This is a genomic window from Bacillus sp. K2I17 (assembly GCF_002209985.1).
Taxonomy (GTDB): Bacteria; Bacillota; Bacilli; order Bacillales; family Bacillaceae_G; genus Bacillus_A; species Bacillus_A wiedmannii.
Genome location: NZ_NJGF01000024.1, coordinates 1 through 57211, shown reverse-complemented (window position 1 = coordinate 57211; position 57211 = coordinate 1). Strand labels below are relative to the sequence as shown.

The 57211-nt window shown below is 34.5% G+C and carries 61 protein-coding genes and 3 pseudogenes (1 of these 64 cut by a window edge); 44 read left to right on the top strand and 20 right to left on the bottom strand.

The genetic code is table 11. The annotated features are described in order from the left end of the window. On the top strand, positions 1-996 hold the 3' portion of the coding sequence (locus CER22_RS22525; protein WP_088609602.1) for an agmatine deiminase family protein. It extends 51 nt beyond the left edge of the window; the window shows 996 of its 1047 coding nt (coding positions 52-1047); the start codon falls outside the window, past its left edge; it ends in the stop codon at positions 994-996. A gap of 48 nt (positions 997-1044) precedes the next feature. Here CER22_RS22525 and pepF read toward each other — a convergent pair whose 3' ends face one another. Then, positions 1045-2832: an oligoendopeptidase F gene (gene pepF, locus CER22_RS22520; RefSeq protein WP_088609601.1), complete on the bottom strand. Its 1788-nt coding sequence runs from the start codon at positions 2830-2832 to the stop codon at positions 1045-1047. A gap of 117 nt (positions 2833-2949) precedes the next feature. Then, positions 2950-3741 (bottom strand): arylamine N-acetyltransferase family protein, encoded by a 792-nt coding sequence (locus CER22_RS22515; RefSeq protein ID WP_088609600.1) that lies wholly within the window; start codon positions 3739-3741, stop codon positions 2950-2952. A gap of 216 nt (positions 3742-3957) precedes the next feature. On the opposite strand from CER22_RS22515, the pseudogene amyS reads away from it, so the two are divergent. Further along, a pseudogene (gene amyS, locus CER22_RS22510) lies at positions 3958-5499 on the top strand (alpha-amylase). Positions 5500-5593: 94 nt separating this feature from the next. Here amyS and CER22_RS22505 read toward each other — a convergent pair. After that, positions 5594-6331, bottom strand: a complete 738-nt coding sequence (locus tag CER22_RS22505; RefSeq protein WP_088609599.1) for an exosporium leader peptide-containing protein — start codon at positions 6329-6331, stop codon at positions 5594-5596. A 379-nt stretch (positions 6332-6710) separates the two neighbouring features. Between CER22_RS22505 and CER22_RS22500 the strand changes: the two genes are divergently transcribed. The 4 genes from CER22_RS22500 (at position 6711) to CER22_RS22485 (ending at position 11225) form a co-directional block, all read left to right on the top strand. After that, a complete protein-coding gene (locus tag CER22_RS22500) occupies positions 6711-7427 on the top strand; it encodes a hypothetical protein (RefSeq protein WP_088609598.1) in 717 nt (238 codons plus the stop codon). Between the two features lie 494 nt (positions 7428-7921). Further along, positions 7922-9823, top strand: coding sequence for an endonuclease MutS2 (locus CER22_RS22495; protein ID WP_088609597.1), 1902 nt, complete (start codon positions 7922-7924; stop codon positions 9821-9823). Between the two features lie 6 nt (positions 9824-9829). After that, complete coding sequence (locus CER22_RS22490) at positions 9830-10354, top strand: GNAT family N-acetyltransferase (RefSeq protein ID WP_088609596.1); 525 nt, start codon at positions 9830-9832, stop codon at positions 10352-10354. Positions 10355-10514: 160 nt separating this feature from the next. Beyond that, positions 10515-11225, top strand: a complete 711-nt coding sequence (locus CER22_RS22485) for a histidine phosphatase family protein (protein WP_088609595.1) — start codon at positions 10515-10517, stop codon at positions 11223-11225. A gap of 50 nt (positions 11226-11275) precedes the next feature. Here the strand turns inward: CER22_RS22485 and CER22_RS22480 are convergent, their stop codons facing one another. Then, entirely contained in the window at positions 11276-12241 is a 966-nt protein-coding gene (locus CER22_RS22480) for a quinone oxidoreductase family protein (RefSeq protein ID WP_088609594.1), read from the bottom strand. Positions 12242-12364: 123 nt separating this feature from the next. Between CER22_RS22480 and CER22_RS22475 the strand changes: the two genes are divergently transcribed. From CER22_RS22475 to CER22_RS22460, 3 genes are all read left to right on the top strand, one after another. Continuing rightward, on the top strand, positions 12365-13258 hold the full coding sequence (locus CER22_RS22475) for a LysR family transcriptional regulator (RefSeq protein WP_088609593.1): 894 nt from the start codon (positions 12365-12367) through the stop codon (positions 13256-13258). 301 nt (positions 13259-13559) lie between these two features. Beyond that, positions 13560-14072 carry a DUF2690 domain-containing protein gene (locus tag CER22_RS22465; RefSeq protein WP_088609592.1) on the top strand — a complete coding sequence of 171 codons (513 nt, stop codon included), beginning with the start codon at positions 13560-13562 and terminating at the stop codon, positions 14070-14072. Positions 14073-14088: 16 nt separating this feature from the next. Next, entirely contained in the window at positions 14089-14565 is a 477-nt protein-coding gene (locus CER22_RS22460; RefSeq protein ID WP_088609591.1) for a DUF2690 domain-containing protein, read from the top strand. Positions 14566-14663: 98 nt separating this feature from the next. Here the strand turns inward: CER22_RS22460 and CER22_RS22455 are convergent, their stop codons facing one another. After that, positions 14664-15155, bottom strand: a complete 492-nt coding sequence (locus CER22_RS22455) for a DinB family protein (protein ID WP_088609590.1) — start codon at positions 15153-15155, stop codon at positions 14664-14666. Between the two features lie 184 nt (positions 15156-15339). Here CER22_RS22455 and CER22_RS22450 point away from each other — a divergent pair, with 184 nt between their 5' ends. Both CER22_RS22450 and CER22_RS22445 read left to right on the top strand, forming a co-directional pair. Continuing rightward, positions 15340-15816: a DinB family protein gene (locus tag CER22_RS22450; RefSeq protein WP_142293537.1), complete on the top strand. Its 477-nt coding sequence runs from the start codon at positions 15340-15342 to the stop codon at positions 15814-15816. Between the two features lie 218 nt (positions 15817-16034). After that, positions 16035-17072, top strand: a complete 1038-nt coding sequence (locus CER22_RS22445) for a DUF4003 domain-containing protein (RefSeq protein WP_142293536.1) — start codon at positions 16035-16037, stop codon at positions 17070-17072. 78 nt (positions 17073-17150) lie between these two features. Here CER22_RS22445 and CER22_RS22440 read toward each other — a convergent pair whose 3' ends face one another. Beyond that, positions 17151-17915 (bottom strand): DUF817 domain-containing protein, encoded by a 765-nt coding sequence (locus CER22_RS22440; RefSeq protein ID WP_088609587.1) that lies wholly within the window; start codon positions 17913-17915, stop codon positions 17151-17153. 275 nt (positions 17916-18190) lie between these two features. On the opposite strand from CER22_RS22440, the gene CER22_RS22435 reads away from it, so the two are divergent. The 4 genes from CER22_RS22435 (at position 18191) to CER22_RS22420 (ending at position 21940) form a co-directional block, all read left to right on the top strand. Then, complete coding sequence (locus CER22_RS22435) at positions 18191-19225, top strand: FecCD family ABC transporter permease (RefSeq protein WP_048543839.1); 1035 nt, start codon at positions 18191-18193, stop codon at positions 19223-19225. Further along, the gene (locus tag CER22_RS22430) at positions 19226-20242 is read left to right on the top strand and encodes a FecCD family ABC transporter permease (RefSeq protein WP_088609586.1); all 1017 of its coding nucleotides are present in this window, start codon (positions 19226-19228) and stop codon (positions 20240-20242) included. 21 nt (positions 20243-20263) lie between these two features. Continuing rightward, positions 20264-21172 (top strand): iron-hydroxamate ABC transporter substrate-binding protein, encoded by a 909-nt coding sequence (locus CER22_RS22425; RefSeq protein WP_060487827.1) that lies wholly within the window; start codon positions 20264-20266, stop codon positions 21170-21172. 216 nt (positions 21173-21388) lie between these two features. Beyond that, positions 21389-21940 carry a GNAT family N-acetyltransferase gene (locus CER22_RS22420; RefSeq protein WP_088609585.1) on the top strand — a complete coding sequence of 184 codons (552 nt, stop codon included), beginning with the start codon at positions 21389-21391 and terminating at the stop codon, positions 21938-21940. A 72-nt stretch (positions 21941-22012) separates the two neighbouring features. Here the strand turns inward: CER22_RS22420 and CER22_RS32640 are convergent, their stop codons facing one another. The 3 genes from CER22_RS32640 to CER22_RS22410 are packed head-to-tail and all read right to left on the bottom strand — an operon-like array spanning position 22013 to position 25294. Further along, positions 22013-23311 (bottom strand): ABC transporter permease subunit, encoded by a 1299-nt coding sequence (locus CER22_RS32640; protein ID WP_141542863.1) that lies wholly within the window; start codon positions 23309-23311, stop codon positions 22013-22015. Between the two features lies 1 nt (position 23312). Beyond that, positions 23313-24410 (bottom strand): ABC transporter permease, encoded by a 1098-nt coding sequence (locus CER22_RS22415; protein WP_088609584.1) that lies wholly within the window; start codon positions 24408-24410, stop codon positions 23313-23315. After that, positions 24407-25294 carry an ABC transporter ATP-binding protein gene (locus CER22_RS22410; protein WP_088609583.1) on the bottom strand — a complete coding sequence of 296 codons (888 nt, stop codon included), beginning with the start codon at positions 25292-25294 and terminating at the stop codon, positions 24407-24409. Before CER22_RS22410 ends, CER22_RS22415 begins: the two co-directional genes overlap by 4 nt. Before the next feature lie 231 nt (positions 25295-25525). Between CER22_RS22410 and CER22_RS22405 the strand changes: the two genes are divergently transcribed. Beyond that, positions 25526-25753, top strand: coding sequence for a hypothetical protein (locus tag CER22_RS22405; protein ID WP_088609582.1), 228 nt, complete (start codon positions 25526-25528; stop codon positions 25751-25753). 72 nt (positions 25754-25825) lie between these two features. On the opposite strand, the gene CER22_RS22400 is transcribed toward CER22_RS22405, so the two are convergent. Then, positions 25826-27151: an ArsB/NhaD family transporter gene (locus CER22_RS22400; protein ID WP_088064104.1), complete on the bottom strand. Its 1326-nt coding sequence runs from the start codon at positions 27149-27151 to the stop codon at positions 25826-25828. Positions 27152-27413: 262 nt separating this feature from the next. Between CER22_RS22400 and CER22_RS22395 the strand changes: the two genes are divergently transcribed. Beyond that, positions 27414-27764 carry a YojF family protein gene (locus CER22_RS22395; protein WP_000407039.1) on the top strand — a complete coding sequence of 117 codons (351 nt, stop codon included), beginning with the start codon at positions 27414-27416 and terminating at the stop codon, positions 27762-27764. 15 nt (positions 27765-27779) lie between these two features. Continuing rightward, a complete protein-coding gene (gene bshB2 / locus CER22_RS22390; protein WP_088064103.1) occupies positions 27780-28442 on the top strand; it encodes a bacillithiol biosynthesis deacetylase BshB2 in 663 nt (220 codons plus the stop codon). A gap of 83 nt (positions 28443-28525) precedes the next feature. On the opposite strand, the gene CER22_RS22385 is transcribed toward bshB2, so the two are convergent. Then, the gene (locus tag CER22_RS22385) at positions 28526-28954 is read right to left on the bottom strand and encodes a cytidine deaminase (RefSeq protein ID WP_088609581.1); all 429 of its coding nucleotides are present in this window, start codon (positions 28952-28954) and stop codon (positions 28526-28528) included. Between the two features lie 106 nt (positions 28955-29060). Next, the gene (locus CER22_RS22380) at positions 29061-29612 is read right to left on the bottom strand and encodes a DUF5823 family protein (RefSeq protein WP_088609580.1); all 552 of its coding nucleotides are present in this window, start codon (positions 29610-29612) and stop codon (positions 29061-29063) included. Between the two features lie 364 nt (positions 29613-29976). On the opposite strand from CER22_RS22380, the gene CER22_RS22375 reads away from it, so the two are divergent. Together CER22_RS22375 and CER22_RS22370 are read left to right on the top strand one after the other, a co-directional pair. After that, the gene (locus CER22_RS22375) at positions 29977-31176 is read left to right on the top strand and encodes a multidrug effflux MFS transporter (protein WP_088609579.1); all 1200 of its coding nucleotides are present in this window, start codon (positions 29977-29979) and stop codon (positions 31174-31176) included. Between the two features lie 577 nt (positions 31177-31753). Further along, a complete protein-coding gene (locus CER22_RS22370) occupies positions 31754-33145 on the top strand; it encodes an amino acid permease (protein WP_142293535.1) in 1392 nt (463 codons plus the stop codon). A 48-nt stretch (positions 33146-33193) separates the two neighbouring features. Here CER22_RS22370 and CER22_RS22365 read toward each other — a convergent pair whose 3' ends face one another. Beyond that, a complete protein-coding gene (locus CER22_RS22365; protein ID WP_088609577.1) occupies positions 33194-34213 on the bottom strand; it encodes a zinc-binding alcohol dehydrogenase family protein in 1020 nt (339 codons plus the stop codon). 308 nt (positions 34214-34521) lie between these two features. Between CER22_RS22365 and CER22_RS22360 the strand changes: the two genes are divergently transcribed. From CER22_RS22360 to aiiA, 4 genes are all read left to right on the top strand, one after another. Continuing rightward, entirely contained in the window at positions 34522-34851 is a 330-nt protein-coding gene (locus CER22_RS22360) for a PadR family transcriptional regulator (protein WP_001102638.1), read from the top strand. Then, positions 34838-35401: an HAAS signaling domain-containing protein gene (locus CER22_RS22355; RefSeq protein WP_088609576.1), complete on the top strand. Its 564-nt coding sequence runs from the start codon at positions 34838-34840 to the stop codon at positions 35399-35401. Before CER22_RS22360 ends, CER22_RS22355 begins: the two co-directional genes overlap by 14 nt. Next, on the top strand, positions 35391-36257 hold the full coding sequence (locus tag CER22_RS22350) for a DUF4097 family beta strand repeat-containing protein (RefSeq protein WP_088609575.1): 867 nt from the start codon (positions 35391-35393) through the stop codon (positions 36255-36257). The genes CER22_RS22355 and CER22_RS22350 overlap by 11 nt, the downstream gene beginning before the upstream one ends. A 335-nt stretch (positions 36258-36592) precedes the next feature. Continuing rightward, a complete protein-coding gene (gene aiiA / locus CER22_RS22345) occupies positions 36593-37345 on the top strand; it encodes a quorum-quenching N-acyl homoserine lactonase AiiA (RefSeq protein WP_088609574.1) in 753 nt (250 codons plus the stop codon). Positions 37346-37392: 47 nt separating this feature from the next. Here aiiA and CER22_RS22340 read toward each other — a convergent pair whose 3' ends face one another. The 3 genes from CER22_RS22340 to CER22_RS22330 form a co-directional block, all read right to left on the bottom strand. Further along, positions 37393-37887: a hypothetical protein gene (locus CER22_RS22340; protein WP_142293534.1), complete on the bottom strand. Its 495-nt coding sequence runs from the start codon at positions 37885-37887 to the stop codon at positions 37393-37395. An 89-nt stretch (positions 37888-37976) separates the two neighbouring features. Then, complete coding sequence (locus tag CER22_RS22335; RefSeq protein WP_000965807.1) at positions 37977-38441, bottom strand: DMT family transporter; 465 nt, start codon at positions 38439-38441, stop codon at positions 37977-37979. Positions 38442-38454: 13 nt separating this feature from the next. Beyond that, complete coding sequence (locus CER22_RS22330; protein ID WP_142293533.1) at positions 38455-38901, bottom strand: DMT family transporter; 447 nt, start codon at positions 38899-38901, stop codon at positions 38455-38457. Positions 38902-39010: 109 nt separating this feature from the next. On the opposite strand from CER22_RS22330, the gene yeiL reads away from it, so the two are divergent. The 4 genes from yeiL to CER22_RS22310 all read left to right on the top strand — a co-directional run bounded on the left by yeiL (position 39011) and on the right by CER22_RS22310 (position 41831). Then, positions 39011-39703 carry a transcriptional regulator YeiL gene (gene yeiL / locus CER22_RS22325; protein ID WP_088609606.1) on the top strand — a complete coding sequence of 231 codons (693 nt, stop codon included), beginning with the start codon at positions 39011-39013 and terminating at the stop codon, positions 39701-39703. A gap of 12 nt (positions 39704-39715) precedes the next feature. Continuing rightward, positions 39716-40069 (top strand): glyoxalase superfamily protein, encoded by a 354-nt coding sequence (locus CER22_RS22320; protein WP_088609571.1) that lies wholly within the window; start codon positions 39716-39718, stop codon positions 40067-40069. A gap of 204 nt (positions 40070-40273) precedes the next feature. Further along, on the top strand, positions 40274-41317 hold the full coding sequence (locus CER22_RS22315) for a flavin-containing monooxygenase (protein WP_088609570.1): 1044 nt from the start codon (positions 40274-40276) through the stop codon (positions 41315-41317). A gap of 265 nt (positions 41318-41582) precedes the next feature. Further along, positions 41583-41831: a hypothetical protein gene (locus tag CER22_RS22310; protein WP_000666938.1), complete on the top strand. Its 249-nt coding sequence runs from the start codon at positions 41583-41585 to the stop codon at positions 41829-41831. 36 nt (positions 41832-41867) lie between these two features. Here CER22_RS22310 and CER22_RS22305 read toward each other — a convergent pair whose 3' ends face one another. Together CER22_RS22305 and CER22_RS22300 are read right to left on the bottom strand one after the other, a co-directional pair. Continuing rightward, on the bottom strand, positions 41868-42905 hold the full coding sequence (locus CER22_RS22305) for a serine hydrolase domain-containing protein (protein WP_088064094.1): 1038 nt from the start codon (positions 42903-42905) through the stop codon (positions 41868-41870). A 111-nt stretch (positions 42906-43016) separates the two neighbouring features. Continuing rightward, the gene (locus tag CER22_RS22300) at positions 43017-43211 is read right to left on the bottom strand and encodes a hypothetical protein (protein WP_088609569.1); all 195 of its coding nucleotides are present in this window, start codon (positions 43209-43211) and stop codon (positions 43017-43019) included. Between the two features lie 133 nt (positions 43212-43344). On the opposite strand from CER22_RS22300, the gene CER22_RS22295 reads away from it, so the two are divergent. Next, positions 43345-43626 (top strand): hypothetical protein, encoded by a 282-nt coding sequence (locus CER22_RS22295; RefSeq protein ID WP_061677629.1) that lies wholly within the window; start codon positions 43345-43347, stop codon positions 43624-43626. 29 nt (positions 43627-43655) lie between these two features. On the opposite strand, the gene CER22_RS22290 is transcribed toward CER22_RS22295, so the two are convergent. After that, positions 43656-43946, bottom strand: coding sequence for a DUF3784 domain-containing protein (locus CER22_RS22290; RefSeq protein WP_048543795.1), 291 nt, complete (start codon positions 43944-43946; stop codon positions 43656-43658). A 111-nt stretch (positions 43947-44057) separates the two neighbouring features. Between CER22_RS22290 and CER22_RS22285 the strand changes: the two are divergent. The 9 genes and pseudogenes from CER22_RS22285 to CER22_RS22235 all read left to right on the top strand — a co-directional run. Next, positions 44058-44195: pseudogene (locus CER22_RS22285) on the top strand (MazG nucleotide pyrophosphohydrolase domain-containing protein); the annotation flags it as partial. 40 nt (positions 44196-44235) lie between these two features. Further along, the gene (locus tag CER22_RS22280) at positions 44236-44973 is read left to right on the top strand and encodes a glycoside hydrolase family 25 protein (protein WP_088064092.1); all 738 of its coding nucleotides are present in this window, start codon (positions 44236-44238) and stop codon (positions 44971-44973) included. Between the two features lie 136 nt (positions 44974-45109). Continuing rightward, complete coding sequence (bla2, locus tag CER22_RS22275; protein WP_088064091.1) at positions 45110-45880, top strand: BcII family subclass B1 metallo-beta-lactamase; 771 nt, start codon at positions 45110-45112, stop codon at positions 45878-45880. Positions 45881-46624: 744 nt separating this feature from the next. Further along, a complete protein-coding gene (hcp, locus tag CER22_RS22265) occupies positions 46625-47911 on the top strand; it encodes a hydroxylamine reductase (RefSeq protein ID WP_088064488.1) in 1287 nt (428 codons plus the stop codon). 271 nt (positions 47912-48182) lie between these two features. Continuing rightward, complete coding sequence (locus tag CER22_RS22255) at positions 48183-48605, top strand: bleomycin resistance protein (RefSeq protein ID WP_088609568.1); 423 nt, start codon at positions 48183-48185, stop codon at positions 48603-48605. A gap of 510 nt (positions 48606-49115) precedes the next feature. After that, complete coding sequence (locus tag CER22_RS22250; protein WP_000429486.1) at positions 49116-49436, top strand: PadR family transcriptional regulator; 321 nt, start codon at positions 49116-49118, stop codon at positions 49434-49436. A 75-nt stretch (positions 49437-49511) separates the two neighbouring features. Continuing rightward, entirely contained in the window at positions 49512-49853 is a 342-nt protein-coding gene (locus tag CER22_RS22245) for a DUF1048 domain-containing protein (RefSeq protein WP_000891990.1), read from the top strand. 155 nt (positions 49854-50008) lie between these two features. Further along, positions 50009-50770, top strand: coding sequence for an ABC transporter ATP-binding protein (locus CER22_RS22240; protein WP_088609567.1), 762 nt, complete (start codon positions 50009-50011; stop codon positions 50768-50770). Then, positions 50771-51520, top strand: coding sequence for an ABC transporter permease (locus tag CER22_RS22235; RefSeq protein WP_088064090.1), 750 nt, complete (start codon positions 50771-50773; stop codon positions 51518-51520). Between the two features lie 149 nt (positions 51521-51669). On the opposite strand, the gene CER22_RS22230 is transcribed toward CER22_RS22235, so the two are convergent. Next, entirely contained in the window at positions 51670-52632 is a 963-nt protein-coding gene (locus CER22_RS22230) for a helix-turn-helix transcriptional regulator (RefSeq protein ID WP_088609566.1), read from the bottom strand. Positions 52633-52741: 109 nt separating this feature from the next. On the opposite strand from CER22_RS22230, the gene CER22_RS22225 reads away from it, so the two are divergent. The 6 genes and pseudogenes from CER22_RS22225 to CER22_RS22205 all read left to right on the top strand — a co-directional run. After that, entirely contained in the window at positions 52742-53221 is a 480-nt protein-coding gene (locus CER22_RS22225) for a GyrI-like domain-containing protein (protein WP_088609565.1), read from the top strand. 77 nt (positions 53222-53298) lie between these two features. Then, positions 53299-53418: pseudogene (locus CER22_RS32635) on the top strand (LysE family translocator); the annotation flags it as partial. A gap of 163 nt (positions 53419-53581) precedes the next feature. Further along, on the top strand, positions 53582-54181 hold the full coding sequence (locus CER22_RS22220; RefSeq protein ID WP_088064087.1) for a TetR/AcrR family transcriptional regulator: 600 nt from the start codon (positions 53582-53584) through the stop codon (positions 54179-54181). A gap of 4 nt (positions 54182-54185) precedes the next feature. Further along, complete coding sequence (locus CER22_RS22215) at positions 54186-54731, top strand: hypothetical protein (protein WP_088064086.1); 546 nt, start codon at positions 54186-54188, stop codon at positions 54729-54731. A gap of 517 nt (positions 54732-55248) precedes the next feature. Next, complete coding sequence (gene sigI / locus CER22_RS22210) at positions 55249-55971, top strand: RNA polymerase sigma factor SigI (protein WP_088609564.1); 723 nt, start codon at positions 55249-55251, stop codon at positions 55969-55971. Further along, a partial coding sequence (locus CER22_RS22205) for an anti-sigma factor domain-containing protein (RefSeq protein ID WP_306426516.1) occupies positions 55964-57211 on the top strand: 1248 nt, incomplete at its 3' end. The genes sigI and CER22_RS22205, both read left to right, overlap by 8 nt.

Sequence of the window (57211 nt, the reverse complement as noted above, 5' to 3'; positions counted from 1 at the left end):
CATGAGGGGACATGGCTCCAATGGCCTCATGATAAAGCTCATAGAGGTGGAGGTTACAGAGCTAAGCTAGATGATATTTGGGTAACGATGGCAAAGGAGCTTCATTACGGAGAAATTGTGCATATTGTTGTATATGATGAAGAAGAAAAAGTACATGTCCAATCGAAGTTAATGGAAGCGAAAGTGGATATGGATAAAATTGATTTCTTAGTTCAAGAGACGGATGATGTGTGGGTAAGAGATAATGGACCGATTTTTGTAAAAGATAAGGAAGGCAATCTCTGCTTAACACACTGGACTTTTAATGGGTGGGGTGAGAAATATCCGTATGAAAATGATGCGGGTATTCCGGCGGAAATAAGTGAAATGTATAGCATTCCAAAAGTTAATTCTAGTGTCTGTCTAGAGGGCGGGGGAATAGAGATAAACGGAAATGGAACCTTAATGGCGGCAAAAACTTCTATTATAAATGAAAATCGAAATGCTACACTAAGTCAGGAAGAGATTGAAATAGAGTTAACGAAGCATTTAGGGGTAACGAATTTTATATGGATAACGGGCATTCGCGGTGAGGATAATTATGATGAAGATACGGATTACCATATTGATGGAGCAGCACGTTTTGTAAATGAAAATACAATTCTTTATGAATATGATCCTTTCGGAGAAAGTGAATCATACCTTTTGGAGGCGTACGAAAAGCATTATCAAGAATTGCGACAAGCAAGAAATATAGATGGAAAACCATTTCAGCTCATACCAGTACCGGTGACAAGAAAAGTGGTAAAAGAAGCAGACTGTAAGGGCTCATATTTGAATTTCTACATTGGAAATGAAGTTGTATTAGTTCCTATATATGGTGATGAACATGACAAGTTAGGGCTTCAAATCATGGAAGGGCAGTTTCCAGGAAGAAGAATTGTCGGTATTTATGTAAATGAACTGTTTGCGTATGGTGGCATGATTCATTGTGTGACGCAGCAACATTTGGCATAGAGTATCCGAAATGAAAAAAGCATGCAGAGTATATACTCTGCATGCTTTTTATAATGCTGAAAACTCTTCAACAAGTGAGCTAAAACGATTTAGTGCACTTTCAATCGGTTCTGGCGTAGTTAAATCAACTCCAGCTTTTTTCAGTAAGTTTAATGGATAGTCAGAACTTCCGCCTTTAAGGAATTCAATATAATGTTTTTGAGTATTTGGATCGCCGCTCAATAACTTATCAGCAATTTGGATTGCAGAAGCGAAACCAGTTGCGTATTTGTACACGTAAAATGGACGATAGAAATGCGGTATTCTAGCCCAGCCGTATTTTACTTCTTCGTCAAATACGAGGGAGTCGCCATTATACTCTCTAAACAAGTTTTCATAAACTTCGCTAAAGACTTGGGCATTTAATGGTTTACCTTGCTGCGCCATTTCATGTGTGATTTTTTCAAACTCAGCGAACATAATTTGTGTAAAGAAAGTGCCTTTAAATTTGTCGATGAAATGATTTACTAAATGGTTACGTACATTAGCATCTTTTGCTTCTTTTAATAAATGATGAATTAATAGGACTTCATTTACTGTAGAAGCGACTTCTGCAACAAAAATAGTATAGTGTGCAGAAATTCTCGGTTGGTATCCGTGTGAGTAGTGCGTATGCATACCGTGTCCACATTCATGAGTGAGAGTGAAAAGGTTATTTAAATCATCGTGATGATTTAAAAGAATGAAAGGATGAACACCGTATACACCAAAATTATAAGCGCCGGAACGTTTTCCTGGCGTTTCTCTCACGTCAATATAACGCTTATCTTTAAAGCTTTTTAATGTTTCAATATATTCTTCACCTAATGGAGCTAGTGATTCGATCATCATGTCAAACGCTTTGTCATATGGAATGTCTTGTTTTACACCCGCTACTAAATCAACGCTCAAGTCGTACTGGCGTAGTTCATCTACATGTAATTTTTCTTTTCGAAGTTCATTATAAGTATGTAGTGATTGAATATTTTTTTTCGTCGTCTCAATTAAATTTTCATATACTTCTTTCGGAACCGTGTCGCCAAATAATGACTTTTCTAAAGCTGATGGATATTTTCTTAGCTTTGAAACAGTAACATTATTTTTAATAGCAGCAGATAAAGTAGAAGCGATAGAATTTTTTAATTGAACGTATGGTTTGTAATAAGCTTTATAGGCTTCTTTACGTTTCTCGCGATTTTCATCTTCTATTAACTTTGCATACATTCCACGCGTTAAAGTAACTTTTTCTCCCTCATCAGTAGTCACTTCACCAAATAGTATATCTGCATTATTTAACATGCCGTATGTATGCTGCGGGGAGGAAAGTGCTTCACCCATTTGTGATAAAATCTCTTCTTGGTCTTTATTCAATACGTGTTTTTTATAACGGTATAATTCAAATAAGTCTTCTTTATAATATTGTAAACCTTCTGCTTCTTCTATGTAAGAATGTAATGTGTTTTCATCTACGCTAAGTAAGAATGGGGAAAAGAAAGATTTAGCCGCACTTACTTTCACGTGTAATTGTGATACTTTATCGACAAGAGATTGAGCGTCAGTATCGCGCGTATCAAGATCAGATTGTAATCGTGCATAAGCGAACATTAAAGATATTATGCTAGAAATTTCTTCGCTCTTTGTTAAATAGGCTAATAAACTATTGCCATCGTGAATATGTCCATTAAACTCATGTAATTCTTTCGTTAATACTTCAATTTTATGAAAATCGCTTTCCCAATCTTCAATTGTATGATAAATATCCGTTAAATCCCATTTCTCTTTATCATCTACTTGTAGTCGATCTTTAAGTTCTGTCATAATCATTTCCTTTCTAAATATGTAGTTATATTCCTATATAACTATGAAATACAACAAATTGCAAAAAATCCCTGCTGAAAATTGAAAAGCCTTGCTAAAATGACAAGGCTAAAAAAATTATAATGTAATTCCGAATTTTGAATGTAAAAGATTTTTATATTGCACATCTGTAACGTTTTCTTTCGTTTTTTTACCGTTTTTCGCTATTGTGAGACTATCCTTTGTTAAAGATGCATGCCCATCTTCAGTTAGTTTTACAATAAGAGGTACTTTATTAAATGGTGAGCCCTCATGTTCAACGATAATTTCTTGTGCTGCATTTGCTTTTTCTTCATCCACTTCTTCTATATAAAATGCATAGCCTAACGTCCAATCATCAGCAGAAGATTGATCCAAAAACTCATTGTTTTTACGCATCTCTAACATGTAATTTCCCTTTTCAGTCATTTCTTTACGAATACGATAATCTCCTGTAATGGAGTGAATGACTTCACCTGAGAAAGGAATAGGTGTAAGAGGTAAGTATGATCCGAATCCTACTTCAATTAAATAAAGTTCATTATGATGTGCTAAAACAGTTGCGATGTGTCCAGAATCAACAGCCCATATAGAATTTGCAGCATTGTACACTGTTCCTGAAACGAGATGAACATCAAATCCAGCGTCTTTAAGGAAGTAGTACATAGTAGGATTGAGTTCATAACAAAGACCGCCACGGTTGTTTACTAAAATTTTTTCTTTTAGATTTTCTTTTGATATTTCTGTAAAGTTGTTTTCGAGTATATTTAAGTTTTCAAAAGGGACAGTTTGTGCCATCGCGTACATAATGTTAGGTAAATCTTCAAATGAAACTTTTTGTTTTTCTTCTATATGTAATCGTGCGAAAAATTGTTTTTGAAAGTCGGTCATAGAAATCCCTCCGTCATGCTTTTATAGATAAATTGTAAACAATCTTGAATAAGATGTGAAATGAAAACTACTTTGAAGTATTTGTTAAATATGTGAAGTTAGATTAAAAAATAATGTGGGAGAGTGAGAGATTGCTACTTTACTAATTGTAGAACGAATATTATAATAATTCCGATAAACTATGCAAACGTTTTCTTGGAAGGGGATGATGTAAATATGTTGAAAAGAATAACAGTAGTCGGCTTGTCGGTTGTTTTGTATTTACCTAGTATATATGGGGGGAGTAAAGTTTATGCAGATACGGTTAACAATGGAACGTTAATGCAGTATTTTGAGTGATATGCTCCGAATGATGGGAATCATTGGAATCGTTTGCGTTCGGATGCTGGAAATTTAGCTCAGAAAGAAATTACATCTGTCTGGATACCGCCTGCATATAAAGGAACTACGCAAAATGACGTAGGATATGGAGCGTATGATTTATATGATTTGGGAGAATTCAATCAAAAAGGAACGGTGCGGACGAAATATGGGACAAAAGCACAGCTGAAATCTGCAATTGAAGCTTTACATAAGCAAAACATTGATGTATATGGTGATGTAGTTATGAATCACAAAGGTGGAGCAGATTATACTGAAACTGTAACAGTTGTCGAGGTAGACCGTAACAATCGAAATATTGAAGTATCCGGTGATTATGAAATTAATGCATGGACAGGGTTTAACTTTCCAGGGCGTGGCGATGCTTATTCTAATTTCAAATGGAAATGGTATCATTTTGACGGAACGGATTGGGATGAAGGAAGGAAATTAAATCGAATTTATAAATTTAGGGGGATAGGTAAAGCATGGGACTGGGAAGTGTCTAGCGAGAATGGAAATTATGATTATTTGATGTATGCAGATCTTGATTTTGATCATCCAGATGTTGCGAATGAGATGAAAAATTGGGGAAAGTGGTATGCGAATGAATTAAATTTAGATGGCTTTCGTTTAGATGCTGTTAAACATATTGATCATGAATATTTACGCGATTGGGTAAATCATGTCAGACAGCAAACGGGGAAAGAAATGTTTACAGTAGCTGAATATTGGCAAAATGATATTCGAACTTTAAATAATTATTTAGCGAAGGTCAATTATAATCAATCTGTATTTGATGCACCACTGCATTACAATTTTCATTATGCTTCAAAAGGAAATGGGAATTATGATATGAGAAATATTTTAAATGGAACAGTAATGCAAAATCACCCTGCACTTGCAGTTACTCTCGTTGAGAATCATGATTCTCAGCCTGGACAGTCATTAGAATCTGTAGTAAGTCCGTGGTTTAAACCGTTGGCATATGCATTTATTTTAACTCGTGCAGAGGGCTATCCTTCAGTTTTCTATGGTGATTACTATGGGACAAACGGAAATAGTAGTTATGAAATTCCAGCATTAAAAGATAAAATTGATCCGATTTTGACGGCACGAAAAAACTTTGCATATGGTACGCAGCGTGATTATTTAGACCATCCAGATGTGATTGGATGGACAAGAGAAGGTGATAGTGTACATGCTAATTCTGGTTTAGCGACATTAATCTCTGATGGACCGGGAGGATCAAAGTGGATGGATGTTGGAAAGAATAATGCAGGGGAAGTATGGCACGATATGACGGGTAATCAAACAAATACTGTAACAATTAATAAGGATGGATGGGGGCAGTTCCATGTAAGTGGAGGATCAGTTTCCATATATGTTCAGCAGTGAATTGTTAATAGAAAAGAAGAGGTAGACTGAAATATAAGTTTTCCTCTTCTTTTTATATTATTATCATTCCTAAATCTTTATTTTAATAAATGAACTAGTCGACTTTTGAGACAACAAGAGATGCGTTGGAATAAATAATGTCACCTGTGGCTTCTCTTATTCGTACTCGAATAACATCTCCTTGGTTTAAAGATAATAGATCAGTTCTGGCGGATGTAGCTCTTACTCCAGAACCACCACCAACTCGTGTTTCAATTGCGAATTGAATCGAATCGTTTATTGTAAGATTTAATATGCTAGATGAAATAGCTTGTATCGCAAATACGATTGAAAAGGATACAGAGTATACACCAGTGGTATTAATTGTAATGGAGTTGTCTACTGAATTTAGAGTAGTTCCACTAACAGGTCCTGGAATGGTAAAGTTAACATTTGTATTAACTACTGCTGAAAAACCGATACCTATTTCAGAAGTTATTGTTCCAAATACAGGGAGTATCCCTAAACCGGTTGCTCCAGTAGGCCCAGTTATTCCAATTCCGGTAGACCCTGTAACCCCAGTGGGCCCAGTTATTCCAATTCCGGTAGGCCCTGTAACCCCAGTAGGCCCAGTTATTCCAATTCCAGTGGGTCCTGTAACCCCAGTAGGCCCAGTTATTCCAATTCCGGTAGGTCCTGTAACCCCAGTAGGCCCAGTTATTCCAATTCCGGTAGGTCCTGTAACCCCAGTAGGCCCGGTCGGAAATGTAAATGGTGGAATTGGTGGTAGTGTGGGACCAATTAAATTTGGTTCAAGAGCAGGCCCAGGTAAAATGATGTATTGTTCGCTCATCTAGTAACCTCCTATGATTGCTTGTCATAATTATTAAATGTATTAGGGTAAGTAAATGACATTCGCAATAGCGGAGGCGCTTATTTAATTTTTTTTGCAGCGAAATTAAAGTTATTACTTTAAAGTTCAATACAATAAAAAATAGTATTGTGATTGCTATAGAACTAAATATTAGTATGTTTTTAACGTGATTTTCATAGATATTATATTTGCTTTACGATAAAACACTTATAGTGTAAAATTACACTATAAGTGTAAAGTGATAACTAATGGGTGTTTTTACACTTGTGGTTATGAGAAGAAGTTCTTTATATAAATCGTAATTTAAAATCCATAAGGACATTTCTGTATAGGCAGTAGTAGCAAAAGGAGAGGCAATATGAAAAGAACAATAATGAAATATAGCATAATGTTTAGTTTATTCCTATTAACATCATGTGATATATCGGATAAAGAAATTGAACAAAAAGCACAAAGTTATACAAAATTGGAGCATGGTATTTCTGTAAAACTAGATCGAATTGAAATAGCCGACCAAGGTAAGGATTTTTTAGGTCCAAACACACGAACAGCTTATGTACAGCAAGTAGATGAACCGCATTTACAGTTTCAAATATCCTTCGATGGACGAAGTTCTCCAAAGGTAAATAATGATAACTATAAAATAAAAAAAGGAGCAAATGATTTACGAGAAGGATTCAATACATATTATGAGGAAAAAGGAAATAATACTCTATTTACTTTCGAGCAAATGCAGACGGGGGATATTGTTTTCGATAAGGATGCAGAGAAAAGAATAGTGAAGAAACATCCGAAGCATTATGTTACGGCAGTTTTCAAAAGTAATATCTTTTTGAACGTAAACAACCGTGCACATATGGAAACGTTAGCGGAGCTTGCGAGAAGTATTCAGGAATTTAATAAGATAATTGAAAATAGTAAGAGTAGTGTGGAAGAGATAACGATCCAGCTACCAAATATTAATAAGGATGTTTTACAATATATTGCGGTAGAGCATTTAGTAACGGCTGAAGATGCGAAGAATACCCTTGAGAAAAGAAATGAGTATATGAAGATTTTGCAATCTATAAAGTAAAAGAGTATTATCAGAAAAAAATGTCCTTAGTAAGGTGTGAAAGGGACACCTTTACTTCTCACAAAACATATAGTATGATGATTTCAGTAAATTAGATTTCAATGACTATAATATAAATTAATGAGAGGTGCTTTTTGTGAGTGCGGTAGGTACTAAATAGGAAAAATTTAATGAAATAAATCGGATAAGAACAGGGGATTTTTATGTATACCATGCCCCTAATTTTGTCATGGATTTATTTCGATACCTATGAAGATACCTACAATACTTTATAAAGCGTGTAATAAGGGGAGTGCCATCCGTTTTTTATGGCTTATTTCCTCATATGTTATTACACATGCCTTGTAAATGTAAAAGCTGCGGTATCCCCGCAGCTTTTTTGTATATTTTTTGAATGTATAAAAATGGTAAATGAATCATGTAGAACTCATTGGAATCTAATGAGTAGGTATCTTCATTTATGATAAAAATCAATCATAGTGAGGAGAAATAAAATGAATACGATGACTTTTGAAAAGTTACAATATAACGAATTAAAGGAAATAGTGAAATCATATTGTGTAAGTGGATTAGGTAAGGAATTATTAAACAAATTAGAGCCGAGTACGAGTATAAAAGTAGTGAGGAATCGCTTGAATGAAACGACGGAAGCACGAGCTATAGTAGATGCAGAAGGGCATGTTCCTTTTTTCGGTATTTCAAATATTGCTAGTACAATTCAAAAATTAGAAAAAGGGATGATTTTAGATCCTGAAGAGTTAGTAAGTGTTTCTGACTTTTTACGCGGCTGTAGAAAGATTAAAAAATTTATGTTAGATAAAGAATTTTTTGCGCCAGTATTAGCTTCTTATGCGAATTCAATGACTGAATATAAAAGTATTGAAGAGGAAATCAACTTTTCCATTAAAGGTAATAGTATTGATGCAGCTGCGAGTAAGGAATTAAAACGAATTCGCAATAACATTGATTCGGTAGACGGAAAAATAAAAGAGCGCTTAACGAAGTTTTTAAATAGTAGTGCAAATAAGAAGTATATTCAAGAGTTCTTTATTAGTAAGAAGGATGATAGGTATACGATTCCAATTAAATCTTCTTATAAAAATCAAGTTGCGGGAAGTATAGTTGAAGCGTCCGCTAAAGGTTCTACTGTATTTGTAGAACCGCATACGGTTACAAAGTTAAACGTGGAACTCGCAAGTTTGAAAGCAGAAGAAGCGATGGAAGAGTATCAAATTTTAGCGACTTTATCAGGGATGGTAGTAGAAAATATTTATCATATAAAAATTAATATGGAATTAATTAGTCAGTATGATATGGTATTTGCAAAAGCGAAGTTTAGTAAATCAATCGATGGAATAGAGCCAAAGTTAAATGATCATGGCTACATTCATTTAGTAAATTGTAAGCATCCGCTTTTAAACGGAAAAGTAGTACCGTTACACTTTGAAATCGGTCAAAGTTATCGTAGTTTAATTATTACAGGACCAAATGCGGGCGGGAAGACAATTGTATTAAAAACAATTGGACTACTAACATTAGCGACAATGTCAGGTCTGCACATCGCTGGAGATAAAGAAACAGAAATTGCTATTTTTGAAAATGTATTTGTAGATATTGGTGATAATCAAAGTATTGAAAATGCACTAAGTACATTTTCATCTCATATGAAAAATCTATCTGAAATTATGAGGATGTCAAATAATAATACGCTACTATTATTTGATGAGATAGGAAGCGGGACTGAACCGAATGAAGGGGCAGCACTTGCAATTTCTATTTTAGAGGAGTTTTATCTTGCGGGATGTATTACAGTTGCGAGTACTCATTATGGTGAAATTAAACGATTCTCAGAAATGCATGATGATTTTATGAATGCAGCGATGCAATTTAATAGTGAGACACTAGAACCACTTTATAAATTAGTAATCGGAAAATCAGGTGAAAGTAATGCACTTTGGATTGCAAATAAAATGAACGTAAGAGAACATGTACTGCAAAGAGCGAAAGAGTACATGGAAAATAAAGAATATCGTTTTGAAAAACTGAATGAAAGCAAAATTAGAAAACCGAAATTTGTGCAAGAAAAAAGAGAAAATCATTACGAGTACAAAATCGGCGATCGTGTAAATGTATTAGATTATGATGATTTTGGTATCATCTATAAGGAAATAGATAATTTCTATAACGTCGTTGTATATTATAACGGTGAATTCGTTGAAGTGAATGTAAAACGTATTACGTTAGAGGTAGCAGCAAAAGAATTATACCCAGAGGGATACGATTTAAATACACTATTTGTCGATTATAAAGAAAGAAAAATGCAACATGATATTGAGCGTGGATCGAAAAAAGCGCTTCGTAAAATCCAAAAAGAAATAAGAAAGAATAGAGAATAAGTTAAAATGGTAACGATTAGACAAGAACAACAAAGTGATTATAAAAAAACAGAAGAAATTGTACAAAAAGCATTTTTAAAAGAAGAATTCAGTGATAAAACAGAACATGAACTTGTGAGTCGTATTAGAAAATGTGAAGCGTTTATTCCTGAATTATCAATCGTTGCGGTAAATGAAGAAATTGTTGGGCACATTCTGTTATCAAAAATAAAGATAGAACAAGGTGCAACTTCTGTAGAATCATTAGCACTTGCACCGGTTTCAGTTGCTAGGGGCTATCAGAAAAAAGGAATTGGTGGAAAACTTATTGGAGCTGCGTTAGAAAAAGCGAAAGAACTTGGATACGGGTCAGTTGTAGTATTAGGACACCCAGAATACTATCCGAAATTTGGCTTTAAGAAAGCAAGTGAGTGGAATATAAAAGCACCATTTGAAGTGCCAGATGAAGTATTTATGGTGATGGAGTTAAGTGAGAACGCTCTGCAAGGTGTAGAAGGAATTGTACAGTATTCGAGTGCTTTTGCTGAGTAGGAATATCAGTTAAGAAATGTAATCATAAAAGATGCTATCTTTTTGTAGAGATATACAGAAAGATAGCTTTTTTTATTGAGCAAATTCACTTACGTATATTTTGCTCAATGAATAATTAAGATGGTAAAATTGATATAGAAATGTAAAGGGAGAGAAAAGAATGAAGAATCGAGATATAGATAGCAATGAGAATGTAGTTACGTTATATGTTACGAGACACGGTAAAACAATATTAAATACGAATCATCGCGCGCAAGGTTGGGCAGACTCTCCATTAGTAGAGAAAGGGGTGGAAGTTGCCTCTAATTTAGGAACGGGATTAAAAGATGTTCATTTTATGAGTGCATATAGTAGTGATAGTGGCCGAGCGATTGAAACTGCTAATTTAGTATTAAAATATAGTGAGCAATCAAAGTTAAAACTTGAGAAAAGAAAAAATTTACGAGAATTAAATTTTGGTATTTTTGAAGGTGAAAAACTTGAAAATATGTGGGATGTAGTTGGAAAAGCTGCGGGCGTTGCATCGCCAGAAGAACTTATGAAGTTTTCTATTCAAGAAGTGATTAATCTGATTAGAGCAGCAGACCCTACGAAACAGGCGGAAGATTGGGAATTATTTTCTACTCGTATAAAAGCAGAGATTGATAAGATTAGTGAAGAAGCTGCTGCAAATGGTGGCGGTAACGTTTTAGTTGTCGTTCATGGGCTTTTGATTACTGCATTAATTGAAATGCTAGACAGTAGCAAAACAAAACTTGGAGTGGAAAATGCTAGTGTGACGAAGATTGTATATCAAGACGGAACATACACAGTCGAGTCTGTTGGAGATATGAGTTATGTTGCAAAAGGGAAAGCAAGTGTGGAAATATAAAAATAAGAAAAGGAAGGTAGAGAAATCTAGCTTCCTTTTTATGTTGTTAATTATGGGATCAATAAAATCTTCCCAGTACTTTTTCTGCTCTCTAATAATTCATGAGCACGGGCACCATCTTGTAAAGAGAATGTAGTAGAACTTGTGATCTTTAATTTTTCGGTCGCAATCCATTTGAATAATTGAGAGGAGCGTTCTTTTCTCTCTTCATAAGATGTAAGCACGTTCCAAAGGTCTCCGCCAGTTAAAGTTTTCGAAGTATCCATAAGCATACGAGGATTAACGGATGCTGGATTACCACCGGCCATTCCGTAAAATACGACAGTGCCACCAGTTTTAGTAGCGCTAAAACTTTCCTCTAATGTAGAACCTACTGATTCATATACAACATTTACTCCATCACCGTTTGTTATTTCAAGTACTTTCGCAGGCCATGCTTCCGTATATAAAAATACGTGATCAGCACCAGCTAATGTAGCTATTTGTGCTTTTTCTTTTGATGAAGTGAGGCCGATTACTTTTCCGCCTAGTAGTTTAATTATTTGAACGAGAAGTTGCCCAACACCTCCAGCTGCGGCATGTACTAAAGCTATATCACCTTGTTTTATTTCATAGCTATCTTTCGTTAAATAATGTGCTGTTAATCCTTGTAATAAGACAGAAGCTGCTGTTTCAAAAGAAATAGAATCTGGAAGTATAATTGCTTTCTCAGATGGAACGGCAACTAGTTCTGCATTTGCAAATGGTACATCAGCAAATGCGATACGGTCTCCAGGATTAATATTCGTAACATCAGCTCCTACTTGTTCAACAATGCCAGCCCCTTCATAACCTAATACATATGGCGGGTTGCCAGCGAGATGATAATCGCCGCGGCGTCTATAAATATCGGCAAAATTTAAACCGATTGCTTTCGTGCGGACAAGAATTTCATTTGGATTTATGATTGGATCATTTAGTTCTTTATATTGTAGTACATCCGGATTTCCGAACTGTTCGAAACAAAGTGCTTTCATATGGAATACCTCCATTTTTATTGTTTGTCGATGCTCTTTATCATACAATACAAATATCGATAGACAAAGAGGATTATTTCGATAAAATCAATCGGAAATATCGATTGAAAAGAGGGATGATAAATGGAGATAAAGCAATTAATTACATTTAAAGTAGCGGCGGATACTTTGAATTTTACGCAAACTGCGAAGAAATTAAACTTTGCTCAATCGAGCGTAACGGCACAAATTAAAACGTTAGAAGCTGAGCTAGGTACGCCGTTATTTGAAAGATTAGGAAAACGTCTTTTCTTAACGGAAGCAGGTAGGAAGTTTCAACTATATGCCGACAAGATGATTGCACTTAGTAACGAAGCAAAAATGGCTGTGAAAGATGATGAGGAAATAGCAGGTACGTTAATAATCGGTGCGCAGGAAAGTCAATGTACATATAGACTTCCTTCTATATTAAAGAGGTTTAAAGCACAATTTCCTCAAATAAAGCTTATATTTAAACCGGCGCATTCCAATAAAGATGCGAAGGAACAATTGATGGAGGGAAAAGTCGATCTTGCCTTTATTTTGGACGAATGTAAAACAGAAGATGCTTTACATGTGGAGCCGCTTATGAAAGAAGAATTAAAAGTAGTAGCTGCTTCAGGGCATCGTTTACTTGAACAACCTTCCATTACTACAAAAGATTTAGAAAGTGAGACACTTTTACTAACGGAGCTTGGTTGCTCGTATCGAACTTTATTTGAAGAGCTATTTCGTACAGAAGATGTGTATCCAGCAAATAAAATTGAGTTCGTTAGTGTTGAGGCAATTAAGCAATGTGTTATTGCAGATTTAGGTATAGCGGTTTTACCAGCGATAGTAGTAGAAAAAGATATAAGAGAAGGGACGATAAAAGAGTTACATGTAGAAAATGCAATCTCACCGATTTATACACAAATTGCTTGGCATAAAGATAAATGGATGACAGCGCCGCTACAACAATTTATTGATGTAACGAGGGAGTTTTTTACAACGGATTAAGTGGAGAAATATTTATTTTATATAAAAGAAAAAATGGCACTTTTGTATAAAGAACCGATGCTTGCATGTAACAAGTATCGGTTCTTTTATGTTTTAAATAAAGGATGCTATAAAATGTGTATTTCTCAACTTTTTTTCTTAGACGGATACGTAAATTTCTTCGTATATTCCAATACTCATAAGGAAATTTACAACGTTTATTCGTTTCTGTAAGATGCCTCTAGGAAGTATGAAAGGAGGGGCGTACATAGGGGGAGATTGTCTTTATTATACGTACTTATTTTGAGGGAGGAGATTGAAAATGTTTAAAAAGTTAATGAAAGTATGTGTATTAAGTGTGGCAAGTATAGGTGTATTATTTAGTTTTCAAGGAAGTACATTTGCAGCTACTGATTTAAGTAGTTACTATGACGGAAAAAATCCGGCTACAACAAAAGTATACGGAGGCAGTACAACGTGTGATGCAGATGGATTTAATGCAAAGTCTACAGCGGTGTATGAGGGTAGTAAAAAAGTAGGGACAGTGTATTTACGTTACAGTAATAAATGTCACGCAGCATGGTCTAAGCTTGTTTTAGAACAACCAGCACCTTCCGTTTCTGGAGGGATATATGCTTACGCTGTTATTAATAAATATAAAAACGGTGTATTCCAAAAATCAGTAGATTCTAATAATGGTAATGGAGCAATTAAAACAGGTCAAACGAGTACGTATACAGGAATGGTATTTGATTTAACTGCGGATTTTGGTTATACAGCTGATGCTGAAGCCGTTACAATTAATAACGGTTACGGGAAAACTGGACGCTATTAAAAAGGAGCGGAGTGCTATGAAACTTTTAAAAAAGCTGAGCGCATGTTTTTGCCTATCTTTTCTCGTTTTAACTAGTGTGTTTAGTACGACGAATAATGATAAAGCATATGCAGAAGATCATTCGTATGATGGGAAAAGTCCGTATTACAATAGTTGTGATCAATCAGCAGTAACGAAAGAAAAGAAGTGGATTGATTCCAATTCTTATGTGGAATTAAAATTTAGCACAACGTGTAAGACAGCATGGGCAAAAGTTACAGTAACTCGTGCAGCAGTATATAATAACGAAGCTGATGCAAGGATTGTTAGAAAAACAGATGGAAAGGCATACACTTGCGGGAGTACTGGAGGAAATGGTGTTGTAAATAAAGGGCAAACATCATGCTATACGCCAATGGTATATGATTTAGATCCAAGAAAGGCACAGGCGCAAGGGAAACATGCTATTCCGAATAGTGACGCATATAATTATGCGGAGACTATTTGGTATTGATTATATTATAAAAAATTTAAGATAGCATATTTAAAGAGCATGTTTTGATTGGGTTTCAAAGCATGCTCGATCTGTATTCATTCTAAGTTTTTAGGTAATCAACTAATAAGGTCTGTATCAGGAGGATTGTATCCAAGGTGACGAGCCATTGATACAATTTGTCCTTTATGATGAAACTCATGTGTCTCTGTATGAGTTAAAAGCCATAGCGGAGTTGTACTCCAAGGTTCTTTTTGCCATTTTACTTCATTTGCTATATTTTCGAGCCAGCGGTCATTGTATTCATCTAAAAAATGTTGTACAGTCTTATCTACTAACTTAAATCTAGCACGGACTTTCGTGATATCTGCATGCTCAATTTCATAATCACTAGCAAATGAAAAATCTGCCCGTTTTTGCTTGAATGCGAATGATCCAAGCCAGTACCGATAGCAATCGGCTACATGAATATGTGTCTTTATAATGCTACCGCTACCGAAATTCGGAACAGTACTATGTAATTTTTCTAGTGGGATTTCTTCCAAAAACGAAAATAGAGTTTCTCTTGTAGAGCTAATAAGATTATATTGTTGTTTTAAAACATGTAACATGTAATTAACACTCCTCTATTATTTACTAAACTAACTTTGTAGTAAGTAATTCTATATTTATTAGGGGTGAACCTTTTAAATATTTTGACTAAGCATATTAGATGTTTTTCTTAATCGTTTCTGATAGATTAAACAAGGTAAAACTTTAATGTGTTGAACATTCTTAGTTCATAATAAATGGTACATGAAGAAGGGGAACGATCAAATGAATAGACTAGTTGGTTTAAAACAATTTGAAATAACGCGTGGGGAATTGCTTAAATTTATGGAGACGCTAGACGATAAAACTGTGGATACGCAGCCAGAAGGTTTTAACAATACAATTCGCTGGCATATCGGTCATGTGTTAACGGCAGCAGAAGTTTTCATGTTTGGAAAAGAATTCAAACAATTACCAACTGAATATCCAGGTATGTTTGGGTATGGATCAAGACCATCTAAATGGAAAACAGAGGGGCCGTCATTGGAAGTGTTAGTGGCTCAATTAAAAGAACAAGCGAAATGTATTAACGAAATTCCAACAGAAGCATTTGAAAATAAACTGCCAGAGCCATTCCTAGGATTGGAAACAGTAGGGGAGCTTTACGGTATGATGCTTTATCATGAAGCTGATCATATTGGACAAATGAAGGCGATGGAACGTATTATTAAAGCTCTTTAGTTGTAATTGCATGTAAAAAACGAAATTACACCTGTATTGTGAAATAATATAACGACAAAAAGGATAGATAATTTATTATCTATCCTTTTTGTCGTTGAGCTTAAAGGGGTGTAAGCGCTTGTAATCTTGATACTGATAAAGTAGGTATAGTTATTATATTTGTTTTACATAATAGAAAAATATTGAAGAAAATACAGAAATAAGGTTGCGGAATCTATATGGTATATAAGTATAATAGTAGAGAAGAACTAGAAATAGGGGTGAATACTATGATTACATTAGAACAAAAGTTGGAGCAATACACACATACATATGGACAATTAAAGGGAGAGCTAAAATGGAAAACGAGTGATTCTCGAACAGGAATGATGATTGCTGCTATGTATACAGGTAGTGATAAATTGTTTGACCTTGGACGTTTTTTAGAAATTAGTAGTTATATTAAGAATCAGGTAGGGATGTTTTCATACTTGAAGTCTTATCATCGCTTTGTGGTGGCCGCAACTTTAGATATTCACTTTACAGATTATAAGAAAGCTTTTCGGAAGTTTTTAGATTTATACGAACAATTGGTTGCTGGTGGTTTTAGCCGAAGTATATTTACTTATCTCGCAGCAGCTGTGCTTTTAACAGAAGAAAATGAACAACATGGCACGCACATTCAGCGTTCGATGCAAGTATATAAACGTATGAAAGAGGATCATCTTTTTCTTACAGGTACGAATGATTATCCGCTTGCAGTTTTGTTAGCAGGACAATCAGAGAATGTAGAAACACTTATGGACCGTGTAGAACGTCTTTATCAGAAACTAGCGAAAGCTGGTTTGCGTAAAGGGAATGATCTTCAATTTTTAAGTCATATTCTTTCGCTAAAGAAGGATGCCCGTGAAGAAATGTTAGTTGCAACATGTACCAACATTTGGAGTTTGTTAAAACAAGAAAAGGTAAAAGTGAAACAGATGCATTATCCAGCAATCGGGCTACTAGCGTTACTTGAAGATGGAGAAAAAGAGGTTCATGCTATTAAAGCATTGATTGAAAAATTGCAGGGAGAGAAATTATTCCGTTGGCATACAGATGCGAATATTCTTATTGCTATTCAACTGTTCGTAAGTCAAAAAGGTGAGGAAAGTAAAGCTACCAACACAGGTTTACAAACTATGATAGAAGTCCTCATACAAGCACAACAGGCAGCTATGATGGCAACGATTGCCGCTTCATCTGCAGCAACCTCTTCTGCTAGTAGTAGCTCATAATGTGTAACTCCTTTAATAAGGAAGGTAAAAAAGCCCATCACTCTCTAATGAGTGATGGGCTTTTTTACATAATCAGCATTATCTTTTTGACTCCTTCAAATGTTTGAGTTGTGTAACAATTATAATGCTAATAACAACGAGTAAAAACCACGAGCTAATTTTACTTAAGTGAACGAGATTCCATGCTTCCCGTTGATTTGGATATTGCCATGCTCCGAAAAATGTTGCGATGTTCTCTGCAATCCAAATAAAGAAACCAATAAGGAAAAAGGAGAGAACGAGTGGCATTTTATATGTAACGCCTCGTAATGAAAATTCTACAAATGTCCGAAAGAAAACGATGAATAAAAGTACAGTTAATACCCATCTAAAGTCATATAGAAAATGATGTGTAAAAAAATTAAAGTAAATCATTGCTCCTAGAGGTATTGCAAAAATAGCTTTTGGCCAATGATGCATTTGCAAATGTAATCTTCTCCACGCCTGGCATATGTAACTAGCAACACTTGCATACATAAAGCCACTGTAAAGCGGCACTCCAAAAACTTTTGAATATGCCTCTTCCGGATAACTCCATGAACCGAAATGTACTTTATATATTTCTAGTAGAAGGCCGATGAGGTGGAAGACAGTAATTACTTTTAATTCATCTTTCGTCTCAAGTCCAGTCTTGTACATGATCCACTGCATAAGAAGACATACGATGAGTATGAAATCGTAGCGGTATAACCCTGGGCTAGAAATGATTTTTGATAGGGCTAGTGTTAAGAAAATAACGACTGGGAATAAACAAGATAATGCTTGCTCGTAAGTGAAGTGTAGTAGTTGTTTTATATAGAACATTGTGTCACCTTCGATGTTTTTGTTGGAAAACTCAAAATAATGACTAAGTATACTACAATTTAAAAAATAAGCCAGTAGTTTATTTTTCATGTATTTGTAAGTTTTAGAAAGGAATTGTAATAAGTATTTTAATATTTAACGAAGTAAAAAAATAGTTTGCTATTTAAAAAAAGTGAGGATATAATATCTAAATGAAAATGATAATTATTATCAGTAATGATTATAAATTAAAAATAATTATAAAAAACAACTGCATATAAAGGATGAAATGAAACATGTTACATAAGTTTGCTGTACATGCTGGCAATAATCGCTGGATACATATTAAGTTCATATGTTTCATGAGCTTAACAATTTTATGCTTAATCGGATCTATATTTTTAGCTATTGCATTCGGTGCAAAGGATATCCATTTGCAAACCGTATGGGCAGCGGTTTTTGATTATAATCCGAAATTAACGCAGCACCAAATTATTTATGAATTAAGGCTCCCAAGGGTAATTGGCGCAGCAGTTGTAGGAGCAGCTTTTGCAGTCGCTGGTGCTGTAATGCAAGGGGTAACACGAAATCCTTTAGCTGATGCAGGTGTGCTTGGTATAAATGCAGGTGCGATGTTTGTAGTAGCACTTAGTTTTGCCTTTTTCCCGCATATGCCGTATTCCTATTTAATGATTGTTTCCTTTATTGGAGCAGTTTTAAGTACAGTACTCATTTTTATTATCGGATCAGCAACATCAGGCGGATTAACACCAATGAGGTTAACGATTGCAGGGGCAGTTATGGCCGCGCTATTGCATTCGTTGAGTTCAGGTATCGCGATTTATTATGACTTAAGTCAAGATTTAGCGTTTTGGTACGCTGGTGGTGTTGCAGGGGTTAAGTGGGAACATTTGAAGTTTTTAGTTCCTATTATTCTTATAACGGTTCTTTTTGCGATAGTGATAGGGCGATCTATTTCACTCATATCAATGGGGGATGACGTCGCTACGAATTTAGGAGTAAAAACGAACCGAACGAGAATACTAGGGATGATTATAGTAGTCATTCTTGCAGGTGTATCTGTTTCAGCTGTTGGTTCTATCGGATTTGTAGGACTCGTTATTCCGCATATTGCTAGAAAATTAGTTGGTGTGAATTATCGACTCATTATTCCTATGTCAGCGTTATTAGGAGCTATGTTATTAGTTTTAGCTGACTTAGGGGCAAGAACAGTAAACCCTCCTAAAGAACTCGCGATAGGAATTATGGTAGCTCTTGTTGGAGTTCCGTTCTTCCTCTATATAGCACGTAAAGTTGGGAGGGAGCTATAAGTGAAGGATCTTTTGAACACAGATAAAAAGAGAGCTATTACTGTAACTACAATTTTTGGTTGTATTAGTATCGCTGTCATTTTAATTAGTTTAAATACAGGGACACTGAGCATAGCGCCACTTAAAGTAATTCAAACGCTTTTCGGTTATGGTGATTTTGAGAGCGCAACAGTGCTATACGATTATCGTATGCCAAGAATTATAATCACCATGTTAGCTGGTATTGGCCTTGGGATTTCCGGTGCGATTTTACAAGGATTATCACGTAATGCACTTGCAGACCCTGGTATTTTAGGATTACATGCAGGTGCATCTTTCGGGCTAATTATATTTGTTACTTTCTTTCATTCTATTAATGAGAATGCATCGATTTTAATACCGTTATTTACATTTGGTGGGGGAATACTAGCTGCATTTTTAATTATTATACTTGCGAGTGATCGATCAAAAGGTTTACTTCCTATTAGACTTATTCTCGTTGGTATTGCTGTTTCAGCTGGCTTTAGTGCGATTTCGTTATTTTTCTCCCTCAAGTTAAATGATGAGACGTATACATTCGCTTCTAGATGGTTAGTTGGTAACGTGTGGGGAAGGGATTGGATTCATGTCCTAGCATTATTACCTTGGATTTGCATACTAACCCCGTATGCATGGCTAAAATCTAAAACGTTAAATGCATTGTCACTAGGTGATAGTGTGGCAGCGGGACTTGGTGTTTCTGTTCAAAAAGAACGGTTACTCCTTTTAGCTACAGCGGTTGGATTATCTTGCGCGAGTGTATCGATGGCAGGAGGGATTGGTTTTATCGGTTTAGTTGCTCCGCATATTGCAAAAAAGTTAGTAGGTACTACGTATCAACATTTCCTTCCACTAGCTGGCATTATCGGAATGATTGTTTTAGTACTAGCAGATACGATAGGTCGTTCTATATTCGAGCCAAATTCTATTCCAGCTGGTGTAGTAGTGGCAGCTTTAGGAGCACCGTATTTTCTTTATTTACTTACAAAAACAAAATAAATACTTCAAAGAGGAGAACATATGAAAAAGAAACTTACTATTTTATTTAGCATGATGTGTATTTTAGTATTAGCAGCATGTGGTCAAACGAAATCTAATGAAGAGGCAACGAAAAAAACTGAAAAAAGTAATGAGCCGAAAATCGCTTCTATGTCCATTCATTTAACGAATAATTTACTGGCATTAGGAATTACACCTGTAGGCTCCGTTATTGGTGGAGATTTAAAAGATTTCTTACCGCATGCAAAAGAGCAGTTGAAAGATACGAAGAAACTTGGTGTTGTAACGGATCCGAATATGGAAGCATTACTTCAATTGAAGCCAACTGACATTTACGTGGATGAAAAATACGCGGGCAAAGATTTAGCGAAATACGAAAAAATTGCAAAAACACATTCTTTCAATTTAGATGAAGGTACGTGGAGAGATCAGTTAAAACAAGTTGGTAAACTTGTAAACCGTGAGAAAGAAGCGGATACATATATTCAAGATTACGAAGAGCAATCAAAACGAGTAAAAAGTTTAATAGATAAAGAATTAGGTAATAACGAAAAAGTAATGGCAATTCGTGTTACTGCAAAAGAATTACGTGTATTTAGTACGAAAAGACCGATGGGACCAATTTTATTCCAAGACTTAGGATTACAACCTGCAAATGGTGTAGAGAAAATTGATGGAAATCGTCCTTTCGAAGTGATTTCACAAGAAGTATTACCTGACTTTGATGCAGATGCTATTTTCGTTGTTGTAAATAGAGACGATAAGGCAAAAGCTGCATTTAAACAACTTCAAGAAACACCAATTTGGAAAGACTTAAAAGCTGTTAAAGGAAAGCACGTATACATTATTAATGACCAACCATGGCTTGACTATTCTGCTTTAGGTAACAAAATGGCAATGGATGAAGCAGAGAAAATGTTTACGAAATAATATCGATTCGTCGTTAGGAAGATCCTCTAAATTTTGAGGGTCTTTTATTATTGTTAGAATAAATGAAAAATTATACAATGAATGTAATTTAATGTAGAGGAGATGTGCCAATGTCAGCGCTTATTGTAAGTATCCCGTGTATAAAGCAGTTTATAGAATAAGGGGATAAATAGGCTAAAATAAGTATCCCCGTTATTAAAAAAGGGGGAGTTTGAAATGACAATGAATCTTTTTCAAAATAAAACGATTAAATTATCAGTTATGAGAGAAAACGACGCTGAAGTAATGGCTAAATGGCAAGAAGATAGTGAGTATTTAAGAAACGTCGATACAGATATAGCATTTCCGCAATCGTTACATGAAATAGCGAGTGATGGGCTATTAAAGGGACGAAGATCGAATAGTGTTTCTTTTATGGTAAGGACAGTTCAAGATGATCACTTAATTGGTTTTGTTGCAATTCATGGCATAGAGTGGAATAACAGAATGGGTTTATTAGCCATTGGTATAGGAGATGCAAATGATAGAGGGAAGGGATATGGAAGAGAAGCGATCCATCTTATCTTAAAATATGCTTTCTATGAATTGAATTTGCACCGCGTCGGTCTTGATGTTATTTCTTATAACAAAGCTGCTATTGAGTTGTATAAAAAGATGGGGTTTCAGATGGAAGGTTGTATGAGAGAAGCGGTTCAAAGAGATGGGAAGTGTTTTGATCGTATCATTATGGGGATATTAAGGGATGAATGGATGGAGCTGCAAAAATAAAAGTGATGATATGAATAATTGACTAAAAAGGAAAACTAGATAGGTATTAGTTTTCCTTTTTTATTTTTGTTACTAATTATATTTTCTTATAAATAGTTTGTATCCTGCGAATAAAAGAGTACAGCCTAAGACAAATGTTAACATAACTCCAGTTGAAAGATTAATGGAAGGATTAAAAACTAAAGTCGCTGTTTCGCCAGTTAGAACACTGTGAATATTCACGTAAGTAAATGGGTTGTAAGGAGAAGAGAAACTCTTCATTCCAATAAAAGCTATAATACCTACAAAAGACGTTGTAATACTTAGGCTTTTTAGTAAAAGTGATGAAATATAGTAAAAAGAATATAGAAAAAATGTGAGTACAACAGTTAGTAATAATACTTGTCCGAAGTAATTTTTCAAAGTGATAAAGTGAAATTGATCTTTAATGGGATTTAAACTATTATACTCACTGCCAAATGGATTAGGCTCTGATCCTTCGTATACAAGGACTGGATAATCAAAATTTCCTATTCCTTTCGTGAAATAGCTACATAACAAAGGAATGAGTAGCATTAGTAAAACGAAAACAAGTGTAGAAAGGAATCCACTAAAATACTTTGTTATAAATAATGATTTTCTTTTAATAGGCAAAGTATAGTAAAAGTGCAAACCACGCTTCTTATTATTCATTTCAGAAGAAATATTATTTCCGAAAATAAAGCATCCCAATAAAATGAGTACTGGTATATAGTAGTACTGGATTATTTGATATAAAAATAAAGAACCAGTTGTACCATAACGCATAGTACTCTTTTCCCATTGTTCTAAGGAACTACCTGTAAATTGATCGTAAATTGTAAATAGGTAGGGTGTATAAATGGTATTTTGAATGAATGGTTCAGCTTTATTTTTTTTCAGTAACAATAATTCTTCCAACGTTGCCCGTGCTGTAAATAAGGAAATATTTTGTTTCTCAATTGCGTAAGGGAAAGTATTAGAGCCTTTTGAGCTCTTAAACATAAATTGTAAATGATTTATATTTTCTTCATATATGTCTTGCCAATTACCTTGAGAATAGTTCGTAATCCATTTGTTCTTCTTTGAAAGAGATTGCTGAGATTCTTGAATAGCTAATTTATTTTCTGTAATTTTTTCAACATCGCCATTCTTTTCAGCTTCAATCTTTTGTAATTCTAGTTCTTTTAAAATCTGTTGCGAAATGTTAACAATATTTTGTGCAAATGCCAAATTCCCGCGCTGGATATCTTTTGCGACAGAATAATTTAAGAAATATAAACTACTAACGAAAAGAATAGAAGTTAATACTGCAATCCATGTTGTTTTTTTCTTGAAATATTTTTTGAATTCAAATTGGAAGAGTTGTTTCATATTACACACCACGCTTTCGATTCATGCATATGGCACATAGTAAGAGCAAAAATGTACTTCCAATTAACACCACTGTACCTAATGGATAATATCCATTATTATTTAAAATGACGCGATCTATTTGTTGATAGGAAAGGGGAGATAGAAACGGATTAAAGCCGATTTTTGATAAAATGAAACCACTGCTCAAAATAAAAGTGAGAATTAAATATGTAACAAGAGTATTTCTTATCCACAATCCAATGAGCACTAATAAGGAAATAGCTACAGTGGAATAACATAGACTGTAAGTGAGAGCTGTTTTTAAGTATGTACCTGAACTAATAATAGTTTCTGTTTTTGTGAAAAGCGGGTAATTAAAAATATTACCGGTAGATTTTCCGAATATTATTGGTAGTATATAAGACAGTGAAAATATTAGTAAAATCCATAGGAGACTAACAACAAGTAAACTGAAAAATTTTATTAAGATATAGTGAGTACGAGAAATAGGTAAAGTATAGGCTAGCTTAATCGTATGGTCTTCAAATTCTTTCGTAATGACTGTACCTAGTAAGAGTAGTAAAATAAGAAATCCTGGGGCATTGAGTAGTAGTGAAATTACTTTTTTTATAAATAGAGATGGTTGAATGGAAAGGTCAAGGTCTTCCTTTGGTAAACCTTGTTGTAATAAATTTTCATTCAGTTGTATTGCTTTTTTCATATCTTTTTCGCTGGCTGAGAAACCCCCTTCTACTTGTTGAAAGCGCATAGCTAAGTCATACACTTTCATTTCAGTCTGTAATTCATTTTTCCACTTGTTTTCTTTTACTTCTTGTATAAGCTGATTTAAATTTTTTAATAGCGGAAGTCCGATCTCTAATCGAGATTCAATTTTTGCGTTAGGTCCTTTTTTTAATGTCTCTTTATCTCCTGTAACTTGATTAGAAACTTCTGTTTCATATTTAGAAAATAATTCAATCTTGTTTATTTTGACTACTTCTTGTTTAAGCGCATTATGAAGAAATAACCCGCAGATGATTAGCATAGTAGCAATGATTAAAGTAAAGAGAATATTAGAGTAGAGCATTTTTTTTAGTTCGAATAGAAATATTTTCATGTCGTATCACCACATACATGAAATACTTCTTCATATCTTTTTTCAGAACAGATAACTTCTTTTTGGATATCCATAATATTAATTTTATGAGAATGAAATATATTAATAAAGTCTTGGATGGTGTGGTGCTCTAATTGGATTCGAAGGCTATTCTTAGTTAACACTGCTTGTACGTTTTCTTGTAATAAAACGTGTTGTGCATGTTTTAAATCTGAAAATAAGAAGTGGTAATAAATTTTTTCGTACTTTGTCATATCCTCTTCTATTAATTTACCGTCTTTTAAAAAAAGAATCTTCTTTGTAACACGATCAATTTCTGACAAATTATGAGAAGAAAGAATGATTGTTGTACCTTCTTCTACTAAGCGTAATAAAATATTTCTCATCAGTATCGCACTAGTTGGATCCAAGCCGTTCAGAGGTTCATCAAGGAACATAAGCTTTGGTTTGTTTAAGATTGCCATCGCTAAGAGAAGGTGTTGTTTCATACCTAAGGAGTAATCTTTAATTTTCCTCTTCGCATAACTTTCCATTCCTACATATTTTACAACTTCATCCATGCGTTCTTTTGAAAGTTTTTGCACATCACAAATGAATGTAAGATGATCGTAGCCATTTAAATAGTCATATAGTACAGAATTATCCTGTAAAAAAGAAACGTCTTTAAACAAAGCAACATCTTTGTTAGATCTCCCCATCAATTCAATATTCCCGGATGTAGCGGGCAAAAGATTGGTAACTATATTTAAAAAAGTAGTTTTACCAACACCGTTAGGACCTACTAAAGCCCAAATTCCTGGAGAGTTAATTGTGAGGTTAATTCCATCTAATATTTTTTTATGTTTGTAACTTTTTGATAAATTATTGATAGATAGAATAGTCAATTAGAATTCCTCCTTTTCAATAGATTGGTATAAAATGTAATTATTCTGTTAATTATAACTGAAAATTCAGGTTTATAAAGAGGTATAGTTGTAAATTTAAGCTTTTTTCTAAATCTCATTCTGAAATCTATTATATGAATAATTTAGAAATGAGACTGTGAAGAAAGGAAAAAGAGCACTTGTTGGAGAATTTTTACAATGTGTCGATTAGAGAAAAAGGAGTTATGCAAAATGAATTTAGAAAAAGCAAAATCAGTAAATGAAGAGGTCGCTGAATTAAAGGAACTAATTAAAGAATTGCACGGAAGTGTACATCAACTGCAAAGTGAAGTGCAGCAACTAAGGCACGAAAGACCGGTTGTTGAGGTAAGAAAAGGTGTTCAATTATCGCCAGCAATCGTCGGACAAATTGGCGGTATGATTTTAGGTGGATTAGCAATTATTGGTATATTTTGGTGATGGAAAAAAGGTTTGAAGCATAGTGCTGCAAACCTTTTTTATTTGACGATATAATTTCATGCTTACATATATTTACATTAAATAACGTAAATATATGTAAGCATGTGATAACAATAGCGCAATAATTGTTAACGGTAAACCAATTTTTAAGAAGTCCATATACGAGAAAGCATGTCCTTCACGTTTTGCAATACCAGCAACGACTACGTTTGCGGATGCTCCGATTAATGTTCCGTTTCCTCCTAAGCAAGCCCCAAGTGATAACGCCCACCATAGTACTTCGATTTGCGGAGAGTCGACAGATAGTCCGAGTCCTGTAGCTAAATCTTGAATAAGCGGAATCATCGTTGCGACAAAGGGGATATTGTCAATTGTCGCAGATGCGATGCCTGATACCCATAAAATAAGTATCGCAGCGAAACCGATATCACCATTCGTTACGTCGAGTACTTCTTTTGCGAGTGAAGAAATAAGTCCGATATCAATTAATCCGCCAACGAGAACGAATAGTCCAGCAAAGAAGAAAATGGTTACCCATTCAACGTGGGCAAATACATCTTCAATATCATGTTCTTTCACGCCGATTAGCATAAGAAGTGTAGCACCTGTCATCGCGATAACCGCAGCGTCTACATGAATAATCGAATGAAGTACAAAGCCTAAAATAGTTAGTCCTAAAATTGAAATGGATTTTAAAAGGAGGCTTTGATCTTTAATATAATCTTTTTCGTTCAATGCCATTAATATTTTAATTTGCTCAGGTGTTGTTTTTAGTTTGTTGCGATACATGAAGTAAATAATACCAAGTGTAACGATAGAGATAATGATTACGATTGGAGCTAAGTTTAGTAAAAAGGCATTAAAGTCTAAATGCTTATTTGCTGATCCGATCATAATGTTCGGTGGGTCACCGATTAATGTTGCTGTTCCACCTATATTTGAAAATAGTACTTCTGAAATCAAATAAGGAACAGGGTTTACTTTTAAAATACGTGTAATGGACAGTGTAACAGGAACGATTAGTAGAACGGTCGTTACGTTGTCCAAAAAGGCAGAACCGACAGCAGTTAATAGGGATAGTAATAATAAAATGCGGATTGGTTTTCCACCAGCTGCCTTCGCTGCTTTAATGGCCACAAATTCAAATACGCCTGATTGACTCGTAATATGTACGAGAATCATCATCCCAATTAAAAGGGTAATCGTTTCCCATTGAATATGTGATGTGAAAGCAGTATGTAAATCTACAACTCCAAAAATAATCATAATAGCAGCGCCGAATAGTGCGATTACAGCACGATTCAATTTCTCAGAAATAATAAATCCGTACGTGATTAAAAATACGGCAATTGCAAAATAATATTGCCAATTTGCTACTTCATGTGCTGATTGTTCCAATCATGTCACCTTCTTTAAAGTATGTATTCAATTGTCAAAATGTATCTCGCTGCATAAATACGGGATAAAATATATTGTAGCAAATTCAAAAAAGAAAGAAAACTATTTAACAAAGTGAAGGAAAAAATATATTTTTTACATATCATATAAAAAATATAAAAAACACAGTGCAAATTATTAGGAAAAGTGGGCGTTGTCCTCTAATATAGAGATAGCAATTTACATTATTTTTGCGTAAAATGGTTTAAAGAGGTGAATTCCGATGGAAATAGTAAAAGATAGTTCTCTTATTCAAAATGAAATTGAACGTTTTGTAAATAAAGATGTATATATTCATTTAGAAACAACGAACGGAGCGTATGCGTCACACTTTAACGAAAAGATGATGACAGTTGGAGCATTCATTCGAAATGCAATTATTCGCTTTGAACGTGGGAAGATTACTGGAACAAATCCATACCGAGTTGGTTTAAAAATGGATCATGGCTGGGTATATGCAGAAGGTATTACGCACTGGGAAGTAGACGATAAAGAGCGTTTATTACTTGCAGGGCATGATAACCAAGGCCGCTTAGCAGTTGCACTTGAGTTAAGCTTAACGCCATTTAAGTAAGAAGGAGGGAAACTTATGGAGAGACATGTACTTGTTGTATTTCCGCATCCAGATGACGAAGCATTTGCGGCGGGAGGAACAATTCGCTTATTAACAGATCAAGGAGTACCTGTAACGTATGCATGTGGTACTTTAGGACAAATGGGACGTAACATGGGGAAAAACGTATTCGCTAACCGTGAAACGATTCCAAATATCCGTGAAAAAGAATTAAAAGATGCATGTGAAGCGATGGGAATTCAAGATTTAAGAATGCTTGGTTTCCATGATAAAACGTTAGAATTTGAAGATGTTGATTTCGTTGCAGATAAAATTGAAGCAATCATTCAAGAAGTAAATCCATCTCGAATTATTACATTTTATCCAGAGCACGGCGTACATCCAGATCATGATGCATTTGGCCGCGCAGTTGTTCGCGCTGTATCACGTATGCAAAAAGAAGAGCGTCCAGTCATTCATGCCGTTGCGATTACGAGAAATCGCGAAGCTGTATTAGGTGAGCCGGATGTTGTAAATAATATTAGTGAAGTATTCGAGCATAAATTAGCTGCACTAGGTGCGCATCGTTCACAAACAGAAGCGATGTTAGAAGAAACACACGTAAAAATCAAAAACAAAGATGCAGCAACATTAAAATGGCTGCAACTGGAACAATTTTGGACTTATAAATGGGAGTAGGCTAGAAGGGGACCTTCTAGTAGCTCTTACATAGAAAAAGCACCGTCATTTGGACGGTGCTTTTTTAGTGAACAGTTATCACGTTATCTCGTACTCCATTCTTTTACGAATTCATCATGATATACTTCGCTCCAATGGTATGGCTGCAATTCTTTTAACGGTTTGAAAATGATATCTTGTTTAGGATTTGTAATGGCGCATAGTACTTCTGGTCCCCAATAAAATAAACGTTCTTGGCATACACCACAAGGTGATAATACTTTTAATTCAGAATGCTCATTTTCCCTTGCAAGACAAATAGAATGTGTAACTTTCTTATGAAATTTATGCGCTTCTAAAATTGCACCTGTTTCCATACAAAGTTCTGTTGAAGCGTTTATTACGTCAGGGGCCACACTTGTATAAATGGATCCATCTTCTACACGGATTGCTGCAGCTCCGCCCCAATTATGTGGATATCTTTGGTCAATTAAATTTTTCACTGCATCATATAATTGTTGTTCAATGCTCAATTGTATGTCCTCATTTCTGTTTAATTTTCGATTCAATGACTGTTATTTTTTTAGTAATACCGTTAAAAAAGAATAGTCACTCAATTTCAAACTATAAATGCAAGAATTACTTTTCATCTGCATACTTTTCCTCTAAGGCAATTAATAGAGGAATTGATATAGTTACAAGAATGATTAAAGTGGTTATAAAAGATTTAGAAAGAGCAAAAGAACCTTCGATTAAAGGTGATAAAAGCTTGAATGAAAGTATACTTGTTATTAAGGAAACTACTAAAAAGCTAAAAAGAGACACATTTTTATTTTTGATAGATGTTTCTATAAAATCTTTAAGACAGCTTATGACGACAAATATAGTTAATATAATAAGAGAAATAAAATAATGTGTTAAATTTGTCATACTAATAGTAGGATCGTCTATTATGTAAGCAAGTAACTTAGATACTAACATACCTCCAAATAATAAAATAATAAAAGCAAGTAATCCTTCCGATGTATAAGTGCTGAAATTATCTTTCTTGTTAAAGAGTTTATAATTCAGAGTAGATTGGCTTATTTGCATTAGGAATAGGATAATAATCCACACATAATATACAATTGGTAATTCTCCTGAGAATAGAGCGATCAGGAAATTTATTACTGTCCTTAAAATTTCAATCATTACGAAAGGCCTCCTGTTTGTAAGCTTTACGACATTAAAATATGCTAGTCTGTCGTTTAATAATTAGAACTATCAATTTAAACTATTCCTAATTATTCCATAAAAGGGTGGTAGCATCAAGTTATCTTTTTAACAAATACTCTAAGGCCAAACACTAGAAAAAGAAACGCAATATGTAATATAATTGAAAAAGTATATATTAAAATCAATGTTAATATTACCCTCCTATAATTATTAGCATACGTAATTGAGGTGTTTTCTTTGTTGTTTTATGATCGAATTTCTATAATGGCCCCTCCTGTTCCGTAGCTTAGGAAAGTCTTTTTATTTCTGAGATTTTCAAAGTTATAGGAGGGTATGAAAAATGAAAAAAGTCTCAGTACCATCAATTTTGTTAATGATTATTCTTGTCGCATTTCCGCAAATTAGTGAAACGATTTACACACCGTCTTTACCTGACATTTCAAAGGCGTTACACGTAAGTAATAATGAGGTACAGTTAACACTTAGTGTGTATTTTGCTGGATTTGCTTTAGGTGTATTTTTTATTGGATGGTTATCAGATATAATTGGCCGTCGCCCGGCAATGTTATTTGGAATTGTCGTATATGGCGTTGGGAGTTTCTTATGCTTTATTGCAAATTCCATTGAAGTTTTATTGCTAAGTCGTTTTATTCAAGCGTTTGGAGCAAGTGCCGCCTCTGTTGTTACACAAACGATTCTTCGTGAAAGTGTAGAAGGGCATAAGAGGCATGTTATGTTTGCTCAAATCTCGGCAGTCATTGCTTTTACACCAGCGATAGGGCCGTTAATTGGTGGTTTTCTTGATCAAATGTTTGGATTTAAAACCGTATTTTTAAGTTTAGTAGTTATGAGTATCGGGATTTTTCTGTATACGTTTGTTTCTCTTCCCGAAACAAAAACGGACTCGGTAACGAATAAAATAAATGTATTCTTAGTCTTGAAGAGGTTAATTACAAATCCGAAAGTAGTAACATATGGGTTATTAATTGGAGGAGCGAATGGTGTTTTATTTAGCTATTATGCAGAAGCGCCGTTTATCTTTATTGAATACTTTCAGTTATCGCCTAGTATGTATGGACTTCTAGGAATTGTTGTTGCTTCCGCTTCTATTATTGGAGCCAAAGTTTCTAAACGATTGCTTGCCACGTATAAACCAGAGAAGATTATATATATCGGTTGTCTTGTAATGACAGGAGGAGCTATCCTTTTATCTGTTATTACGTTTGTTGGATCAAATGCAAACATAATATATATGATTGCATTTTTAATAGCGATGTTTATATTGCTATTAGGAATTGGGATAGCGTTACCTAACTGTTTAAGTTTAGCATTAGTAGATTTTCAAGATGTCATTGGTACAGCCGGAGCTTTGTTTAGCTTAGGGTACTATGTCATTGTAACGATAACAATTTGGGGAATGAGTCAGCTGCATACGGGCTCGTTACTGGTGATGCCACTTTATTTTCTGGCTATTGTAGTTATCATGATGGTGTTTACTAAAGTGTTTATTTTAGGGAAACAAACTTCAAAAATGATTTAAATATGAAATGGTAAAAGGGTCTCATTAAAAATGAGACCCTTTTATATTTTATCCTGCTGTTTTGAGGCAGTAAGATTCCTACCTCAAAATTGGGCTGGACTAAAGAAATCAGTAGTTTATTAATATATTAAATTTCTGGTTAGTATATGAATCGGACGTGTGGGAAATTACGTTATCAACTATAAAGATTGAAGTACATGAGATGTGAAACCTAGGAAGAAATACTCTCCTCGGTTATTTATATTGTAATAATGTTCATGCTGGAATCATATTGAATAGATGTATTGTATTGTTAATTTAGTTAAAAATTAATCAGACTATGTATAATGATTTACCGAAAAAATAATTGAACTTTTCAGATAAATGAATTAATATAAGGTAAGTAATTTTAAGATTTATAGAATATTGGAAGATGAAAGGTTTTGAGAATTTTGTAAGAGGCAAAAAACGATTTTAGGATAGCTTTAAAGCTAGTGTAAAATGACGTTTGCTTCATCATTTTCAGGGCCGAAAGGAATTAGGGGAAAGCATCTTGTTTTAAAATGCGACTATGAATCATCTAAGAGGGGGAAGTGAAGTGGCAAACAAGGAATTGAAAAGGGGCTTAGAAGCACGTCATATTCAAATGATTGCTTTAGGCGGAACGATTGGTGTTGGCTTGTTTATGGGATCAGCCAGCACAATTAAATGGACAGGTCCATCAGTAATGCTTGCGTATGCAATTGCAGGTATTTTTATTTTCTTCATTATGCGTGCGATGGGTGAAATGTTGTATATGGAACCAAGTACAGGTTCATTTGCGACGTTCGGTCACAAGTATATTCATCCGTTAGCTGGTTATATTACAGCGTGGAGTAACTGGTTCCAGTGGGTTATCGTTGGGATGTCAGAGATTATTGCGGTTGGAGCATATATGCAATATTGGTTCCCAGACTTACCAGCTTGGATACCAGGTGTAATCGCAATGGTTATTCTTGGCGCAGCTAACTTAATTTCTGTTAAGTCATTTGGTGAATTTGAATTTTGGTTTGCGATGATTAAAATCGTTACGATTCTATTAATGATTATTGCGGGATTTGGACTTATTTTCTTTGGAATTGGTAACGGTGGAGAAGCGATTGGTATATCTAATCTTTGGTCAAATGGCGGTTTCTTTACAGGTGGTTTTTCAGGATTCTTCTTTGCATTATCACTTGTAGTTGGTGCATACCAAGGTGTGGAATTAATTGGTATTACTGCTGGTGAAGCGAAAAACCCGAAGAAGACACTTACAAGAGCGATTCAAAGTACAATTTGGCGTATTTTAATTTTCTATATTGGTGCTATTTTCGTTATTGTAACTGTATATCCGTGGGATCAATTAAGTACAATTGGTAGTCCGTTCGTAGCAACTTTTGCGAAGGTTGGTATTACGGCAGCAGCTGGACTTATTAACTTCGTTGTTATTACAGCGGCAATGTCGGGTTGTAATAGTGGTATTTATAGTGCGGGCCGTATGCTTTATACGTTAGGTGTAAATGGACAAGCGCCGAAATATTTCACGAAACTTTCTGGAAATGGTGTACCTTTATTCGGTACAGTTGGCGTAATTATCGGTTTAGCGGTTGGTGTTGTTTTAAGTTATATCGCACCGAAAAACTTATTCGTATATGTATATAGTGCGAGCGTACTTCCTGGTATGGTACCATGGTTCGTCATTTTAATTAGTCAAATTAATTTTAGAAAAGAAAAGGGAGCAGAGATGAAAGATCATCCGTTCAAAATGCCATTTGCTCCTGTTACAAACTATTTGACAATTGCCTTTTTAATTATGGTATTAATCGGAATGTGGTTTAACGATGATACACGTATTTCATTAGTTGTAGGTATTGTTTTCTTAGCTATCGTCACAATTAGTTTCTATACTTTCGGAATAGGGAAAAGACCTCCGTTAGATGTTCAAAATGATCAAGAGATTTCAAGTAAATAAAGAAAGTAAAAAATCCGATTTCTCATATGGAAATCGGATTTTTTACTATTAAAATTTCTCTAAAACGATTTTCCCAATGGTACTTCCGCTTTCAAGCAGTGCATGTGCTTTCTTTACGTTTTCAGCGTTAATTGGTGTGAATGTTTCATTTAGAGTAGTCTTTAAAATACCTTCATCTAATAGTTCGCTTACTTTATTTAATAGTTCGTGCTGCGTGATCATATCGCCAGTTTCGTACATCGCTTTTGTAAACATAAACTCCCAAACGAATGTAGCACTTTTACTTTTTAAAATACCCATCTCAAGAGGGTGTTCATTTTCTACGATAGAGCAAATTTTTCCTTGTGGTTTAATGAGGTCACAAATTGCTTGCCAATGTTCATCTGTATTGTTTAAGCAGAAAATATAATCTACATCTTTTAGCCCAAACTCTAATATTTGATCTTGTAAAGGTTGGTGATGGTTAATGATATAATCGGCACCAAATTTTTCAACCCAGTGTATCGTTTCATTACGGGATGCAGTTGTGATTACATTCAGTCCAGCCCATTTCGCCAGTTGAATGGCAATTGAACCTACACCACCAGCTCCGCCGATAATTAAAATGTTTTTGAATGTATTCTCATCTTTCTTATTATAATCAATGCTTAAACGTTCAAATAAACCTTCCCATGCTGTAATAGCTGTTAAAGGAAGTGCTGCAGCTTCAGCATCATTTAACGTTTTAGGTTTCTTGCCAACGATTCTTTCATCAACTAGGTGGTATTCACTATATGTACCTTGTCTCGTAATACTTCCAGCGTAAAATACTTCGTCGCCTTCTTTAAATAACGTACAACCTTCGCCCGTTTGTACGACGACACCACTAGCATCCCAGCCAAGTATTTTCGCTACATCTTCTTTTTTATCTTTCGGAGAGCGAACTTTTGTATCAACTGGATTAACGGAAATAGCGTTAATTTTAACAAGTATATCTCTTCCTGTAGCAACAGGTCTTTCAACTTCAATATCAATTAAACTGTTTTCTTCTTCAATAGGTAAGTATTCATGTAAACCAATTGCTTTCATTTCTATTCCCTCCATTAAAGTAAGAGTTTTTCTCTTTTATTATAGTAGGTAAAGCGTCATTATGTAAAAAAGTTGAGTTCTTTCCATTTTGTAAAAGAGCTGTTTCAACTTCATTTAGAACTTTGTAACTGGCGAGCAACATCCATCACTCTGATTTTATAAGCGTCGGATGAGAGGTATACTTATTTTTCCAGTGTACCTTGCAATGAACAATACCAAGTGTTATATTATACTTGTAGTTATTAGTTATAAAACAGTACTAAATAATAAACAGTAGTGGATATCAATTAGAATAGGGTGAATGAATATTGAATGTACAATTTAAAAAAGGAGTTTTAGAACTTTGTGTTCTTGTCTTACTGGATAAGCAAGACCGTTATGGATATGAATTAGTTCGAAATATTTCCAATCGAATTGAAATATCAGAAGGGTCTGTTTATCCTCTTCTTCGAAGGCTAACTAAGGAAGAATATTTTACAACGTATTTACAGGAGTCTTCAGAAGGCCCTTCAAGAAAGTATTATACACTGACGGATAAAGGTAGAACGTATTTGTATCAACTTTTGGAGGAATGGAATGAGTTTTCACAAGGTGTCAATCAATTAATTAAAGAAGGTGTAGGTAATGACGAAAGATAAATTTTTACAACAATTAAATGTATCTCTAAAAAGGTTATCTGATAAAGAGCGTGCAGATATTTTAAAAGATTATGAAGAACATTTTACTTTCGGATTAGAGGAAGGGAAAAGTGAAGAAGAAATTGCAACTTCATTAGGCTCTCCAGCTCAAATCGCCAAAGAGTTATTAGCAGATTATCATATTGAGAAAGTAACAGCAAGTGCAACAACAGGAAATGTTTTTCGGGCAATTTGGGCAGTAATTGGATTAGGTTTTTTCAATTTGTTAATCGTGCTTGCACCTGCAATTACATTAGCGGCATTAATTTTTTCAGGATGGGTTCTAGGTATCTCATTTTTAGGCGCACCATTACTTGTTTTAGTTGATACGGTTATACATCCAAATACATTCTTGCTATTTAATCTTTTTGTTTCTTTAGCACTTTGTGGACTTGGATATTTCATTGTTATTGCTATGTTATTTTTAACGAAGCTAGCAAAGAATGGATTTGTTCGTTATTTAAAGTTCAATATAGCATTAGTAAAAGGTGGTTTAAAGCATGATAAATAAAAAGAGTCTTTCAATCATTGCAGGTATTATTTTCATTATTGGTATTATCGGAAGTTTATTCACTTATCGTTCAATTGCTGCAGTACCAATTTCAGAAGAAAAGGTCGTTAATAATAATAATGTGTCAAGCGTCATTATTGATACAAATAACGTTCGTGTTAATATCAATCCTATAAAAGATAGTAACGTGAAAGTAAAATTAGATGGCGAGGTTAATCCAAACGTAAAAAGAACATTAGCTACGGATGAGGAAGATTCAACGCTTCTCATTTCTTATAAAGAAAAACAACAGAGCTGGTTCAACTTTAATATTTCTGAAGTATTGGCTCCATTAACATTAAATGTGTATCTACCCGAAAAACAATATGATTCATTAAAAGTTTCCAATAATAATGGCTACGTTTCTGCTAAAAAACTAAACGCAACACATTTTAATATAAATACAAGCAATGGACATGTTGAATTAAGAGAAATCAATTCGCCAAAAATTATCGCAGAAGCAAACAATGGAATTATGGATTTCAAAGATGTATTGGCACAAAATATTCATGTGAAATCGAACAACGGACGAATAATGCTAGACCATGTTGAAGGTGAAATAGAGGGGCAAACTAAAAATGGAAGTCTTACTCTTAAAACGAATGAACTGGATCGAAATCTCAATTTTATGACTCATAATGGGAAAATTAATATTGAAACCGAAAAAGAACCAACTAATGTTCAATTTAATGTTTCTGTCGACAACGGCAGCGCGAATATCCTGAATAAATATAACGGGAATACGGTTATTGGAAAGGGAGAAAATATAATTAAATTAAACACACATAACGGAAATATTACAGTGAAAAACCAATAGCATATTACCTTTTATAATCTCAGCTCGTCGCACATAAAGAGCAATGATAAATAAAAAAGAACCGACTCCTTTTTTCAACATATAGGTAGTCGGTTTTTTTTATGTAACCTTCGTTTAAGTGTGTATCCTTTTCGTATTTCAAAATACAAACAGTTGATTTATTACCCTGGATTCTTAGAAAAATAACGAATAATAATTAATAGTGTAAGGAGAATTTGTGAATGACTCAAAAATAATAGCTGAAACAATGAAAAGTGAGAAGGAGTTTATTTCTAGCAAGAGGAATTCTTTACTGTATTGTTTTATTCAAAACTAAATTTAAAGGTGGATACATAATGACAGTAAAGAAGCTTTATTTCGTCCCAGCAGGTCGTTGTATGTTGGATCATTCGTCTGTTAATAGTACATTAACACCAGGAGAATTATTAGACTTACCGGTTTGGTGTTATCTTTTGGAGACTGAAGAAGGACCTATTTTAGTAGATACAGGTATGCCAGAAAGTGCAGTTAATAATGAAGGTCTTTTTAACGGTACATTTGTCGAAGGGCAGGTTTTACCGAAAATGACTGAAGAAGATAGAATCGTGAATATTTTAAAACGGGTTGGTTATGAGCCGGAAGACCTTCTTTATATTATTAGTTCTCACTTGCATTTTGATCATGCAGGAGGAAATGGCGCTTTTATAAATACACCAATCATTGTACAGCGTGCTGAATATGAGGCGGCGCAGCATAGCGAAGAATATTTGAAAGAATGTATATTGCCGAATTTAAACTACAAAATCATTGAAGGTGATTATGAAGTCGTACCAGGAGTTCAATTATTGCATACACCAGGCCATACTCCAGGGCATCAATCGCTATTAATTGAGACAGAAAAATCCGGTCCTGTATTATTAACGATTGATGCATCGTATACGAAAGAAAACTTTGAAGATGAAGTGCCGTTTGCGGGGTTTGATTCGGAATTAGCCTTATCTTCAATTAAACGTTTAAAAGAAGTTGTGATGAACAAGAAGCCGATTGTTTTCTTTGGACATGATATAGAACAGGAAAAGGGATGTAAAGTGTTCCCTGAATATATATAGTGCAAAAAGTCATGAGCTCACTTCACATGTGCTCATGACTTTTTCGTTTAAATAATTTTTTTGAATAAGTTATAAACTTTTTTAGAACTATCTTCATTTAATTGATAGTACGTAAGGTTTACATCATTAGGAGTATCTTGTTGAGCAATCATCACTTCGTTACTGTGATGGTCAACTACCCATATGAAATATTTTTTATAAGTCCCATCCTCGAAAGTAATCCACATATCACAGTCTATTAAATCTGATTCTTCTTCATCTAATGTTAATTTTCCTTTTTTGGCGGTATCCATACTGTTAATGAATGTTTTTAATTCATCTGTTTTCGTGAGAAAGATATCTTTTTTTGTTTTAATTGACTCGACATGTATATCTTTTATTTCCTGTTTTCCTAAAAAGACAGGGGGCTTATTTGGATCTCTTTGAGTTGAAATGATAGTAGCTTTCTTCTTTGGTTTATTTGCTGTATAGAAATCTTGAATAGATTTCCCCGAGTTGAAAAACCATGCGATTCCAAAAATAATCAATGCACTACCTAGCAGTAAAATGATTTTTTTAATAGAATATTCTCCTCTCTATCACTTCGTATGAAGAGCTTTTCTATTAATATATGATAGGGAAGCGTAAAGTATTATAATTGAACTTGGTTATTCTGCACAGTTTTAACAGGGCGATCTACGAGTAAATTGTAAGTGAGTCCGATTAGTACGAAAATGCCACCGACAACCTTTCCTATAGAGAGTTCGTGTGACAAGATGAAATCAATGATAGTCCCCGCAAATAATTGTCCGATAAAGATGAGTAACGTTAAATAAAATGCTGATATTTTAGGTGTAATATAGTTCGATAACGAGATGACGATAACGCCTACTAATCCGCCTAAGTAAACAGCGATAGGAATAGATTGCAACGTATGACTAGGAATGTACATTGAATCTGAACTGAAAATTAAAAATAACATAGAGAAAAATAATCCAGTAATATAATTAAAAAACGTACCTTCCCAATTACCGATTTTCGCTGCTAAATTTGCGTTAATAATTCTAGCAACAACGATAGAAACACCAGCTAAAATAGCGATAGTAATATATAACATTTTCTTGCCCCCATTAATAAATTGTCATGATTATAATTCCGGAAGAGATGAAACATAATCCAATTAGTTTTTTCTTTTCAAACTTTGCAACTTTCATTCCTAATAAGCCGAAATGATCAATAACGATGGAAGCAATGGATTGACCGAGTAAACTTAATGCGATCGTAATAGAGGCACCAAGGACGGAGAAACTTATATTATTAAAAAGGACAGTGAATACTCCAATCGCTCCAGCGCTATATAAAAAAAGTGGAATGCTTTTATCAAAAAAAATTTTATTTTTGTTTATGATTAAAACGAAAATAACTGCAATTAAACCGACAAGGTGAATGACAACGCTTGCTGTATACTTGCCAATTAATTCAGATAAAATCCCATTCAATGGAAGCATAACGGCGATGAGCACACCAATAAAGACAGAAAGAAAGTTGTACAATGTAATATCCCCTTTAATTTTCATATTTGTAATGACTGTATCATGCTGAAATTGTGAATTACTATGACATATGTCATAGTGGAAGGGGAAAATTTTGATTACAATGGGGAGTAGTTGTAAAGGCGGGGGAACTATGAAGAAAATATGTAATTCTATTAAATTAACAAATTATATGAAAGAAAATAATATTGACTCCTTTTTTAGTAATGATATGAAACCATATATGGAACTAATATTTTTTAAAAAGAATGAGTTTATTTGTAGAGAGAATGAAGAGATAGATTATTTATTTTTCTTCGTTGAAGGAAAAGCGAAAGCGTTTAATACATTAAGTAACGGGAAATCTGTATTATTATGCTTTTATGATAGCTTACAGCTGTTAGGAGATGTGGAGCTAATTCATTCTCAAAAGACAGCTTCAAACGTACAAGTGATGGCAGATTCATATTGTGTTGGTTTGCCTTTAGGGAAATTGAGAAATCAACTATTTCATGATGCGAAATTTTTACGGTGTATTTGCGGATCATTAGCACATAAGTTAAATCGGCTTTCAAAAAACAGTACAATTAATTTACTATATCCACTTGAAAATAGACTTGCGAGTTACATGTTAGCAGCAGGGGAACGAGCGGTGCAGCATGGAAATAGAATTGTATTTAGTGGGAATTTAACGGAAACAGCGGAATTGTTAGGAACGAGTTATCGTCATCTATTACGTACATTAAATATTTTTTGTGATAAAGAGATAATAAAAAAGAACAATGGTTGCTTCGAAGTAGTAAATGTGGATGTTTTGAGGGAATTGGCAGCAGATGTTTATAAATAGGAGGAGATTAGAATGATTACACCTATATTTAGAATTTTTGATGTTGAAAAAGCAAAGCTATTTTACATAGATTTTTTAGGGTTTAAAATGGATTGGGAACATCGGTATGAGGAACATATGCCATTATATATGCAAATTTCGTTACATGATGCTGTAATACATTTATCAGAACATCATGGGGATGCTTCGCCAGGCGGTGCGATCCGTGTGAAAATAGAGGATTTAAAAAGTTATTATGCTATTTTATCAAGTAAGGATTATGCTTATTCAAAACCTGATATAGAGAGCACACCGTGGGATACGATGGAATTAACTGTGATTGATCCGTTTTCAAATAGAATTATATTTTATGAGGAAAAATTGTAGAAATGGAAGGGGTTCATATACAAGTTTTCCTAAATTGAGTAGTGTAATTACGTGTTAAATGAATGGAATGAAGAGTAGTTCATAAAGTAGCGAACTACTCTTTTTCCTTTTGTTAAACAAATTGAATTATTGATAAATAAATCGTATCATAAAACATATGAACGAATGAGTATATGTTCATACGTTTTGGGAAGGAGGAAAAAAATGTTAGATGCAATTATCGTTGGAGCTGGTCAAGCTGGATTAACAATGGGATATTACTTGAAGCAAGAAGGTTATAATTTTTTATTACTTGAGGCAGGAAACCGAATTGGGGATTCATGGAGAAACAGATATGATTCTTTGCGACTCTTTACACCGAGGGAATATAGTAATTTACCAGGTATGATAGTAAAAGGAGAAGGAAATGGATTTCCGTGTAAAGATGAAATGGCAACATATTTAGAAGAATATGCAAGGCACTTTACATTACCGGTCCAATTGCAAACTGAAGTTTTTAAAATAAAGAAAGAAAAAGATATATTCGAATTACATACTCCTACAGAAATTTTACAAGCAAAAAAGGTTGTTATCGCAACAGGTGGTTTTCAGCAACCGTACATCCCTTCATTTTCACAACATCTTTCATCGCATGTTTTTCAAATACATTCATCACAATATAAATCACCATCACAAATTCCTGAGGGGAAAGTATTAGTAGTAGGTGGCGGGAATTCAGGAATGCAAATTGCAGTAGAACTTGCAAAAACTCATGGAGTTACAATGTCTATTAGTCATCCTTTAACATTTTTACCGTTACGTCTTTTTAGAAAAAGCATTTTTAGTTGGTTAGAAAAATTGGGTTTACTGTATGCTGAATTAAATACAAAGAGGGGAAAGTGGTTTCAGAAGAGAAAGGATCCTATGTTTGGTTTTGAAGGCAAAGAACTTATTCGTAGTGGGGCAATTAAACTAGAGGGAAAAGTGGTTCATGCATCAGAAAATAGCATTATGTTTCAAAATGGTGGCACGTATAGTGCAGAAAGCATTATATGGTCAACTGGTTTTATTCAAAACTATAAATGGATTGAAATAGAAAAGGCAGTGAATGAGAAAGGATTTCCTAATCATGTAAAGGGAATAAGTCCCGTGAGAGGATTATATTATATCGGTTTGCCGTGGCAATCTCAAAGAGGCTCTGCACTTATTTGTGGTGTAGGAAAGGATGCATCATATTTACTTTCTGAGATCAAAAAAATAGATCAGTAGCAGCGACTACTGATCATCCATATGTACATGAATTAGGAGAGGTCAAACATTTATTAACTTTATTATAATTGATTTTCATAAGAATAAAAACTGAAAATTCTAATTTTATGTTGAGAAAGTTTTTTGTATCGAAATATATAAAAGAATAGGGGTTTTTAGTAAAAAGAAATATGATATTTATATTTTAATAAATTGTGATATAGTTTATAAAGAACAGATTACATAAAATGTTATTTTATTACATATAAAGTAAGGGGGAATGGTTGTGAAGTTTGATGATCAACGCCTACTAGGAGTACGATTAGGTTCTATACTTGTAACAGAGGAAAATCAATATTTAGTAATTAAGAAAAAAGATCATTATGCACTTTTAAATATACATAATTTAGAATGCACACATGTTGAAGTGCAGCTAGAACATATTGAAGAAATGTTGCAGGAAGATTTTCAAGAAAGTATAACGGAGATTATCGCACCAGAACATATAAAAATTGTTGCCAAAAATGTAATATAAAGAAAGAAGCTGGAAGGGAGAGCTTCTTTCTTTTCGTTAAAAGGATAACGTTTTTAACACGTCACCAATAATCCCTTCCATTTGATGAACGCCTAAGTCAGCGTTCGTCATTATAACAGCACCATTACCTCGGTATGGATAGCATATCATCATACATTGAAATCCAACGCCCCATCCAAGTGAATACATTTGTAAGTCTTTATTCGAATCATCTAGAAACACACCTAATCCAGTCCATTTTGAGCAACCTTGAGGAGAAATCATATCTTGTACTAATTTTTGAGAAAGTTTTAGTTTGCCCTTTCCTTGTAAGGAATGAATGATTTCAATTACTAAAGTTGATAAGTCTGTTGGTGTTGTCCAAATACCTGAAGCGGCTGCGAATGGATAAAATGGATACTTCTCATTTGTAACGGTGCCATCTTTATTATGCCCGCAAGCAAAGGCCTCCATTTTATTTATATCTTTAGTAGAGAATAGCATACTATTTTTCAGTTGTAGTGGATGAAAGATATATTCTTCAAGTAAAAGATTGAATGGTTTTCCAGTTATATCTTCAAGTAGTAGTTCAATAATACAAAAGTTTGCATCAGAGTAGTGAAATTCGCTTTCTGGTTTATAAGTTATTTCTATCGGTACTGGACAATATGATGTTTTACCGGCAAGGATTTCAGACATGTTTGGTCGCCCTTGTGCAAGTGTATAATGCTCAAAACTATTAGGAGGATCAATGATTCCAGATTGGTGGCTTAATAAATTTCGCAGGGTGACTTTTTTCTGTGAGGTAAATAGACTGGTAGGTATGTTCCAAGATGTGAGTCTATCATTTACGTCTTCATCTAAATGCACGATCTTTTGATCTGATAACGTTAGTACGAGCATTGTAGTGAAGAATTTACTAATAGAACAAGAATTGAATATGGAATTCGTAGTGACAGTTTTAGTTGTTCCAGATTCAAGTGTTCCGCAGGCAGTTGCTTCATCTAGTTTACCATCACGTATAACGGCAAGGCTTAAACCTTCAACGGAATATTGGTTCATTTTCTCGTATATAGTGTTACTTTTTAAGTTCATAGTGACTCCTTTCTTATGAAAGACAGAATGTTAGTTCTATTATACAGTAGTTAATAGAGAGAATGAGAGAAAAAGAAAAAACTTCATCTTTTATCGATGAAGTTCTTTTAGTTAATTCGAAGTGAATGCTTTAAAAAATTTATCTCGGTACATGTACATTAGCCATGAGGTTGTTAGTAAAGAAATAATGATTTGTTTGTTTTGAATTGGCGCATTGAAAACAAGCCAGCCAACGATATCAAATAATAAATGTAGTGCAATTGAAAGAACTACAAATTGTAGTAACGTCTTAAAAAATCTTTTCATAAAGTATCCCCCTAAAATAAAAGGTTTTATCAACAGTGTTGTATATTACTATTATGCATTAAATGTGTTTCATGGTAAAATTTACATAAGTTAGTGAAATAAAACAAATGAAAGCTAATGAGGAGGAATAGTCATGGAATTTTGGATGATCATACCGATAGCGGTCTTTGGGTTTATTTATATTGCTGAAAAATTAAATAGAATCGAAAAGAAAACGGATGCACGTTTAAAGAGGATGGAAGATAGATTACAGCTAATTACGAAAGAAATGGGAATTATAGATAGAGAACCTGAAATTAATAAAGAGTTACGCCAGCTTATGGAAGAAGGAAAAACAGTTACAGCAGTTAAGAGAGTAAGAGAGGCTTTTGGGTTTTCTTTACTAGAAGCGAAGCAATATGTTGATAAATTATAAAAAAGATCATCCATTTGGTTGATCTTTTTTCAATGCACCATGCGTGTATTTACATAAGCAGCGATTATAACGTGGCCAATTATAATGATAGGAAATAAGATTTTGACATTAGGAGTAGTGAAGACACTACCAATTGTGGCAATAGCACCGGCAGTTAAATTATAAAGACCAACTATTTTTGATAACTTACCTTTATCTGGCACACGGCGTTCATTGAATCCTGATAAGAGCCAAGTGTATTGTTTAACTCCGATGAAATAGGCTAGTGCAAATGAAATAATTGCTAGTATGAATAATGATGGGGAAGCGAAGAGAGTCATTGAAAACACCTCCGTTAAAGGGTTATAAATAAATTATAGTATGAATGTTATAATTTAACAAAATATAAGTGTAATAGAAAACGGAGTATTTATCATGAAGGGAGATTAAGTATGAATATTGTGGAATTCCAGAGATATGTATTAAATTTCAGTAAAGAAAAAGGATTTCAAGAGACAACGATTGAAGAGCGAACGATGTATGCGATGGCGGAATTGGGTGAATTAGCGGAAGCTATATTAAAACGTGAATGGTAAGTGGAATATTAATGTGTAAAGATGGGGGATACGAATGAAAAAGAAGCTTATTATAGGAGGAGTCTTTACCTTAATTAGTGTAATGAGTGTTTTCGCTTATTTAGTCTTTCAAGGCATATTTATTCCGAATCAAATAAGTGCGGATAAGTATGAAATAAAAGGTGTAGATGTTGCGTCATACCAAGGAGATATAGATTGGAGAGAGTTGGAAAAGCAAAATATGAAGTTTGCGTTTATAAAGGCTACTGAAGGAAGCTCGTTTGTAGATAAGTACTTTTCGGAAAATTGGACGAATGCGAATAAGACAGGTATGCGCGTCGGAGCGTATCATTTTTTTAGTTTTGATAGTAAGGGTGAAACACAAGCAGAGCAATATATACGAACTGTTCCAAAGTATAAACAAGCATTGCCACCCGTAATTGATGTTGAGTTTTATGCTAACAAAAAAGATAATCCCCCTAAGCGTGAAGATGTTGTGAAAGAGTTGTCGGTCATGATAAAAATGCTAGAAAAACATTACGGTAAGAAAGTAATATTGTATGCAACTCAAGAGGCATATGATTTGTATATAAAGAATGCGTATCCCCAATGTGATATATGGATTCGTAGTGTCTTTACAAAACCGAGTTTATCTGACGAGAGAAAATGGACGTTTTGGCAATACACGAACCGTGGGAGATTAAATGGTTATAATGGAAAAGAGAAGTATATTGATTTGAATGTATTTTATGGTAACGAGGAAGAGTTTGAGAATTATGGAATAAAAGGTTAAGTTTTAAAGCGTACAAAATTTTGTACGCTTTTTTGTTACTTACATAAAAATATACAAGTAAAGATGGAACAAACATTTAAGATGAATTGTCTATTATAGGTAATAACTATTCCATTTGAAAGAAAGGGTGGAGAAAATGAAAAATACATTATTAAAAGTAGGGGTATGTGTTAGTTTATTAGGAACAATGCAATTTGTTAGTACAATTTTTTCTGTGAAAGCGGAACAAAAGCTAGAGCAAAAAGTAATAAAAAATGAGACAGGAACTATTTCAATTTCTCAGTTAAATAAAAATGTATGGGTTCATACGGAGTTAGGTTACTTTAACGGAGAAGCAGTTCCTTCGAACGGGCTAGTTCTTACTACTTCTAAAGGGCTAGTACTTGTCGATTCTTCTTGGGATGATAAGTTAACGAAGGAATTAATAGAGATGGTAGAAAAGAAATTTAAGAAGCGAGTAACGGATGTCATCATTACACATGCGCACGCTGATCGAATTGGCGGAATAAAAACGTTGAAAGAAAGAGGCATTAAGGCGCATAGTACAGCACTAACTGCAGAACTAGCAAAGAAAAGTGGATATGAAGAACCGCTTGGAGACTTACAATCCATTACAAATTTGAGTTTTGGAAATATGAAAGTAGAAACATTTTACCCAGGGAAAGGACATACAGAAGATAATATCGTCGTATGGTTACCGCAATACAACATTTTAGCTGGAGGTTGTTTAGTGAAATCTGCGGAAGCTAAAGATTTAGGGAACGTTGCTGATGCCTATGTAAATGAATGGTCCGCATCGATTGAGAATGTGCTGAAGCGATATGGAAACATCAATTCAGTAGTGCCTGGTCATGGGGAAGTAGGGGACAAAGGATTGCTTTTACATACATTGGATTTGTTGAAATAAGAAACTGTGGGAATATAAAAGCGAGGAGAAACAATTTTCTCCTCGCTTTCTTCTAGCTATATTTAAATGCGAAGCCATCAATTATGCCTGCATACGTTACTGAGATTTTAATTCCAAGTATACAAATACCAGTACCGTCATAATTGCTATAACAACATAAGTAATATCGAGCATTATAAGTGTTTTTAAAGTTTCAGTCATCCTAATTCACCCCTGGTATGAAAATATAACATAATCTCTTATCAATCAGATCAGAGATTATAGAGATAACAATGTATATGAAATTTATTAAGTAGTGTCTATATAAATATATCATATAAATAATGTAAGTAATGTTAAGGTAGTGTAAATGTATTGTAAATAAAGTGATTTTTCATAAAATATTTAATCAAAAAATTGATAGTTCTTCAAAATGAAAAGAAGCTATTCTTTCTGTTGCATAATAAAAAGAAAGAATAGCGTTTTTGTATGTCTATTTCTGTTTGCTTAAGAGATTTATAGTACGAAATTGTTCTTTCGTACTATGAACTAGAAAGTTAAATATGTGATTCAGCAATAGTCTAGCTATTTGAAAACTTGAACAACAGGGGTATGTAATGTTTTTTTGTGTCAATAAAAATATTATGTAAACAATATAAGTTGTCACAAATTTATACATATTATTGTGATTGATATCACATCTCTTTTCCTCAATGGGTATTATGCTTAGGTTGTAAGGAATGATTGGGAGAGGGTGGGATGATCATGTTTTGTTATCAATGTGAACAAACGCCAACAGGTGGATGTAAAGTGATGGGTGTTTGCGGTAAAAATGAAACAATTGCAAGTTTACAAGATACGATTGTGTTTGGGCTAAAAGGAATTGCAGCTTATCGTACGCATGCTGCTCAGCTAGGGTATACTGATGCATTTGTAGATGCTACGACGCAAGAAGCACTGTATATGACATTAACAAATTCCAACTTTAATGAACAAGAACATATTGATATGGCTATGAAAGTAGGGAAATCGGCTTTACGAGTAATGGAGTTATTAGATGAGGCGCATACGAATCACTTTGGTGTTCCAGAGCCTGTTCAAATTACGCAAAACCATGTAGAAGGTAAGGCAATTGTAGTTACTGGACATAATTTATTTGCGTTAGAAGAATTATTAAAACAAACAGAAGGAAAAGAAATTAATATTTATACGCATTCTGAAATGTTACCAGCACACGGTTATCCGCAGCTGAAAAAATATAAACATTTAAAAGGAAACATCGGTAAGGCATGGTATGATCAACGACGTCTTTTTGAAAAATTTACAGGTGCTATATTAGCGACAACGAACTGTGTTATGCCAATTAAAGGGTCGTACTCTGATCGATTCTTTTCATATGATATTGCAGGTTTAGAAGGTGTACAAAAAATTGAAAATGATGATTTTGCACCATTGATTCAAAAAGCGCTAGAACTTCCAGAAGTACATATGGAGTCGGATGAACAGTTAGTAACAGGGTTCCATCATAATACAGTATTATCATTAGCTCCTGAAATTATTGAGGCAGTAAAAGAAGGAAAGATTAAGCGTTTCTTTGTCATCGCAGGTTGTGATGCACCAGGAAAAGGCGGAGAATATTATCGTGAATTAGCAACGTCACTTCCGCCAGAAACAGTTATTTTAACGACTTCTTGCGGGAAATTCCGCTTTAATGATGTGGAGTACGGTGTTGTACCTGGTACAAAGATTCCGCGTTACATTGACTTAGGGCAATGCAATAATTCAATTTCAACAGTGAAAATAGCAGCCGCTTTAGCAGATGCTTTTCAATGCGAAGTGAACGAACTGCCAGTTAGTATTGTCCTATCATGGTTTGAACAAAAAGCGGTTGCCATTTTACTTGGGCTATTTAGTCTTGGTATTCAAGATATTCGCATCGGTCCAAAGGCGCCTGAATTTATTTCACCTGGCTTGCTTGATGTATTACAAGAAACGTTTGGTTTGAAACTGATTACAACTGCAGCAGAAGATATGGAAATGATTTTATCGTAACAAAAGAATGATCTGTCTTATTAAGAAGAAGAGCTAACCTATAGCGCTCCAAAACAAAAATGTAGAATATTTGTTTTGGGGTATTTTCTTTTCTTGGCGGGATAGGTATGTGGCGAAATTTCTTCAAAAAGAAAATTGGCTGTCTCTAATGTGTAGAGATAATAAAGTTGTTTACTTCTTATAGGACTAATGAAGTAGTTTAATGGAAGAAGTATTTATAGTAAGTGTTATAATATAATAATCAATAACTTAAGCAAAGGGGGAAGCATTTTTGCACAAACTCAATGCATTAATACCAGAGCTATCAGTCTCAGATATGGAGCAAAGTTTAAATTTCTATTCGGAAATTCTCCTGTTTAAAATTGAATATCAAAGACCAGAGGATAAGTTTGCTTTACTGTCTTTAAATGAATGCCAGATTATGATTGAAGAAGTAAATGGTCATTGGAGTACTGGAGAGTTATCTTATCCCTACGGAAGAGGAATTAATTTTCAAATTATTATAAATGATATTGATCCACTATATGATAGTTTGAAAAAGAACGAGTATCCAATTAAATTTGATATTCAAGAGAATTGGTATAGAGCTGATACTAAATTAAAGGGACAAAAAGAATTTTTAATTATGGACCCTGATGGTTATCTATTAAGATTTGTTCAAAATTTAGGTGAAAAAGATGTTGAGGCAGATTAAGCTATGTAAGACAGGATGAAAATTTAGTAAATGGAGCAAGCTACTTTTTCAATAAGGGGCATTAGATGAAGAAGAATTGACCAATTTTATTATTTTTATAAATTACAGGCTACAACAATTAAATTTAGTAGGTGGGTATTACATTTTTTAGACTAAAATTAACCAACTTTATTGTCACTGAACATCTAATAGGTAATAGTTGATTTTAGAAAAATATAAAAATCGAGTTGACATTTACAACTACTCAGTCATACAATGTACTTGTAATAGGTAATACTGAGTAGTGCTGTTTCTCAAAATATTTTCAGCAAACGATAGGTAATAGCGGTTTTTAGAAAAATTTTAAAAATCGAGTTGACATTTACAACTACTCAGTCATACAACGTAGTTGTAATAAGTAATACTGAATAGTGTAGTTGTACTCAAAAGCTATTCAGTAAAAATTCGCCTTAGTACTCTGTGATACTGAATATAAGTCAGACAGAATAGGGGGTAAAGGAGGATCAGGACATGGAAAATTTAACTGAAATGCTAAAAGGTTCACTGGAAGGGTGTGTGTTGGAAATCATTAGCCGCCGAGAAACGTATGGTTATGAGATTACCCGCCACCTGAATGATCTTGGGTTTACCGAAGTCGTAGAAGGGACGGTTTATACTATCCTCGTACGATTAGAAAAGAAAAAGCTTGTGAATATTGAAAAGAAACCATCAGATATGGGACCGCCTCGTAAGTTTTATTCATTAAATGAGGATGGCCGTCAGGAGCTTGAATTGTTTTGGAAAAAATGGGATTTTGTATCTTCAAAAATTAACGTCTTGAAGTCAAACTAGCCTCATAATATAAAATGTTCCGGCTCATATTTGGAGAGTTTCTTGTTCTGCTTTATAAAAAAGGAGGAAAATAAGATGTTGGAAATGTTTAAAAAATTAATTGGTGATAAAAAAGAGTACAAAATGATGATGGCACGTGTTGGAGCACTGCCAGAGGATTATCAGTTTGTGTTTAAGAAAATTCAAAACTACATGTGGAATTTCTCAGCGGGTAATGGAATGGATATGCTGCACATACAGTATGAATTAATCGATTTGTTTGAAGCAGGTGCAGCGGAAGGGAGACAAGTGCTTGACATTACTGGGGAGGACGTGGCATCCTTTGCTGACGAACTAGTGGCAAACGCTAAAACGTATGTCTCTAAGTATCGTGAAGATTTGAATGAAAGTATTATGAAGAAATTGAGAAAAAAATAAATGCAATTAGTAATACCGACTGATTAGCTGGTTACAAATGTGAATTGCCGCCATCGCTATTCAGTTATATTTTTAAACTGGTACTAAGTAATACAGATTATCAGTGATACTAAATAGAGGGTGTATGTAATCTAATTTTATAAGGGGGAAAAAGTATGAGCAATGCAGCGATTTCTATAAAAGGGTTAAAAAAATCTTTTAAAGATAAAGAAGTCTTAAAGGGAGTGGATTTTGAGGTGCAGCGTGGCTCCATTTTCGCGCTGCTAGGCTCAAATGGAGCTGGAAAGACGACAACGGTCAATATTCTTTCGACGTTAATGAAACAAGATGATGGTGAAGTGAGTATTTGCGGTTTTGACGTCCAGCGACAACCAGATCATGTTCGTCAAAGCATCAGTTTGACAGGACAGTTCGCAGCTTTAGACGGCATGCTTACTGGAAGGGAAAACTTGATAATGATCGCTAAGTTACGTGGTGTTTCCAATCCGGCACAAGTTGCTGATAATCTACTTGCAAGATTTAGCCTGACTGATGCGGCCAACCAGAGGGCAGACCAGTATTCAGGCGGGATGAAGCGCCGACTTGATATCGCGATGAGTTTGATTGGGGCGCCAGCAGTTATTTTTCTAGACGAACCAACGACTGGACTTGATCCGGAAGCACGGATCGAAGTGTGGGATACAGTCAAGGAACTTGCCGGCAGCGGCACAACGATTTTGCTCACGACTCAGTACTTGGAGGAAGCAGAACAACTGGCGGACCGTATCGCTATTTTGCATGGCGGAAAAATTATTACGACAGGTACTCTTACTGAACTGAAAGAGATGTTCCCGCCAGCAAAAGTAGAGTATATCGAGAAGCAGCCGACGTTGGAAGAAATTTTCCTTGCGATTATCGGTAAAAAGGAGGAGATGTAAATGAAAAGCAAAACAGGGGTATTACTAGGGCGCTTAATGCGTAATATTATGCGTAGTCCGGATACAATTATTACAGTAGCGATTACACCGATTATGATGATGCTATTATTTGTTTACGTATTTGGCGGGGCTATAAAGACAGGAACGGATAACTACGTTAATTATTTATTGCCGGGAATTTTGTTAATGGCTATCGCATCCGGTGTAGCGTATACTTCTGTACGATTATTTACGGATGTAAAGAGTGGGCTGATGGCACGTTTCATTACGATGCCTATTAAGCGCTCATCAATATTGTGGGCTCACGTTTTAACTTCTCTTGTTGCTAATGTACTTACTATCGTGGTGGTTATTCTTGTTGCGCTCTTAATGGGATTCCGTTCCAGTGCTAATATGTTAGAATGGCTTGCAGTAGCTGGGGTTCTAGGAACGTTTACGCTAGCGCTAACATGGCTAGCTATCATTCCAGGACTGAAAGCGAAGTCAATGGAAGGGGCGACAGCGTACTCGTATCCACTAATTTTCCTTCCATTTATTAGTTCAGCTTTTGTACCTACCGAAACGATGCCAAAAATTGTCCGTGCATTTGCAGAGAATCAGCCTGTAACTTCAATCGTGAATGCGATTCGTGCCCTTTTATATGAAGGAACTGTTGGCAACGATATTTGGATTGCACTCGCTTGGTGCGTAGGTATCATGATCATCTCTTACTTTTTCGCAAGTAAAACATTTAAACGTCAGTTAGGGTAAGTGAATTTAGTCATCCGAAATTATATATATTTTTGAAAAAGCACGGAAGGTTTTCTGTGCTTTTATTATTTATTGTGCTCTCATGGTAAAAAATATAGGAAACTGGTAACGAATAAACCTCAATATTTTGAGGTTTAACCGATCACTGCTTATGGAGAATATAAACATAACCGCTCTTGTAAATCGTTTAATATTTCTTCAGGCATTTCCTTGATTGTAATATCTTTCCCTAGGAAAAGTAGCCAATTTGTTATCTCTGTCACTTCATCGGAATTGTTAACATCGATAAATGTTTTTAAAATGGCTGTAGATTGGTAAGGGTTTGTATAAGAAATTGAAATTTTTAAAGGATGGTATTTTTTGTACTGGGCAATCGCTTTTGGACCAAGTTCAAGTACAAGGTTAATTTCTTCGTCCTTCTTATTGAGTTTTTCTAAAATCTGTTTCTTATTTAACCTCTTTTTCGTCGTGTACGGTTCGATATTGACGAGGTCATCGACAGGAAACAGCAGTTTCTTTTCTTCTTTTAAGTCAAACCCTTCAATGATCCAACGGCTTTTTTCTTGATAAAGGTGTAATAGATAAATTGGGTAAGACTTGATTTCCTCTTCTTCTTTGACGGTAATCAATAAATGTCTATCCAAAAGAAGGATTTGGATGAGTTTTTCTAACATAGGGTGGGGGAGGTCAGAAAGCTCAAGTAGATCGGGATTATAAGGGTTAGTCCCTTCAAAAAGCAAGAGTTGATTTAAAAGAACGAGGTCATCTTGCTGGGTTTCTGAGATGAGTCCTAGTAGTTTTTCAGCTAAAGACTGGCGACTTTTTAGATAGGGAAGTTGTTGATTGCTTGTAGCCATAAAGGCAATAAAAAGAGCTTTGACTTCATTATCAGTAAAGCGAACAACGGGCAGGATAGAATTATGCATGACAAAATATCCACCAGTTCTCCCAACTTCAGCGACAAGTGGCATGCCCATAGCTTCAATTTCTCTAATGTCTCTAATAGCTGTCGATCGTGATACGTTAAATTCTCGTATGATTTCAGTAATTGTAAAGTGGGAGCGATTGTTGATATACCGCATAATTGTATTAATCCGTTCAACTTTTTTCATTGGAATCTCCTAAACAGTATCATTTTTTGACATGATTTAAAGATATTATAAACGTATCAGATGAAAAGTTAAATCGTTTGATTCATTTTAAAAAAGGAAGGTTTTGAATATGAAAAATTATACTATAGAAGAAAAAGATAGCTTTATTGTGTTAGGTATTGGAACTGAAATTAAGAGTGACTATACAGACTTTGCTGGAATCAATAAAGAAAAGGAAGACTTTTGGTCGGCTGTTAAAGAAGATGGAAGGTTGGATACTTTAAAAGCTTTAGCTACAAACGAATATATTTTTTCTGTGAGCGAAGCGGTGAATAACAAGATGATGTATTATGCTGGTGTCATGACAGAAGCACAAATAGAAGAAGAATCTAGAGTGATCCAGTTTCCGAAGGGAGAATACTTAGTAGTGAAAGGGGAAGACAAAACGGCTGAAGAGCTAAGTAATAAACTGACTGGCATCGCCTTCGGTCAAGCTTTACCAGAAGCAACAGATTTTGCTTATGTTGGTGGACCGAATACAACGGTTGAGATGGGACAGAGAGACGGCTTAGTATTTGGTGAAATGTGGATTCCAGTTGTAAGGAAGTAAAGTGATAAAAGGTACGAATATGGAAAGTAGAGGCTAACGATCTTGAATTGTTAGCTTTTGCAATTGTTTCACTTAGCATGGTTTGTTCACCGGGGCCTAATATGATTTATCTCATTTCTCGTTCCATTACGCAAGGGCGTATGACAGGATTTATTTCTCTCTTAGGCATTATGCTCGGAATTGAAGATTTTTTAATGATACGGTAGGAATACCGTCTTTTTTTATTTTAAGGGAATTTTGACTTGTTATCTTGATAGTCATGTGGCAAAAGCCCTATTACGTCTAAACTAAAATATGGTCATATTGTTTTCGGTACTTTTTTTATAATATAACCATATTATAAAAAGGAGGGGGAGATGAATGCCTAAAATAGTTGATCAAATACAAAGGAAGAATGAGATAGCCACCGCTACTTGGCGTGTAATATTAGAAAAAGGTATCGATAAAGCTTCCATACAGCAAATCGCTGATGAAGCAAACATGTCAGTTGGCCTTGTTCAGCATCATTTTTCGTCTAAAAATGCATTGATTTACTATGCAATGAATTTAGTATTGAATCGAATGGAAGGACGGGCGAAAACTCGTACAAGTGATTTTAAGGGAACGAAAGAAGAAGCGCTTAGAAGATTAATGAAATTTATTATTCCTATTAATAAGGAAGAAATGTTGGAAGGGAAGGTTTGGATTACATTCTTAGGAATCTCTTTTAGTTCCCCAGAGCTTATTGAACTTCGGAAGAAAATGGATGAGCATACGAGGTACCTAATGGGAATGATCCTAGATTTAATGGAGGAGTTAGGATACTTTACATCAGGATACAATAGAGAGTGTGAATTGGAGATACTGTACGGATTTATCGATGGGCTAGTAATTCATGTCCTTCAAACACCAGAATCATATCCAAAAGAAAAAGTGAATCAACTTATTGAGTATTATTTAGTAGAAAAAAAGAGGGATTGATCGCATGAATAAAGTTTTCATTATTATTCTTGTAGTTGTTATCGTATTGATCATTAGGCAGCTTATCCCTAAGAAAGTAGATAGTTTTGATCTTCTTGGTATACCCATCATGGCTATAATTAGAACTTATATCGGTCTTCCAAATAAATTGGACTTTATTATTACAATTGAATTAATTAGCTTGCTTATATTAGGAGCAATAGTTGGTTATTGGCAAGCTAAGAGGGTGAAAGTTTTTCATCATAACAATCAATTATGTAGTGTTGGGGGCTATTCGTATATTATCGGATGGATTATTATGCTTTTGGGAAGGCTGGTTATTTTATTGTTGTTCAACCTTACTTCTCTCATATCAGCATTTCATGCGGGACAGGAACAGTTTACGAGTGAAGTAATTAAAGTTCTTTCGCATACTGGAGATTGGTTAATATGGTCTACTATTCTTGCATCTTCCATCATGTATACTGTTACCTTATATAAGAATCACCCGGATATCAAAAAAATTATACATGCTCGTTTTAAAGAAATAAAACAGCGGATAAAATATTAATTTAACTAATACGAATTGTAAAAGCATGTATTTGTTATAGAGCTGCCGACTATACCTATCAACTTAATAAATAAATATTTTATAAAAAAATATTTTTTGACCCCCATAAAATTATATATTCCTCCGAATATGTATATTGAAGAAAATAAATAGAAGAAAAATGGTCATGAAAGAACATTGAAGTGTTAATAAAATTACTAGATTAAGTGTGGAATCCGAAATCAAAGGATGAAATTACCAATGGTAAAGAGAAGAGTTATTCAAGGATTGCAGATAAAATAGAAAAAGAGCAAGCAAAACAAGCGGAAGAAAACAAGAAAGTACATTAAAATACAAACTTAACTTTAGTGACGAGACAAAAGGAAATTCGTTAAGAAAACAGTGGGAAAAAGTTAGTCTCAAAAAATATAAGTAACAGCAAGAGGACAAACCAAAGGGAAAACACTTACAAAATATGGTTAAATGGTCACTTCTTTAGTGGCCTTTTTGCTATTTGAAGGAGGCTGGAAGATTACTAGTGTTGAGTTTAGTAATGAAGATCCTAAGAAAACCGAAAATAGAAGATATCGTATATAACATACAAAACAACGGAGGAGATAGGGAAGTATTTATCGTACAGTATCAGCCTTTTATTAGAAAATCCATATCGTCTGTCTGTCGCCGATATATTACAGAACAGGATGATGAATATAGTATTGGACTGTTTGCGTTTAACGAAGCAATTGAACAGTATTCATATAAAAAAGGGAAATCTTTTCTAGCGTTTGCTGATCTTCTTATAAAAAGAGATGTAATTGACTATATACGCAAGGAGTCTAAGCATAACTTTGTCTTTTTAAAAGAAGATGAGCAAGAGAAAATGTTAGAAATGCAAGTATCGCTTACGGAGTATATGAAAGAGATCGAAAATAGTAACCGTAAGGAGGAAATTCTTCATTTTCAAAGTGTGTTAGCTGAGTTTAAAATCACATTTTCAGAGCTTGCTAAAGAATCTCCTAAGCATCGTGATACGCGTGAACATCTAATAGAAATTGTGAAGATTATTATAAAAGAAGAGGAAATGATGGAAGAGTTGTTCCGAAAGAAAAAATTACCACTAAAACATATTGAACCACGTGTTAGGGTAAGTCGTAAAACGTTGGAACGACATAGAAAATACATTATTGCAATGTGCATTATTTTTGCAAACAACTATACATATATTCTTGATTACATAAGAGGGGAAAAGCATGATGAATAAAGGAATTGTGATGGATATAAAAAAGCATAACGTAGTTGTTTTAACTCCAAATGGAGAGTTTATTACATTTAAAAGAAAAGCGCACCCATACATGATAGGAGAGGAAATCTCGTTTAACAAACAGGAACAAAGAGCGCCGCGTTTTTCCATACCACCTTTCTTAAAGCCTACAACAGTAATTGTTGCTGGTTTTCTATGCGTATTGCTGTTTTTTTACAATCAACCAGAAGAAAAAGTGTTTGCTTATGTCTCAGTTGATATAAATCCAAGTTTAGAGGCGAGCGTAACGGAGGATCTTCGTGTTATAGATTTGCGGGCTTGTAATGATGACGGAAGGCGTATTTTAAAAGAAATGAAAGGGTGGGAAAATAAGCATCTGCAAGACGTAATACGTACGATTATAAAGCAGAGTCAAGAGGATAAGTACTTAACAAATGATAAGAAAGTTATGCTAACGGCTGTTGCAAAGGATAAATCGTTAGAACCACAGTTGGAAAAGGCTTTGCAGGAATTAAAGAAAGAGTATGAGATAAAACATATTACAGTTGAATATCAAAGCAGTACGATGGAAATACGGGAGGATGCCAAGAAAGCAGGAGTTGGAACGGGCGTTTATATAAAACAAGAGAATGAGAAGAAAAAATCGCTCACTCCATCTCATCAAGAGCAACCAAAGTCGCCATCTGACATATCACCAGATGCAACTCATGTAAATGAAGAAAGATATGAGAAAAAAGAGTATATAGAACAAAAGCAATCTAAGCATATAAAAGAAAATCATGGGAACCAGCAAGAGAACAATGGTAGAGGATCCCAAGGGAATAGTGGAAATCAGGAAGGGAACAACGGAAGAGGATCCCAAGGAAATAATGGGCGCCAGCAAGAGAACAACGGAAGAGGGTCGCAAGGGAATAATGGAAATCAGGAAGGGAAAAATGGCAGAGGGTCCCAAGGAAATAGTGGACATCAACAAGAGAACAACGGAAGAGGGTCCCAAGGAAATAATGGGAACCAGCAAGAGAACAACGGAAGAGGGTCCCAAGGAAATAATGGAAATCAGCAAGGGAACAACGGAAGAGGGTCCCAAGGAAATAATGGGAACCAGCAAGGGAACAACGGAAGAGGGTCCCAAGGAAATAATGGAAATCAGCAAGGGAACAACGGAAGAGGGTCCCAAGGAAATAATGGGAATCAGCAAGGGAACAACGGAAGAGAATCGCAAGGAAATAATGGGAATGGT

What these genes read in the sequence shown, in the direction of transcription:
- CER22_RS22335 (WP_000965807.1), bottom strand. Translation starts at nt 38,441, where the DNA reads ATGTTATATATTACTATCGCTATTTTAGCTGGTGTTTCTATCGTTGTT.
- CER22_RS22320 (WP_088609571.1), top strand. Translation starts at nt 39,716, where the DNA reads ATGATTACACCTATATTTAGAATTTTTGATGTTGAAAAAGCAAAGCTA.
- CER22_RS22490 (WP_088609596.1), top strand. Translation starts at nt 9,830, where the DNA reads ATGGTAACGATTAGACAAGAACAACAAAGTGATTATAAAAAAACAGAA.
- CER22_RS22485 (WP_088609595.1), top strand. Translation starts at nt 10,515, where the DNA reads ATGAAGAATCGAGATATAGATAGCAATGAGAATGTAGTTACGTTATAT.
- CER22_RS22440 (WP_088609587.1), bottom strand. Translation starts at nt 17,915, where the DNA reads ATGTTCTATATAAAACAACTACTACACTTCACTTACGAGCAAGCATTA.
- CER22_RS22240 (WP_088609567.1), top strand. Translation starts at nt 50,009, where the DNA reads ATGAGCAATGCAGCGATTTCTATAAAAGGGTTAAAAAAATCTTTTAAA.
- CER22_RS22415 (WP_088609584.1), bottom strand. Translation starts at nt 24,410, where the DNA reads ATGAAAATATTTCTATTCGAACTAAAAAAAATGCTCTACTCTAATATT.
- CER22_RS22350 (WP_088609575.1), top strand. Translation starts at nt 35,391, where the DNA reads ATGATAAATAAAAAGAGTCTTTCAATCATTGCAGGTATTATTTTCATT.
- CER22_RS22380 (WP_088609580.1), bottom strand. Translation starts at nt 29,612, where the DNA reads ATGATTGAAATTTTAAGGACAGTAATAAATTTCCTGATCGCTCTATTC.
- CER22_RS22445 (WP_142293536.1), top strand. Translation starts at nt 16,035, where the DNA reads ATGGTATATAAGTATAATAGTAGAGAAGAACTAGAAATAGGGGTGAAT.
- CER22_RS22245 (WP_000891990.1), top strand. Translation starts at nt 49,512, where the DNA reads ATGTTGGAAATGTTTAAAAAATTAATTGGTGATAAAAAAGAGTACAAA.
- CER22_RS22405 (WP_088609582.1), top strand. Translation starts at nt 25,526, where the DNA reads ATGAATTTAGAAAAAGCAAAATCAGTAAATGAAGAGGTCGCTGAATTA.
- CER22_RS22315 (WP_088609570.1), top strand. Translation starts at nt 40,274, where the DNA reads ATGTTAGATGCAATTATCGTTGGAGCTGGTCAAGCTGGATTAACAATG.
- CER22_RS22420 (WP_088609585.1), top strand. Translation starts at nt 21,389, where the DNA reads ATGACAATGAATCTTTTTCAAAATAAAACGATTAAATTATCAGTTATG.
- CER22_RS22215 (WP_088064086.1), top strand. Translation starts at nt 54,186, where the DNA reads ATGAATAAAGTTTTCATTATTATTCTTGTAGTTGTTATCGTATTGATC.
- CER22_RS22425 (WP_060487827.1), top strand. Translation starts at nt 20,264, where the DNA reads ATGAAAAAGAAACTTACTATTTTATTTAGCATGATGTGTATTTTAGTA.
- CER22_RS22225 (WP_088609565.1), top strand. Translation starts at nt 52,742, where the DNA reads ATGAAAAATTATACTATAGAAGAAAAAGATAGCTTTATTGTGTTAGGT.
- pepF (WP_088609601.1), bottom strand. Translation starts at nt 2,832, where the DNA reads ATGACAGAACTTAAAGATCGACTACAAGTAGATGATAAAGAGAAATGG.
- CER22_RS22495 (WP_088609597.1), top strand. Translation starts at nt 7,922, where the DNA reads ATGAATACGATGACTTTTGAAAAGTTACAATATAACGAATTAAAGGAA.
- CER22_RS22480 (WP_088609594.1), bottom strand. Translation starts at nt 12,241, where the DNA reads ATGAAAGCACTTTGTTTCGAACAGTTCGGAAATCCGGATGTACTACAA.
- aiiA (WP_088609574.1), top strand. Translation starts at nt 36,593, where the DNA reads ATGACAGTAAAGAAGCTTTATTTCGTCCCAGCAGGTCGTTGTATGTTG.
- CER22_RS22450 (WP_142293537.1), top strand. Translation starts at nt 15,340, where the DNA reads ATGAAGAAGGGGAACGATCAAATGAATAGACTAGTTGGTTTAAAACAA.
- yeiL (WP_088609606.1), top strand. Translation starts at nt 39,011, where the DNA reads ATGAAGAAAATATGTAATTCTATTAAATTAACAAATTATATGAAAGAA.
- CER22_RS22305 (WP_088064094.1), bottom strand. Translation starts at nt 42,905, where the DNA reads ATGAACTTAAAAAGTAACACTATATACGAGAAAATGAACCAATATTCC.
- CER22_RS22395 (WP_000407039.1), top strand. Translation starts at nt 27,414, where the DNA reads ATGGAAATAGTAAAAGATAGTTCTCTTATTCAAAATGAAATTGAACGT.
- CER22_RS22280 (WP_088064092.1), top strand. Translation starts at nt 44,236, where the DNA reads ATGAAAAAGAAGCTTATTATAGGAGGAGTCTTTACCTTAATTAGTGTA.
- CER22_RS22505 (WP_088609599.1), bottom strand. Translation starts at nt 6,331, where the DNA reads ATGAGCGAACAATACATCATTTTACCTGGGCCTGCTCTTGAACCAAAT.
- CER22_RS22375 (WP_088609579.1), top strand. Translation starts at nt 29,977, where the DNA reads ATGAAAAAAGTCTCAGTACCATCAATTTTGTTAATGATTATTCTTGTC.
- CER22_RS22230 (WP_088609566.1), bottom strand. Translation starts at nt 52,632, where the DNA reads ATGAAAAAAGTTGAACGGATTAATACAATTATGCGGTATATCAACAAT.
- CER22_RS22295 (WP_061677629.1), top strand. Translation starts at nt 43,345, where the DNA reads ATGGAATTTTGGATGATCATACCGATAGCGGTCTTTGGGTTTATTTAT.
- CER22_RS32640 (WP_141542863.1), bottom strand. Translation starts at nt 23,311, where the DNA reads ATGAAACAACTCTTCCAATTTGAATTCAAAAAATATTTCAAGAAAAAA.
- CER22_RS22355 (WP_088609576.1), top strand. Translation starts at nt 34,838, where the DNA reads ATGACGAAAGATAAATTTTTACAACAATTAAATGTATCTCTAAAAAGG.
- hcp (WP_088064488.1), top strand. Translation starts at nt 46,625, where the DNA reads ATGTTTTGTTATCAATGTGAACAAACGCCAACAGGTGGATGTAAAGTG.
- CER22_RS22330 (WP_142293533.1), bottom strand. Translation starts at nt 38,901, where the DNA reads ATGAAAATTAAAGGGGATATTACATTGTACAACTTTCTTTCTGTCTTT.
- CER22_RS22300 (WP_088609569.1), bottom strand. Translation starts at nt 43,211, where the DNA reads ATGAAAAGATTTTTTAAGACGTTACTACAATTTGTAGTTCTTTCAATT.
- CER22_RS22235 (WP_088064090.1), top strand. Translation starts at nt 50,771, where the DNA reads ATGAAAAGCAAAACAGGGGTATTACTAGGGCGCTTAATGCGTAATATT.
- bshB2 (WP_088064103.1), top strand. Translation starts at nt 27,780, where the DNA reads ATGGAGAGACATGTACTTGTTGTATTTCCGCATCCAGATGACGAAGCA.
- CER22_RS22460 (WP_088609591.1), top strand. Translation starts at nt 14,089, where the DNA reads ATGAAACTTTTAAAAAAGCTGAGCGCATGTTTTTGCCTATCTTTTCTC.
- CER22_RS22515 (WP_088609600.1), bottom strand. Translation starts at nt 3,741, where the DNA reads ATGACCGACTTTCAAAAACAATTTTTCGCACGATTACATATAGAAGAA.
- CER22_RS22475 (WP_088609593.1), top strand. Translation starts at nt 12,365, where the DNA reads ATGGAGATAAAGCAATTAATTACATTTAAAGTAGCGGCGGATACTTTG.
- bla2 (WP_088064091.1), top strand. Translation starts at nt 45,110, where the DNA reads ATGAAAAATACATTATTAAAAGTAGGGGTATGTGTTAGTTTATTAGGA.
- CER22_RS22455 (WP_088609590.1), bottom strand. Translation starts at nt 15,155, where the DNA reads ATGTTACATGTTTTAAAACAACAATATAATCTTATTAGCTCTACAAGA.
- CER22_RS22465 (WP_088609592.1), top strand. Translation starts at nt 13,560, where the DNA reads ATGTTTAAAAAGTTAATGAAAGTATGTGTATTAAGTGTGGCAAGTATA.
- CER22_RS22435 (WP_048543839.1), top strand. Translation starts at nt 18,191, where the DNA reads ATGTTACATAAGTTTGCTGTACATGCTGGCAATAATCGCTGGATACAT.
- CER22_RS22220 (WP_088064087.1), top strand. Translation starts at nt 53,582, where the DNA reads ATGCCTAAAATAGTTGATCAAATACAAAGGAAGAATGAGATAGCCACC.
- CER22_RS22365 (WP_088609577.1), bottom strand. Translation starts at nt 34,213, where the DNA reads ATGAAAGCAATTGGTTTACATGAATACTTACCTATTGAAGAAGAAAAC.
- CER22_RS22500 (WP_088609598.1), top strand. Translation starts at nt 6,711, where the DNA reads ATGAAAAGAACAATAATGAAATATAGCATAATGTTTAGTTTATTCCTA.
- CER22_RS22290 (WP_048543795.1), bottom strand. Translation starts at nt 43,946, where the DNA reads ATGACTCTCTTCGCTTCCCCATCATTATTCATACTAGCAATTATTTCA.
- CER22_RS22250 (WP_000429486.1), top strand. Translation starts at nt 49,116, where the DNA reads ATGGAAAATTTAACTGAAATGCTAAAAGGTTCACTGGAAGGGTGTGTG.